Below are 56,537 nucleotides of genomic sequence, written 5' to 3' on the forward strand. Positions count from 1 at the left end.
CGCGCCCAAAGGTCGGATGAGCACGATGGTTTCGCCCAGGGTGGCGGTGCCCGCCATGTTGCATGAAATGAAAGCCATCCTGCCTTATGCGGTGTTGGTGGTCGTCATCCTGACGTTCTATCAGTGGGCGCTGGACACCAAGTTCGACGAACATTCCGCTGCCAGCATCCTGCCCATCCTGATGCTCCTGGTGCTGGTGTTGGACAAGGCGTTGGCCTCGCGATCTCAGCAGCGCTCCAAAGCGACGGGCCTTCTTGTGGCGACCGCTGGCGAGGTGCCAGCCGCCCATGCCGAGAAGCGGCCAGCAGGCACCATTGCCGCGATCAAGGTTGCCAGCTCTGAAACCGTTGAGCACGTGGGTTCGTACATCTGTCTGATGGTGGCCACGCAGTTGGTCGGCGGCATGGTCGAGCGTTCTGAAGTGATGAATGCCTTCCCTCAGCATTTTGCCAATGTGTGGGTGGCCATGGCCTTCCTGGTGGTGGTCAAGGTGCTACTGGGCATGGTCATGGAGCCGCTGGGGGCCATCATCCTGGTGTCCAGCACGCTGGCGCCATTGGCCTATCAGAACGGCATTCATCCCGTGAACTTCTGGATGATGGTGCTGGTGGCGTTCGAGTTGGGTTACCTGACACCGCCGGTCGCCCTCAACCAGTTGCTGACCCGTCAGGTGGTGGGTGAGGCAGAGATGGAGCGATCGGACCGCGAGGTCGCCGGTTTGTCTTTCTACCGGCGTCACGAGCGCTGGATCCTGCCTTTCGCCGTGATGTCCGTCAGCCTCGTCATCGTGGCGTTCGGCCCGCTGGTCGTGCTGCATGTTGAGCTGTTCCAGCCACTGCTTCACTGGTGGCCATGACTTTGGCCGTCGTCTTCAATCCGTGCTTGTTCATTTCATCCAATCAGAGAGATCGCCATGTCCCATCCCATTCACCGTGTCCACCGTTTGAAGCCGCGAGCCACCTTGGCCACCTTGGCGCTCACCGTGGTGTGTCTGACGGGCGCGCAGGCCAAGAGCATTGGCAATCCTGTGGTGTGTGTCTGGGATCCCATCGGGCAAGCTGGGCAAATCTTTGACGCCGCCAAGGGCTATGCCTTGGCGGCCCAGAAAATGGGCGTGGAGCTCAAGCTGAAGGCTTACACCGATGAGCGGGTGGCCTCCGAGGATTTTCGTGTCGGTCAGTGTGATGCCTTGATGGCCACCTCGATCCGGACGCGGCCCTACGCTCCGGTCACTGCGGCCATCGACCATGGTGGCACCGCGACCATCGTCAAGGAAGGCAAGATCGACATCAATGCCAGCTACGAGGTGGTGCGCAAAGCCATCCAGGTGTTTGCCTCACCCGGTGCGGCCAAGCTGACCATCCATGACCGATTTGAAGTTGGCGGGATCCTGCCGACAGGCGCGATCTACACTTTTGCGCGCGACCGAGCTGTGTTCAAGAATGGTTTCGCAGGCGTACGGATGCCGGCCTTCGACGATGACAAGGTGCAGGCCTACATGATCCAGCGCATCGGCGCCCAGCCGGTTTCGGCGGACATCAGTAACTTCGTCAGCAAGTTCAACAACGGCAGCGTGGACGTCATCTTCGCGCCAGCAGTGGCCTACAAACCGCTGGAAATCTACCGTGGCGTGGGCAGCAAAGGGGGCGTGTCGCGTTTTCCGCTGGCATTCTCCACTCTGCAACTGGTCTTGGAGCGCAGCAGCTTCCCCGAGGGCTTTGGTGAAAAATCTCGCCAATTCTGGGCTGGTCAGTTTGATCAGATCATTGGTTCGGTGCGCAAGGCCGAAGCGGACCTTCCCGCCGAACTCATCGTGGATTACCCCCTGGAAGCCGCCATCGCCTTCGTCGTGAGTCAACGCGACACCCGGGTCGAACTGGCCGGGAAAGGCTTTTACGACAAGCAGGGGCTCAAAGTCATGAAGCGCATTCGTTGCAGCATTTACAGCGGCGCCTCGGAGTGCGCCAATTCGGCGGAGATCGACTGGCCAGAGACAGTTGCAAAAAACAAGGGCTCATGACGCGAGCTTCGATGACGGGGAATGCGAGGTGCGCAATGGCCCCGTGTCCTCCGTCTGACTGGTGAGCAGTGGCAGCGCGCGCCAAAGCTGCACCGACGGTGTGGCTGCATTGCAGTTACGCTGCGCGCACAGTGCCAGCAGGTAATCCTGGTCCAACGACCACTGCCAGAACATCCAGCGCTCGGCATCATCTTCCAGGCAGGGATCCACATGCAAGTCGATGCGGCCTGCCTGAGTGACATCGAAGCTGAAGCGATCCAAGGGGATGGACAGTCCCATGCCTCGGGCTTTGATGTAGGCCTCTTTCAGCGTCCAGTATTCAAAGAATCGGAAAGGCTGCTGGGACAAGGGCAGTGACTGCAAATTCCCCTTCTCGGCGTTCGCGAAGTAGTGGTCGGCCAGTGGCGCAACGGTGAGGCGTCTGGACACGTTCTCCCATTTTCTGCCCCGCATCGACTTGATGCCGTCCTTGGTGCTCGATGGCGTGCAGTACATCAACAATGCGTTTGGATATCCTGCGGAAACCAGGATCGCGAACAAGCAACTCAAATGCATTTTTGACTCGACCATGAACTTTCAGCGCAGTGCCTTGGCGGGGTAACTGGCCCCAGCCCCCGTGAGAACTCGCGGGTATTTCAATAAGTCCATTAAAATCAATGATTTGGGCATTGTTGTTGTGCAGTGCCGGTCAAGAACATCGAATGAGCGCCGATAACGTGTCGAATGAAGCGGCTGTCGCCGGAGGTGACGAAATGGACTACCCGGGCAATCTTTTCGTGGTGTCGGCCCCCAGCGGGACGGGCAAATCCAGCCTGGTCAAGGCTTTGCTGGAGCTGGATTCGCGCCTGCTGGTGTCGATTTCGCACACGACCCGGCCGCCGCGCGGCCAGGAGCAACACGGCCGTGAATACCTTTTCATCGAGGAAACCGAGTTCCGCCGCATGATTTCGCATGGCGATTTCTTCGAGTGGGCGGAAGTGCATGGCAACCTGTACGGTACCTCGCGCCACGCGATCGAGGAGCGCATCAAGGGCGGCGAAGACGTCGTGCTGGAGATCGACTGGCAGGGCGCCCTGCAGATCAAGAAGATCTTTCCCAATGCCGTGCTGATTTTCATCTTGCCGCCCAGCTACGAAGAGCTGCTGCAGCGCCTGCACCGCCGGGGCGAAGACACCTCGGACGTGATCGAAATCCGCATGAGCAACGCCAAGGTCGAGGTTGAACAGGCCCAATTTTTTGATTACGTGGTGGTCAACAGCCTGTTTGAAACGGCTTTGTTCGATTTAAAAGCCATTGTTCACGCGCAGAGGTTAAAATACGCGGCTCAGCGTCGCAACAAGTCTGTCGTGTTCCGCGCGCTCAACCTGGTTTGATCCTGCTCAGACCCACTTTCAGAGGTTCCACCATGGCCCGCATCACCGTCGAAGACTGCCTGACCAAGATCCCCAACCGCTTCCAGTTGGTGCTGGCCGCGACTTACCGTGCACGCATGCTGAGCCAGGGCCACACGCCCAAGATCGAATCGCGCAACAAGCCCGGCGTGACCGCTCTGCGCGAAATCGCCGCTGGTCAAGTCGGCATCGAGATGCTGCGCAAGGTTCCGACCTGATCCTGATCTGACCGCTGGCGCCTGCCAGCCCGTGCCTTGCTTCAAGTTAAGTACGCAAATTGCATGTCAACGGCTCACTCAGGTGGGCCGTTTCTATTTCAGTGATTGACATCCTTGGTGTCTGGCCCTTCCGTTCCGCGCTAAAGTAGTTCGCATGACCCAGGCCACTTCCGACGCTGCCGCGGCCTCTTTCGCGGCGCTGACCCACAAGCTCGACTATCTGGACGAGGCGGATGCCCGCCGCGTGCGCGACGCCTACCGCTTCGCCGACGAAGCCCACCTGGGGCAGTTCCGCGCCAGTGGCGAGCCCTACATCACCCACCCGATCGCCGTGGCCGGCCTGTGTGCCGACTGGAAGCTGGACGCCCAGGCCATCATGGCCGCGTTGATGCACGACGCCATGGAAGACTGCGGCGTCACCAAGATCGAGTTGATCGAGCGCTTTGGCGCGCCCACCGCCGAGTTGGTCGATGGCCTGACCAAGCTGGACAAACTGCAGTTCTCGACCAAGGAAGAATCGCAAGCCGAGTCCTTCCGCAAGATGCTGCTGGCCATGGCGCGCGATGTGCGCGTCATCCTGATCAAGCTGGCCGACCGCCTGCACAACATGCGCACGATGGCCGCCATGGTGGCGCACAAGCGCACGCGCATTGCCAAGGAAACGCTGGACATCTACGTGCCGATTGCGCACCGGCTGGGCCTGAACCAGACCTACCGCGAGCTGCAGGAGCTGTCCTTCCAGTACATCAATCCCTGGCGCTATGGCGTGCTGTCGAAGGCGGTGAAAAAAACGCGCGGCAACCGGCGTGACCTGGTGGACCGCATCCAGCGCGAAGTGGAGCTGGCCTTTGGCGCTGCCGACATGGTGGTCGAGGTTTACGGCCGCGAGAAAACCATCTTCTCGATCTATCACAAGATGATCGAGAAGAACCTGACCTTCGCCCAGGTCAGCGACATCTTCGGCTTCCGCATCGTCACGCGCGAGTTGCTGGACTGCTACCGCGCCCTGGGCGTGTTGCACCAGCTGTACAAGCCGTTGCCGGGCCGCTTCAAAGACTACATCGCCATCCCCAAGGCCAATGGCTACCAGTCACTGCACACGACCTTGGTGAACCCGGTGGGCACGGCGGTGGAGTTCCAGCTGCGTTCGCAGGCCATGCACGCGGTGGCTGAAAAGGGCATCGCCGCGCACTGGATGTACAAGACGCAAGAGGGGGCAGGCGCGGAAGCTTCGCCTCAACAGGCGGCCGTGTGGCTGCAGTCGCTGATCGACATCCAGCACGAGACACGCGATTCGGCCGAGTTCCTGGAGCATCTGAAGATCGACTTGTTCCCCGAGTCTGTCTACGTGTTCACGCCCAAATCGCGCATTTTGGCGTTGCCGCGCGGGGCCACCTCGGTGGACTTCGCCTATGCGATTCACAGCGACGTGGGCGATCACTGCGTGGCGGTCAAGATCAATGGCGAGGCTGCGGCCTTGCGCACCGAGTTGCGCAGCGGCGATGTGGTCGAGATCATCACGGCGCCGAGTGCGCGGCCCAACCCGGGCTGGCTGAACTTCGTGAGCACGGGCCGGGCCCGCTCCAAGATCCGCCATTACCTGAAGAACATGGAGACGGAAGAGTCGCTGGAGCTGGGCGAGAAGCTGCTGACGCAAGCGCTGCGCGCCGAGGGCCTGGCCATGCCGCCGGGCGACGAGACCAGCGAAGGTGCCAGCGGTGCCACCTGGCAGGCTCTGATCCGCTGGGGTGGCAACCGCAGCAAAGATGATTTGTGCGTGGACATCGGCCTGGGCCGCAAGATCAGCAACATGGTGGCCAAGCGCCTGGCGCAGCTCATGGCCGAGTCGGGCGAGCGGCCCGATGCCCTGACCCTGACCCTGGGGCGCTTTGCCGATTCCGAATCGCCGTCGCACGGCGGTGTGGTGATCGATGGCAGCGAAGGCGCCACGATGCAATTGGCGCCGTGCTGCAAGCCCATCCCGGGCGATCCGATCGCCGGCTACCTGGGTCGGGGTGAAGGCCTGGTGGTGCACACGCAGATGTGTGGCGTGGGCCGTCGCTTGTTCGAGCGCGACAGCGAGCGCTGGATCGACGTGAGCTGGGCCGACGAACCCACGCGGCCTTTCGAGACCGCCATCCAGGTGCTGGTGGCCAATGGCAAGGGCGTGCTGGCGCAGGTGGCCGCGTCCATCAGCAGCGCCGAGACCGACATCACCCACATCGAGATGGGCGACGAGCGGCTGGGCGAAACCGCCGAGCTGAAGCTGACCCTGGCCGTGCGAGACGTGGAGCACCTCAACGACGTGCTGCGCGTGCTCAAACGCTGCCCGGTGGTGCTCAAGGCGGGCCGCGTCATTCCTGGGGCTTAGGGGCCGGGTAGCTCACCGACAGCACTTCCACGTGCTCCAAGCCGCCTGGCGTCATCAACTGGATCTCGTCACCCACGCGTGATTTGAGCAGGGCGCGGGCAATGGGCGAGACCCAGCTGACTTCGCCCTGCAGGTTATCGACCTCGTCGATGCCTTTGATGGTGACGGTGCGTTCCACGTCATCCTGGTTCACGTAGGTGACGGTGGCGCCAAAAAAGACCTGGTCGTGGCCGTGGTGCACCGAGGGGTCGGCCACCTCGGCGATGTCCAGACGTTTGGTCAGGAAGCGGATGCGGCGATCGATTTCGCGCAGGCGCTTCTTGCCGTAGATGTAGTCACCGTTTTCGGAGCGATCGCCGTTGGAGGCGGCCCAGTGCACGATCTCGACGATCTTGGGGCGCTCCACATCGATCAGCGCCAGCAGTTCATCGCGCAGGCGCTGGTAGCCCTGCGGCGTCAAATAGTTCTTGGTGCCGGCAGGAATGGGCGACGGGGCGAGTTCGTCCTCGTCGTCGTGGTCGGTTTCCTTGGTGAAGGCCTTGTTCATGGTGGTCGATTGTGCCCAATGCTTCACGCCGGGCCGTGGTTTGAGGGCTGAAGGGCCTACCGCGACAGGGTGGATCCCGCAAAAATGAAACCATGTCGCAAGTCATCCACCTGGGCCCCGGCGCCCGCATGCTCACCACCCGTGAGGTGGCCAGCCGTTTGGGCGTGTCGTTGCGCACCGTGCAGTTGTGGGTCGAGGCCGACATCTTGCCAGCGGCGCGCACGCCAGGCGGGCACCGGCGGATCCCTTACAACGCGGTCGAAGCATTGGCGTTGAGCACCGGTCTGGGGGGAGATCCTCTGGCGGAGCAGGCGCGTCGGCGGGGCAATCCGGCCGCCGTCTTGCCGCGTGGCAGTGCGCTGGACAAGGTCCGCCAGGAGGCGCGCCACCATGATGTCCTGCTGGTGGCCGACGACCCGCAGTGGCAGGCTCAATGCGCGTCTGCCCTGGAGGTGTTTGGCTCGGCGGTGCGCCTGCGCTTTGCCGAAACCGGCTACCTGGCGCTGTTGCAGATGGGACAGCAACCGCCGGATCTGTTGATCACCAACCTGGAGTTGCCGGGCATGGATGGCTTTGCCATGCTGCGCACCTTGGAGCGCTGTGAGGCCGTGACCGGCATCGCGGTGCTGGCTTTGACGTCCTTGACGGCGGACGTGATCGCCGCGCGAGGTGGCCTGCCGGACTGGGTTGAGTTGTTCTCGTGGCCCGTGTCGCCCGAAGCCTTGGCGGTGAGGGTGGGGCGCTGGATGCTCACCCAAAGACCGCTGCCCGGCGTTCATCCCGACGTTTGACGCCCCCCCGAAGCAAGGGGCGGGGGCATGCATCCACAGGAAAGCACCTGAGTCGATCGCCCTTGAATGGCCTCAAGATGCGGATGTTTTCCGTTGGATGGAATGTGGGCAGTGCAATGAGGTGGGTGTCATGAGTGCGGGTGGTTCATCGAAGGTGTCGGGCAGCAAGTTGGTGCGCCGGCTCCTGGTGGTGGTGTACCTGGGGTTGTTCGCGGCCGTGGCCCTGGTGTGGCGCAGCCCGTCCATGAGCCATTGGCTGGACCCGGTGGTGCTGAGCCAGCTGGGCCGCGACCTGTTGGCTTCGCCACTTGGGCCTCTGGCCGTGCTGGCCGGTTATGTGCTGGCGGTGGTGTTGGCCATGCCCATCCTGCTGATGATTTCGGTGGGGACGCTGGTGTTCGGCCCTTGGCTGGGCATGGTGTATTCGCTGGCGGGCATGCTGAGTGGCGCGGTCGTCACGTATGGCGTGGGGCGCTTGAGCGGGGCCTATCTGCTGGACCGTTTTGGCGATCCCCAGGTGCAGCATCTGGCGCGGCGCCTGAAGGACCGCAGCTTGCTGGCCATCATTTTTCTGCGCGCTTTTCCGGTGGCGCCTTTCCTGGTCATCAACGTGACGGCGGGCGCACTGAGGGTGCGCTTTCGCGATTACGTGCTGGGCACGGTGCTGGGCGTGCTGCCCGGCACGATCATGCTGTCCTTGTTCATGGACCGGCTGGTGGCGGCCTGGCGCGATCCTGGCGTGGGCACCTATGTGGGGGCGGCGTTGTTCCTGGTGGCGTTGGTGACGGCGGCCCGGGCTTTGCGCAAGCGCATGATCGCGGCCTTGGCGGCACCCCAGGTGGGTTGATGCCCGGCATCGCCGGACTCGCTACAGGGACTGCGGCTGGCCGGTGGATTCGATGGGCGTGTTGTCGAACACGACTTCGACGCGGATCAGTGATTTGACTTGTTGGCCCTGCACTTCGCCAGGCCGGAAATGCGCTTGCAGGAAGGAGTCCCTGGCCGCGTCTTCCAGGGGCTTGGGCAAGGATGGGCCGTCGATGCGCACTCGGCGCACCACACCGGTTTCATCGATGAACAAGGCCAGGATGGTGGTGTAGCGTCCGGGCTCCTTGATCTGCTCGGGGAAGGGCACGATCACCGGTGTGCTGGAGCGGGGCGGTGTGCTCAACAGGGGCCGGGGCAGGTACTGGTCACCCGCGTCGGCGACGGCGGTGGGTGACGAATCGCCTTCCGCCTGGACCAAGGGCTGGTCCTCGGTGACGGGAACGATTGGCTCGATCGCGTCTGCAGGCAGGGGCAGAGGGGGCGATTCGGCGTTGGCTGGCGCTGCCGGGATGGGGGGTGCCTCATCACTGGGGATGCGAAGCTGCGCGTGTGGTGATGTGGCTCGCGGGCTCAGCCGGGCATGCACGACGCCGCTACCCGCGCTTTTGGCGCTTGGCTGAACAGTTTGAACAGGTGATGAGGACACCATCAAGGTCAGCGCCGCAGCGTGCATCACCACCACGTGGGCGGCGATGACACACACTGATTGGCGCCTTTTGTTCATCATCAGTTCAGCAGTTCGCGCCACGAGGTGCGATTGGCGCCCGTCGCAGCGCTGGTGCTGGTGGTGGGCGGACTGCTGGTGGTGATCTTGGCATTGCTGCCGGGGATGATCAGCAGGGATTTGCCGTTGGTCAGCTCGATCCAGGTCAGGCCCACGCCCAGGAACTTGTCGAGGCTGGTGCCCACCACGTTGCCGGTGGCGCTGGAGGGGGCCGATCCGGTGCTGATGTCGAAGGTGTAGTTCCAGCCCGAGCCGCCCGAGGGGCTGCACACACTGCTGCCAGGGATGGCAGAGATGGCGGCCAGGGTGGTGTACTGCAACTGCATGTCCACCGACACCCGTTCGCCCGATGTGGGCAAGTCCACGCGCCATCCCTTCTGGGTGGCCCAGTTGACGGCGTTCTTGCTGGCGGTGCGCGTTTTGGTCGTGGCGTTGGTCAGGGTTTGGGTGACCATGTCTGTGCGCTGGCGAACGTCGCCCAGGCCGGTGGTCGCCAGGCTGTCCTTGACCGCGTAGATGGATTGGGTGGTCGTGTCGACGATGTCACCCAGGCCCAGGTAGCGGCCCGTGGCCACCAGGATGACGGGGTAGCTCACCGAGTCGTAAGTGACGACAGCGGTTTCAGGCCGGGTGGTGATGGGTTGTGGCGTGCTGCTGTTGATCTGGAAGGTGGCCAGCAGCATGGCCTTGCCATGGGGCTCGACCAGATTGTCGATGTCAAAGCGCCAGAGGTTGCCGAGCATGTCGCCCCCATAGAAGCGGGTGGAGGTGTTGTCGGTGTTGTCTTCAATCCAGGCGTTCAGTTTGCCCAGGCCGCTCGGAGTGGCGCTGGTGCCCGCAGGCGTGGTGCCCGAGGTCATGGTGGGGATGCCGTTGGGGATGTCGCTCACAGGCCGGCCGGTGTTGGCATCCAGCACGTACAGGCGGCCATTGCCATCACCCGTGGTGTTGTTGTAGCCGGAGGTCAGCACGACCACCCAGGTGCCGTTGGCTCGCTTGGTGATGATGGGCGTGCCATAGGTCAGGCCCATGTTGGCATCGGTGAACTCCCACAGGATCTTGGGATCGAGCGGGTTGGTGATGTCCAGCGCATAGTAGGACTTGCCGCCTGCGTTCAGGCCACCCACCAGGATGGTCTTCCAAGTGGAGCCGACGCGGATGTCGCCCACGGTGGGCGTGCCATCCACGAAGAAGTGATGGCGATCTGCGTAGTTGGTGTCGGCCAAGCGGTACAGTTCGGGCATCACGGCAGTGGGGATGAAGCTCCACAACTCCGTGCCGGCCGACACGGCGCCGGTGCCCGTGGTGGTGGTGGCGGCAAACGCGTGCAACATGCCGTCGTTGGCGGCCGAGAACACCACGGGGCGGCGGTTGGCGTGCGTGCTCACGAATTCGGAGTAGCCGGTGTCCACGTAGTGGAAGGGGGGCTTGCTCACGTAGACGGGAGACGCATTGATCACGTCGCCCAGCATGGACTCACGGGCACGGTAGACAACGGCCGTCTTGGACTCGGTGCCGTCGGTGTAGTTGTAGCTGCTCAGGGTGGCATCACCGCGCAGGAAGTTGACCAGATTGGCGCCCAGGTTGGCCTGGACCTTGGGATCGGCGTCCAGGTTGTTGCATTGGGTAGGCGTCAGCGGTTTGCCGCAGTAGTTGGTGAAATGGCCACCCAAACCATCAGCGCTGAGGTTGGTGTAGTTGAAGTCACGGCGCGTGGGCGTGGTGGCACCCGGCTGCGCATAGTAAATGTTCCGGTCGGCGGGGTTGAGCTTGGCGATCTCTTTCTTGGCGTTCCAGATTTCAACCGAGGTGTTGATCTCGCCGGTGTCGCCGTTCAGGGAATAGGCCACCAGTTCGCCGGTCCAGGCCACCGTGGTGTACTTGGCGACAAACACTTGGTTGTCCGTGCCCTTGACGGGTTTGAGGGAGCTGGTGGCGGCCGATGAAGAGGCGCCATCGGTCCGCTCGACGTTGGACAGAGCCGCTCCGATGGCTTCGCTCACGGCGCTGGGATCGGAGGCCGACCAATACTGGCCGCGGCCGTTGACAGCGGCGTGCCACAGGTCGTCCACGTGGGTGACGCCTTCGGAGGCTACTTCGGAGATGGGCCACTCCAGGGTGCCGTCGGCCCGGGACAGTTCGTAGTAACTGCCGGTTCTCAGACTGGCATTGAGGTAGTCCTTGCGGTAGGGCAGGATGCCATTCATGCCCAAGCCGAGCGTGAAGGTGGTCATGTGCTGGGTCTCGGCCTTGTCCAGGCCGTTGGGGGTCACCTCGTTGTTGCAGACGTCTGTGCCCAAGGCGCCGAGGCAATTGCCCAGCGCGCTGGTGCGCAGGTCGGTGACGTAAAAGTACTGGGCCACGTCGGCCAGGCTGTTGCTGGAGCCCTCGGCGGTGGCTGAGGTCACCGTGGGCGTGCCGGCCACGGTGTTGTCAACGACAGCGCTGATGGTGGCGGCGCCATTGCTCACTGAGGATGTGGGCAGGGATGGAATATTGTAGGGCCAGTTTTTGCAGGTGCCGGTGACCGAGTTCAACGCGGGGCCCACGGTGGTGTCGCTTTTGGTGACGGTATCCGTGCCAGTGGTGGTCGGGGTGCTCCACACGGTCGTGCTGGCGGTGACTGCCCCGTCCACCCCGTTGATCCGCTTCTGGGTGGTGCTGTAGGTGCCGGTCAGTGTCTGGTGGCTGGTGAGAGTCTGCACCAGGGTGCGGGTGGTCTGCGTTGCCGTGGTGGTGTACTCGCGCCTGGACCCGCCGCAACCCACATAGGTGCTGACCGGCGTGGTCCCGCTGATGGTGGTGGTGGTCTTGTCGTACGCTGAGTCCTGAGTGCGGCTGACGGTGTAAGGCCTCACGGTGGTCACGACACTGTCCATCCCGTCCCAATAGGGCTTGGCCTCGGTGCCATCTTGCTGGCCAACGCTGGTGCCATCCAGTTTGAAGGGCCCATAGGTTGAGGTTTCATCATTGTTGTTCCAGTAGCCGTCCGTGGACAGGATGCTGTAGTTGCGCTGGCAGGCGTACTCCATCGGGTCGGTCGTTTGGCCCGGCGCCTTGTTGGCGAAGTAGCGGCCCACCTTGGACAAGGCTCCGCGCAAAGGGGTTGCGTTCCCAGGGTCGGCTTTGTAGAGGTTCGAGTAAAAAGAGGTCTTCTGGCTGTTTTCAAAGGCGCCGGTCGGCAGGAACTTGGTGCTGGGTGCTGCGCTGGTGGAGCTGATGGTGGTGAAGCCCACGCGGTACTTGCCGTCAATGGGGCTGAAGGCACGGCCCGCAGCCGAGCGCATCATCAGGACACGCGTGCGGTAGTAGGCATACCAGTCGGCATACCGCTGCGCCTGGGCCGAGTCGGTGTTGACGGTAACCTGCGTGAAAGGGGCTGAAGCGGGAGGCCGCAAGAAGCACTCGTTGGCAAAGCCATCATCACCGATGGTGTCCAGGCCATCTATCGTGTACTTCCAGCCCATGGCTGGTTTGCTGCCTGTGTAGTCGTAATAGGTGCGGCCGTTCAGGTTGGTGACGTTGGTTTGAACCCCCACTTTCCAGGTGGCTGTGGGGCTGCCGCCGCCCGCCATGCCGGTCACGGTCACCACCAGGGTGGGATTGTTCCAGCTCTTGACGATGCCTACCATCCACTGTGTGTCGTTGGCGGTGTTGACGATGCCCACCCGGCTGTCTTTGGTGAAGCTGTCCCAGGCACCATTGCTTACGCTGAAAGTTCGGTCGCCCGTGCCGATGGACACCGGGGTGTTCAGGTTCTTGGAGTTGGTCACCGTGACCTGGAAACCGTCAATGGGGGCGTACTGGAAGGAGGCGGCTGGGTAGGGCGTGCCATCCGGATTGAGCGGTCGGTTGGCGCTGTAGTCGTAATCTGGGTTGTAGGCGATGCCATTGCACTGCTTGGACTTGAAGCCGTAGGCGGTGGTGTCGCGCATGTCGTCGGGCATGAAGGCCGAGGCCATGCTGCCCGAGTCATCCAGGATGAACATCACATTGGGCTTGGCGCTGATGTCCGACGTGGTCGCCAGCGGCGTGTTCGAGATGTCGGTGGGCGCCGCGCGCACGCCCGGGTTGAGCGCGGCCAGCCCGATCAGCATGGCCACCAGGGCCCGGTTCATCGAGGGGAACCCGGAGTGGGTGCGAGGGTGGTTTTGCATGCTTGCTTCCTTCCGCGCCGTGAGGCAAGGGCACATCAGATGTGCACAATCGTTTCGACGAAGCTGGTCGTGTTGCGTGGACCGATCACCCGGACCACGATTCGGTAGTAAACGCCCGACACATTGGTGAAGCGTTCGTAGTCGGAGTAATCCAGCTTGCCGCGTTTGGCGGCGTTGTTGCTGCTCGATACCAAAGGCCGGGCGCAGGAGGTGCTGGTGGCGTTGGGATCACCGACGGCATCGCACAACCGAAAGATCACCCAGCGGACCTTGTTCTCGTTGATGGTGCGCTCGGCGGCAGGCAGGACGGTGCAGTCGGCCTCTGCGGTGCCGGGGGCATATTGGCAGCGGTCGTGGTCCCAGTCAATCAGCTTGCGCACGCCGGTCGTCTGCTGGCCGGTGACGTCCAGGTTCTCATAGGCCGTGGCGTAGTAGCCATCGCCATGGGCGTTGAGGCTGCCGGCGGGGGCCTCGTTGAGGGCCGTGATGGCCTCTTTGGTGGCGCGGTCGGCCACGGCGGTGGCATCCTGCTTGAAGCTCAGGTTGCCCATCACCACGGAGCTGGTGTCCACCGATCGGACCAGGGCCACGGTGGCCAGCGACAAGGCGGCCAAGGACAGCAGGGCGAACAGCAAGGAGACGCCGCGGTTCTTGAGGGATGAGTGGGTGGTCAGGTGCATGGCGAGTCTCATCACGAGTTCCAGAGCACATTGCGCAAGGGGACCACGGTGTCGTAGACCTTGTAGCGGTACTTGTTCCAGTCGGTGCCCAGGTGGGTCAATGAGAGGGACAGGCACTGGCGGTTGGTGTAGCAGCTTGTGGCCCCGGCCACCGTCACGCCCGTCGTGCCCAGATCCCACTGAAGGGTGCTGCTCGTCGCGTTGCCGCCGCCTTCGTTGTCTTTCTCGAATTGGCTGCTGCGGGCCACCAGGATCACGCGAATCGACAAGACCTGTTGCCATCCGCCCGTGGTGGATGGGGTGTTGTTGTCGTATGTGTCGACCACATCGTCGCCGTTGGTGTCCTTGCCATACATGGCTCGGAGCATGACGACCTGGGGCTGCGCGTCCTCGGCCGTGCTCCACATGCCTCCAGCCCGTGAAAGGGTGCTGGTCTGCAAGGCCTGTGTGGCGGTGTCGATGGAAAACCGGCGCAAGGACAGGGCGCCCACGTTGAGCAGGTAGCTGCCGGCGGCGGGGTAGCCAACGGTGGGCAGCAGGTTGGCCGACGCGGGTTGATTCCAGTCGGCATCGCTGGCCTCTGCGTGCGGGATGTTGATGGTGGTCAGCTGGTTGCTGCCATTTTGCTTGACCTGGACCACGCTGCACCAGTCAGTGGCACTGGGGGTGGGCGGCGCCGCGATCAGCAGATCGTTTTCGACCACACCCACAGCCGATTGCACCACGAAGTAGCTGCCGTCGGCGGGATGGTTTTCGGTGACCTTGATGGGCACCGAGAACGAGCTCTTGGTGCTTCTGAGCACCGTGATGACGTTGGAGCCATTGGACCCGTTTTCAATGACGACGGGGGCCAGGGTGAAGTTGGCGATGGGGTTGGCATCGACCTTGTACTTGACCATGCAACCCAGGCCAGCCGGGTTGGCACTCACACCGTAGCCTGCCATTTGAACTTCGCGCTGGATGGCATACAGGCCCAGTGCGCCGCTGATCTGCGCATCGGCGCCACTGGTGATCGTGCGCTTGCGGCCCTCCGACACCAACAGCACTTGCGCGATGGCCACGATGGTGAGCATGCCCAGGACCACGCCCACCATCAGCTCGATGAGGGTGAAGCCTTGCTGGCGGCGATGAGGGAAGGTGGCAGCGCGCATGGTCATGTCAACTGATGGAGGTTTCAGATTTGTACTTGTGAGAACCGCCATCGGGCAGCGACCAGGTGATCACGATGTAGATGTCGCCGGAGTTCTTCACTTCTACCGTGGCGGCGCCATTGGGCAAGGCCTGGGTGACCTTGTCCATCCAGGCCTTGCAACGCGCGTAGCCGTTGCAACTGCCGGTGGTGTAGTTGCTCAGGTTGGCTTTGTCAGACCACATCAGCCCGGTCAACTCGGTGGCCAGGTAGGATGCGTCGGTGCGCACTTTGGCGGCACCTTGTGTTTGGTTCATGTTGGCTTGCAGGCCCACCAAGGCCAGCACGCCCACGCTGAACAACAAGACGCTCACGAGCACCTCGATCAGCATGAAGCCTCGAACAGTGCGAGCACGGGCGCGGATCTTTGGGGGTGTGGATGGGTGCATGGTTCAGCTCGCTGGGCAGTAGCGGGGGTCGGTGGTGCTAGTCACGGCCTCATCGCAGACGAGGGTGCGGCCACCGCTTGAAATCATGATCCTGTAGCGGCGGTGGTCAGTGCCATTGGTGCCGTCGTTGACCAGGATTCGGCCAATGGGACCAGCATTGGCCACTTGGCCAAAGGCATTGAAGGTGATGCTGGTGGCAGGGGTGGCGCCATCGCGCTGCTTGGCCGAGACGGTCACGCCACTGCCGCCATCGCCGATGGGCCTGGCCGCCACGGTTTGCGGCGCGGTGGTGTCGGAGGGGGCGACCGAGCACTTGCTGGTCGGATCGGTCAAGCTGACCACCCATGAACCGCCGGTGGCGCTGGTGGTGCAGTCGTCGCTCAGCACCTTGGGGTCGGCGGTTGTCACCATCCAGAAGGTGACGTTCTGATTGCGGCGCACGGCCTCCGCGCGGGCCTTCTGCAAGCCTTCCTGGATCGACTCGGCCGTGTTGCGGATGCGCGAGTTGACCATCCAGGCGCCCAGGCTGGGCATGGCCGAGGCCAGCAGGATGCCCATGACCGCCAGCGTGACCGCTATTTCGATCATGGAGAAGCCGCGTTGGCGTTGATGAGCGTGTTTGAGACTGCACGAGACCACTTTTGAACCCCTTGAACACACGAATGGGACCATTCACGTGATCGATTCTAGGAAGGGGCTTTCCGGGGCGTGCGGCAATAATTGGCAGTAAAAAGGCCCAGTTCGACGGACGGTCGGTGGGTCCGACAGACGGTTTCTCAGCGGGGGCTGGACACCATTTTGAGCACGTCCCAGTAGGACGGTGAGGGCGGAACAATGCCCCTTTCACGCAATACCTTGTGCAATTTTGGCAGTCGGAAGTAGGGAACCGATGCCATGAAATGATGCTCGATGTGGAAGTTGACGCGGATGGGCGCCACCGTCATCCGGGCCAGGAAACCGGCCCGCGTGCTGCGCGTGTTGCGCAGCATGTTGCCGCTGCGTTCGGTGCAGGCGTGCTCGGCCATGGAGCGCAATCGCATGAACACGCCGAAGGTGGTCAGGTAGGCCACCCACCAGGCCGAGTAGACCCACAGGTGCCCGCTCAAGGCCAGCGCCGTGGCCAGCAGCGCATGCAGCACGATGAAGCCGCTCATGCGCCGCAGGCCTTCAGCCGCGTAGTCATGCCAGCGTCGACCATCGCGTGGCAGTTTGACGATGTCGGCGGCCACGGTCCACTGGAGCACACCCATGTCCATCAGCACCTGGCCCACGATGCGGCGCAGGCCGCTGAGCCCGCTGAGGTCGCGCAGGAACTTGCGGCGCACCGACGAGCGCGAGGCCGGGAATGGTTTGACCAGGCTCAGGTCGGGGTCGCCCGCCTGGTTGGTGTGCGCGTGGTGCTTGAGATGGTGTTCACGGTAACGGGCCACATCGACCCAGATCCAGCGGCCCGCCAGCCAGTCGGCGGCGTGGTTGTTCAGCCAGCGGGTCTTGAACAAGGTGCCATGCGCGCCTTCGTGCAACAAGATGGCCAGCGCCAGTTGGCGGCCGCCCAGCACCACCACCACCAACAGGTAGGTCAAGGGATGCGGAAACCAGATCAGTGCGGCAAAGCACAAAGCGATCACGCCCCAGGTGAAGCCCAGGGCCGACCAGCCGGCCAGGTCGGAGCGGGCGGTGAATTGCGCGATCTCTTCGCGGCTGAGCACGTCGGATGGGCGCAGGCGTGATGGCAGGGCGGTGTTCATGAGGATGGGGTTTGGCTTGGTCAATGGGGCAATGACGAGGAGGCGGACTTGCCTGCGATGGGTGTTGGTGCGTCGACCTGGGCATGGAACTGGCGCCAGATGCCGTGGCCCAATTGATCGAAGTCCTGCACCGCGTTCATGAAACGCTGGCGGCTTTCAATGTCCACCAGCGGTGCTGGCAGCAAGGGGTCGAACACCACGTGGCGGATCGCCTTGCGGCCCAGCAGGTAGGACTCGCGCGCGGCGTCTTCAACGGGCAGTTGCTGGGCGCGCGCAGTCCATTGCGACAGTTGCGCCTGGATGTGGCCATAGGCCTCATTCAACTCCTGGCCATGCCAAAGGTGGGGGATGCGGGCTTCGCGCTCCTGGTCAAACGCTGTGGCAATGAACACGCAGGCTTCGCGCTCCAGGCCCAGGGTGTGCAGCCGCTTGCGCACCGTCTCGATGCCGCCTTGCAGGTTGTCGGGGCGCACGAACAGGCCTCGATCCAGTTCACGCAGGCCCACCATTTGAAGTGCGCGGTCGCGGTGGCGCAGGGCAACCCGGTCGCTGCGGCCCAGGGCCCCGCAATGCACGGCAATGTACCCGCCTTGCCAAGGCCTGACGCGCTGGCTGGCACTGCGCCAGGTGGCCACGTCGGCCGCCAGTTCGTTGGCGCTGGCGCTGAGTTCGTACACGCCACGGCTCACGGATTCGATCATGCCGTCGGCCGACAGGCGGGCCAAGGCCACCCGAAGATTGTTGGCGGGAATGCCGAACAGCGCGGCTGCGGCCAGCAGGTGCCGCACGGGCAGGTGATCGCTGCCAGCGGCCAACAGCAGGTCAAGGATCAGGTTTTTGGCGGTGATGCTCATGAATATTACAAACAAACATCAAAAGTGATTTTGCTTGTAATGTATTCGGGGCGAAGGGTGGCGTCAAGCGCCGAGCACTACGCCAAAAGCGTCAGGCACTGCCGACCCGTCCACTCCTCGCCGGGCGCCAGCGTTTTGGGCTGAAGGATGCGGGCGGCTTCCACGCACAGCATGTGCTGCCAATCATCCGCAGGCATGTCGCTCAAGGCGGCGCATTTGTCAGGCCCCGGGTTCCACACCACGGCGTCGGGCAGGTTGTCCGACTGGATCTGCAAGCGGCGTTTGCCTTCGGTGAGCAGCAGGCTGCTGGCCTTTTCATAGATGCGGTCGAACTCGCCCGAGAAGCTTTTTTCCGGGTGGTCTTCCACCGCTTCGCCGTTCAGCAGGTTGTCGATGTAAAGGTGGCCTTCCAGACCATGCAAGCGCACGCGGCTCAATTCAGCCACGCCCAGGTAGGTGTGCAGGGCCGCTGAAAAAGGCCACACCGTGCTGCCACTGTTGCGCACGTAAAGCTCCAACTCCAGTTGCGCGCCGCTGACCGACACGGTCAACTCCAGTTCGAAACCATGCGGCCACAGGGCGCGGGTCTCGTCGCTGTCCGCCAGCTGGAATGTGGCTTGGGCGTGGTCTTTGCCTTGGCGCTGGCTTTCAAGCTGCCACGCGCGGTTGCGGACAAAGCCATGGCGGGGCAGGCTGCGGTCCGGGCCCTTTTGCTCGAACTGCGGAAAGATCACCGGGATGCCGCCCCGGATGGCCTTGCCCGCGCTGTAGTCGGCCTGGGGCGAGAGGTAAAGCTGCTCGGTGCCGCCTGCGGGCACCCAGGACACCACGTGGGCGCCATGCAGCAGCACCGTGGCTTGCGCGCCATCGGGCGATTGGATCTGGATGGCCGGCTGGCCGTGGTGGTCGTGGAAAGTGGTGAGGGTCTCGGTCATGCGGTGAGTATCCATCCTTCGATGGGGTCCACCACCTTGGGCAGGCCCCACGAGTGGGTGGGGTTCTCTTCGCCCTCGCGCTGGGCCCAGGCGGCCTGCACCAGGCACAAGGCGGCGTCCAGGCGGTCGCCTTTGGCATCGGACACCAGGAAGTCGCGCTGGCCGGGGGTGAGCTTCAAGCGCAGGTTCAGGCGGGTGCGGCCTTGCTCCAGCGCATCGACCAGGTCCATGCGCGCGATGAGGCGGGCGTGCTGTTGCTCCGCAGGTGCGGCCTGGTCGCTTTTGTAGCTGCGCCTGCCCAGCACTTCGCCGGAAAGGAAGCCCGGGTAGGCCTCGAAGGCCAGGGCATCGGGTCGGCCCTGGCGCAGGCCGGGCAGGGTGAAGTCGGCCTGCACCAAACGGATCAGGCCTTCGAAATACATCTTGCCCACCGGCACGTAGCGCGTCTGCAAGGGGCTGGTGCTGCTGATGCCGGGCACGGCGGTGTCGGTGGGGCGGTGCAGCAGCTTGGGGCCATTGCCGCGCTGCAGGTCCCAGGTCTGGCCCCAGCCATCGACCAGGCTCTGGAAGCCAGCGCGGTCCTGGCAATGGGCATGCAGCGCGTGGATCAGGGTTTCGGCGGCAGTGGCCTTTGGCCCTGCCGCTTGCTGCACGGCCTGGCGCAAGGCCGCCAGGTGATGGGCTGGAAAGTCACTGGGCGGATGCTCACACAGGGCCTGCACGAAAGGGCGTGGCAGCCCGAATGGAAAGTCGCACGCGGCCAACACGCCAGGCGCGCTGGCCAGCACCTGCTCCAGCCCCGCCAGCGTGGCCACCTCACCCAGCTTGTCCAGCTTGACGACCATGCCCGAGCGCCGACCCCAGGCCAGGGTCAAAGGCTTGCGGGATGAAGGCGCGCACGAGAAATCCAGGCCCAGCAAGGTGCCGGGCACAGTGCCGTTCAAGCCGGACATTCAGTTGGGTTTGCAGCCGATGGACGCGGTGACGATCAGCTCTTCGAGCAGCGCCAGCGAGACCTTGCCGGGCACGGCGTAAGGGTCCAGCACCGGGCGTTCAGAGTATTTCAGCAAGATCGAGGGGTTGACCTTGCTCAGGTTGACCTGGCCCATGGTCCAACTGGCAAAGCGGCGCTCGTCGATCTCTTCGTAGTCGAGCAGGATGACGTTGCCGTGGCGGGGGTCATTGGCGATGCGCGTGTAAAGCTGGTTCACGGCGTCGCGGCCACCTTCCAGCAACTGCATGAAGATGTCGCCGCTGTGGCACAGCAGGCCGGTCACGCCCAGCGCCAGGTTGTTCTTGCGCGAGGATGACAGGATGGTCTCGATGGTGTCGGCGGCCAGGGGCTTGTGAGCCCGGCTGGCATAGAGCAGTCGAACGAGCATGGTGGTGACCTCAGCTTTTCCGTTGGTTGACCAGGGCGAGGAATTCGCGCCGCAGGTTGGGATCCTTCAGGAAGGAGCCGCGCATCACACTGTTGATCATCTTGGAGTCCATGTCCTTGACGCCGCGCCACTGCATGCAGAAGTGGTCGGCCTCCATCACCACGGCCAGGCCATCAGGCTGCATGCGCGATTGCAGCAAGTCGGCCACTTGCGTGACGGCTTCTTCCTGGATCTGCGGGCGGCTCATGATCCAGTCGATCAGGCGGGCGTATTTGGACAGGCCGATCAGGTTGGAGTGCTCGTTGGGCATGACGCCGATCCAGACCTTGCCCATGATGGGGCACAGGTGGTGCGAGCAGGCGCTGCGCACGGTGATGGGCCCCACGATCATCAGCTCGTTCAGGCGTTCCGCATTGGGAAACTCCGTCACGGCAGGGGCCTTGTGGTAGCGGCCCTTGAAGATCTCGTGCAGGTACATCTTGGCCACGCGGCGGGCGGTGTCCTGCGTGTTGTGGTCGCTGTCGGTGTCGATCACCAGGCTGGACAACACGCCGGCCATCTTGTCTTGCACCTCGTCGAGCAGTTTTTCCAGCTCGCCGGGTTCGATGAATTCGGCGATGTTGTCGTTGGCGTGAAAGCGCTGTTGGGCTTCTTTCAGGCGTTCCCGGATCTTGACGGACACGGGCGTGCCTTCATCAATGTCAGGGGCCGCGTCGATGGCGCGGAGGTTGGGCGTGGTCATGGGGCGCTTTCAAAGCCTGGCAAAGCAAGCAGTCTGCAGATGGCCGATGCTAACAAGCCCCAGGGCCTTGTGCGCGTTGAATGCAAGGCAGCCCCGGCTTTGCGGGGGGAATGCCTCAGTTTTTGGGCGCCACCGGCTTGGGCGGAGGCTTGCGACCCGTGTGTGCGAACATGGCTTCCAGCAGCGCCACGTCTTCGTCCTGCCCCTTGGCGGTGGCCCCGGCCTTGCCGGGCTTGGCTGGGGTGGTGGAAGTGGCCGACGCCAGGGCCACGGCGGGTTTGGCGGCAGGAGCGGCCTTGACCTGGTCGTTCACGGCCGCGCGGTCCAGCTCGGTGGATGGAGACAAGGCTGTGGCCGATGGCGCCGTGGGGGTGGGGCTCAAGGCCGCCAACGGTGCGTCGGCATGGGTGGTTTCAATCACGGCAGGGCCTGCGGCCGTGGGCGCCGAGACCTCGGCGCTGGACTCCAGCGTGTCATGCTTGGCGGAGGTCGGCGCACGGGCAATGGTGGTGGGCGGCGGCATCACCTGGGCAATCGCGGGCTTGCTGTCCTGGATGACCAGCACGAAGCCGGCCATCAAAGCCAGCACACCCACGCCCATCGCACCCCAAAGCGCTCCCTGCAGCCAACTGCGGCGGTGTGATTTGTGGGTGCGCCGTCCGCCTTTGGTGCGGCTGGGCCGCGAAGCGTGGCGGGTTGATTCCAGCGTCGATAGAATCCGCACGCGTTGGTGGTCTTCGGCGGCGGGCTCGTCGTCCATGCCCGCGAACAGGCTGGGGCGATCAAGGCTGGGCCGCTGGCCGCGTCCGGGTTTGGGGGCTTGATGGTCGCCCGATGGGTAGCTCAACGCCAACTCCCTGTGTTGATTTTTGTGGTGTCGCCAAAGCGCGGATTCTACGAAGCGTCCGACACACCGGCGCGGCCAATCGTCTTTTTGCAAACAATCGTTACAACAATATGCTCGCAGGGTGGATTTTTGGGTACTTCGTGCTGGGCTGTCTGGTCCTGGCTTGCTTGGTGTTTCCTTCGGGGCGGCGCGCGGTGGTGGCATGGGTTGGTTCGTCCTGGAAGGGCCGCCATCAGCGCCGCGTGAGCGTGATTCCCTGGATCGTGCTGGGCAGTGTCCTGCTGATGCTGCCCGCGGCCGGTGTCTGGTGGTGGGGTGGTGGCCAACAAGGCGGGCGCACCTTGGATGCCTTTGACGACACCACCCTGGACGACGGCAATCGCCACGTGGCCCACTTGCTGCAAGGCGAGCAACTGGTGCCACCGCCGCCCTTGCCGCCCGAAGCCTTCACCACCGCTGAGGTCGAGGTGGTGCGGCCCATGCTGTCCAGCGCCGACCGCCGTTGGGATCGCATGGACGAAGCCTTCGTGCAACGCGTGCTCACGGTCTTCAAAGTCATGAAAGAGCGGCATGGCTACGACATGGCCTTGCTGGAAGGCTACCGCAGTCCCGAGCGCCAGAACCTGCTGGCCGCGCAAGGTGCGCACGTGACCAACGCGGGCGCCTGGCAGAGCTACCACCAGCACGGCTTGGCGGCTGATTGCGCCTTTCTGCGCAACGGCAAATTGGTGATCTCCGAGAAGGACCCGTGGGCCATGCGCGGCTACCAGCTCTATGGCCAGGTGGCCGAAGAGTTGGGCCTGACCTGGGGTGGCCGCTGGCGCCTCATGGACTTCGGCCACGTCGAGTGGCGCAGAAACAGACAGTAACAAGTCCCCGCCCCAACGGGGGGGAAGGACCATGGACATCCGCCATTAGACTGCGCCCCTGCCTGCTGCAAGTGCGGGCCACGACGACAACACACGGGGAGTCAGACGACATGGGGCGTCCTTTCATTGTTCTGGGTGACAGCACCGACCATGGCGGCACGGTGGTGGGCGCCTCTGGCGTGACCGACACCCATGGCAAGCGCATCGCACGCGTGGGTGACCAGGTCACTTGCCCTCACCGGGGGCATGGCACCACGGTGATCGTGTCGGGCGATGCCACCATGATCATCGACGGCCAGCCCGCCGCGCGCCATGGCGACAAATGCGCCTGCGGCGCCACCCTGATCGCAGCCCAGGCGGTATCCACCGGCATCTGAGATGAGCAAGCTGTTGAAGGCCGGGTTGTTGTGCCTGGGGATTGGGGCGCTGGTCTGGCTCGTCACCTTGTGGCAATGGCAGACGGCTGAGCGCGATGTCTCGGACACCGAGATCGTGGGGCAGTTGTTCGTGTTGCCGGTGGTGCTGACCGCCGTGTTGTTGGGCGCGGTGTGGGGCGTGGCCCGCTTGCGGGCCGATGCGGCCAAGCCGGTGGTGATCAAGGCTCGACCGGCGGTGGTGGACAAGTCGGCTGTGGTGCCAATGGACGAGCGGCGACTCAGCTTGGCTGTGGTGCAAGCGGCAGTGCGTTTGTCGGCGGGCGACTCCCCCGAGCAGGTGCTGTCGCAAATCCGGTCGGGTGATGTGCGTCCCGGCCTCGACCCCGAGTTGCAGGACCTGGACGGCGGCCCGGTGTTCACGGCGCGCCTGCCGGAGCTGGACGTCGATGGCTTGCGCCAGGCGTTGCCGCCTGAAGTCGGTGACCGCGTGGTGCGCGCATTGGCCTTGCTGCAGGCCCCCGCAGATCAGTTGCTGGAGCGAGTGTTGATGCTCGCCGAGGACTGGCCCATTGACGAAGCCTCCGCTCAAACCTCCATGATGGCGGTAGATCAGCCCGCGCACCTCAGTGGCATGGCAGCGGCGGCCACCACCGGCGCGCGCCGAGGCCCGGTGCTGCCCCGCTTGACCGTGCGCTTGGCCTTGCCTTCCTCATGGACTGAAGCCGAGCGCGAGCACGCGTCCGCCTGGCTGCGCATGCGCTGTGCCGTGCTGACGTCCCCCGCCTTGCATGTGCATGCGCTGGACCAGGCCGATGGCCTGTGGGCCTTGCTGGACCAGCAAACCCTGCAATGGTCGCGCGAAGGTTTGCCGCAATGGTGCCTCGTGCTGGTGGCCGACAGCGCCCTCGACGAGCGCGAGATTGAGCGGCGTCAGGCCGTGGGCGAACTTTTCACAGGCGCCCATCAAACCGGCCGCATCCCCGGTGAAGCGGCGGCGGGCTTGCTGCTGGCCACGCCTCATTGGCCTGGGCTGGACACGCAAACGCCGCCACCTGCGCGCCTGTTCCGCCCCGTCCGTCTGCGCCGCGACAAATCGGCCGATGCCGCTGGTCGCGTGGGTGCCACCGTGTTGCAAGACGCCATGGGCCAAGCCTTGAGCGTGTGCACCGCCTTGCCCGCTGACCTGCTTCAAGTGGTGGCCGATGCCGACCACCGCGCCAGCCGCACCGCCGAAGTCTTCGAAGCCTTGCAAGACCTGGCGCCCCAACTGGACCCGATGTTGTCGGTGACCCGCGTGGGCGAAGCCTGCGGTGACCTGGGTCTGGCCAGCGCCCTCGTGCCTGTGGCCTTGGCCACGGGCCTGGCCCAACAAGACGATGCCCCCGGCGTGACCATGGCCGTGCTGGTGCAGGCCACGCACGAACGTGTGGCCCTCGCTTTGACTCCCTGGACTTGGACGCCGCCATCGGCCCAAGCCAAGACCTGATCGACCTGGACTGGAACCATGCAGAGAATCTGGCAGTTTTTTCTCAACCCCAAGGTCCTGACCGTGTTGGGCGTGGCCGCTTTGGCGGCCTTGTTGTTCCTGGGTGCCGACACGCTTCAGGTGGGGCTGATCTGGGCGGCGGTGGTGCTGGGCTTGATGGCCGTGGCCTGGCTGATGGTTTGGGCCGTGCGCCGCGCCAAAGCGGCCAAGGCCTCCTCGCAACTGGAGCAAGCCCTGCAAGCCGAGGCCGACAAGGCCGTCAAGTCGGCGGGCAAGGACAAGCGTGATGAAGTGCAGGCCGTGCGCGAACGCATGGTCGACGCGGTCAAGCTGATCAAGTCGTCCAAGCTGGGCGAAACCTCGGGCTCGGCCGCCTTGTACGAGCTGCCCTGGTACGCCGTCATTGGCAACCCGGCGGCAGGCAAGAGCTCGGCCGTGGTCAAGTCGGGCTTGAAGTTTCCCTTCGCCGACAACACCGAGAACGTCATCCAGGGCATTGGCGGAACGCGCCACTGCGACTGGTTCTTCACCACCGAAGGCATCCTGCTGGACACGGCGGGCCGCTATGCCGTGCATGAAGAAGACCGCAGCGAATGGCTGGGCTTTTTGTCGCTGCTGAAGAAGCACCGCCCCAAGGCGCCCATCAACGGTGTGATCATCGCGGCCAGCGTGGCCGAGCTGGGCGCCAACAAGCCCGAGTTCGCCATCGAGCTGGCCCGCAAGCTGCGCCAACGCGTGCAGGAACTGACGGAAAAGCTGGAGGTGTTCGCACCCGTTTACGTGGTCTTCACCAAGGCCGATCTGATCTCGGGCTTCGTGGACTTCTTTGAAGACCGCGACCGCAGCGAGCGCGACAAGGTGTGGGGCGCCACGCTGCCCTACGACACCACCGGCAAGGCCGATGCCGTGGCGGCGTTTGATCACCATTTCGACGACCTGTACGAAGGCCTGAAGGAGGCCTCGGTGGCGCGCATGTCGCTGCACCGTGGCGAGCAACTGCCGCCGGGCGTGCTGACCTTCCCCTTGGAGTTCGCGGCGCTCAAGTCCTCCTTGCGCACCTTCATCACCACGCTGTTTGAAGAGAACCCCTATCAATTTCGGCCCATCTTCCGGGGCTTCTACTTCACCAGCGCGGTGCAAGAGGGCCAATCCACGGGCCGCGCCAGCGAGCGCGTGGCCGAGCAGTTCGCCTTGCAGCTGCAGCCGGGCACGGCCTCCAAGGTGTACTCGCAAAGCGGTTTCTTCCTCAAGGAGCTGTTCTCCAAGGTCATCTTTGCTGATCGCCAGTTGGTGCAGCAGTACACCAGCCGCCAGAAGCTGCACCTGCGCTACGCCAGCTTCTTCGCGGGCGTGGTGTTGCTGGGTGCCTTGCTGGGCACGTGGACCTGGTCTTACCTGGGCAACCGACAACTGGTGAGCAATGTGCAGGCCGACCTGGCCAAGGCGCAGCGCGTGCAAGAGGGGCGTGTCGATCTGCAGTCCCGCCTCGAAGCACTTGAGATCCTGCAAGACCGGCTGGCCCAGATGCAGCAGTACCGCAGCAGTCGGCCCTGGTCGTTGGGACTGGGGCTGTACCAGGGGCAGGCCATCGAGGCCCGGCTCCAGCAAGAGTACTTCGCTGGCTTGCAGGCGGTGATGCTCAAGCCGGTGGAGCAGTCCATCGCGGCGTACCTGTCCGATGTCAATGCCCATGCGGCGGACCTGCGGCCCATCCAGCGGGAGGGTGACGGTGCGCCTGCCGTGGCGACTGTGGCAGTTGCGTCGTCTGGCGCGGCCTCCGGTGTGGTGCTGGATCCGAATGCGGCCGCCCCGGCGGCGGCAGGCGAGTCGGCCTACGCCAGCGCTTCCAGCACCAACGTCACCGAGGCCTACAACGCTTTGAAAGCCTACCTGATGCTGGGTGACCGCTCGCGCCTGGAGTCAGGCCACATGAGCGACCAGTTGACCCGCTTCTGGCGCAGCTGGCTGGAAGCCAACCGCGGCACCATGCCTCGTGATCGCCTGATTCAGAGCGCCGAGCACATCATGGGCTTTGCTCTGGCCCAAATGGCCGATCCCGCGTTCCCACAACTAGACCTGAACCTGGGCCTGCTGGACCAGACGCGCGAGAACCTGCGCCGTGTGATCAAGGGCATGCCGGCGCGCGAGCGCGTCTATGCCGAGATCAAGGCGCGCGCGGCCACGCGTTTCGCGCCGATGACAGTGGCCCGCTTGATCAGCGATCCCGACCGGCCGATCGTTGCTGGTAGCTACGCCATCTCGGGCACCTTCACCAAGGAAGCCTGGGACCAGTACGTCAAGGAGGCCTTCAAGAACGCGGCCAACAACGAACTGCAGGCCACCGACTGGGTGCTCAAGACCGCGTCCAGCGACGACCTGACTCTGGAGGGCAGCCCCGAACAAATCCAGAAGGCGCTGACCCAGTTGTACAAGCTTGAATACGTGCGCGAATGGCAGAAGTTCATGCAGGGCATCACCGTGCAGGAGTTCGGCAGCTTCGAGAAAGCCGTGATGCACATGAACCGCCTCGGTGACCCGGCGGCCTCGCCCGTGGGCCTGTTGATGCGCACGCTGTACGACCAGACCGCCTGGGACAATCCATCGCTGTTGAACGACAAGCTGGCCCAGGGGCAACGCGGTTTCGTGGCCTGGTTCAAGCAATCCATTTTGCGCATGGCGCCCTCGGCGGTGCCGGTCAACGTCAACGTGGCCATGCCGACATCCGACATCCCGCTGGGCCCCATTGGCAAGGAGTTCGTCGGCCTGAACCGCCTGATGATGCCGCGCGATGGTGGTGCCACGCTGGTGCGCAGCTATCTCGATGCCTTGTCCAAGATCCGCACGCGTTTCAACCAGATGAAGAACCAGGGCGATCCGGGGCCGGCGTCGCGCCAGCTGATGGTGCAGACCCTGGAGGGCAGCTCCGAGTTGGCCGATGCCTTGAAGCTGGTCGACGAGCAGATGCTCAATGGCATGAGTGATTCGGCCAAAGCCACCTTGAGACCTTTGCTGGTGCGGCCTTTGATGCAGGCTTTTGCCGTGATCGTGCGCCCTACCGAGTCCGAGCTGAACCGCGTGTGGATGGCCCAGGTCTTCGAGCCTTATCAGCAAACGCTCTCTGCCAAGTACCCGTTTGACCGGGCCTCCAAGGTGGAAGCCAGCCCCGTGGAGGTGGCGAAGGTCTTCGGATCGGAGGGCGCGGTGGCCAAGTTCGTGGAGCAGTCGCTGGCGGCCCTGGTGGTGCGGCGCGGCGACACGGTCAGCCCGCGCACCTGGGCCGACATGGGCGTGCGTTTGCTGCCGGACTTCTCAGGTGGCCTGGCGGCCTGGGTGGCGCCCTTGAGCGGGCAGGGCGGTGGTTCCGGCAGTGCGGGTGGCGCTGCAGCGGCGGCCGCAGAAGCCCAGACGGTGTTCGAGTTGCTGCCCCAAGCGGTGCCGGGCTTGACCGAGTACACCGTGGACATCGACGGACAGCAAATGCGTTACCGCAACGCCGCTGCGACCTGGTCGCATTTTGTGTGGCCGGGGCCGGGCACGCCGGGCGTCAAGATCTCGGGCGTGACCTACGACGGGCGCACCGTGGAGTTCTTCAACGAGCCGGGTCGGTATGGCCTGGAGAAGATGATCAACACGGCCCAGCGCAAGCGCACCGACAGCGGTGCGTTTGAGTTGCGCTGGCCACAAGGCTCGCTGGCCGTGGCCTTGCAACTGCGCATCATCTCGAACGCTTCAGCACCGGCTGCCGCGCCAACCACCACTGCGGCGGGTGGCGCATCCACCGGTGGCGGGCGTCCTGGCGCCTTGCCGGCCATGGTGGCAGGTGGCGCGGACGCCACCGTGGCCTCGATCACGCCGGAGGCCAAGCCATGAGCATCGTCACCACCCATGCCACCGAGGTGCTGTACTTTGGCAAGCTGCCGTCGCGGGGTGATTTTGTGCGCAGCGCGCACCATGCTTCGGTCATTCAGAGCCTCGACCAGTGGCAGGCGCAAGCGATGGAGCGCTTGTCCACCGACCCGCGTTGGAAGCTGGTCTACGACCAGGCTCCCACCGTGCAGTTCGCCATCCTCGGGCTGCACAGCCAGGTTGGCTTGGCAGGCCATTGGCTGGCCAGCCAGGATGCGTCGGGGCGGCGCTTTCCCTTCATCACGGCTGGCGTGTTCGATGTGAGCGACCAGCTTGATTTCATCCAGCACGGCCCCTTGGTGTTGGCGCGCTTGTGGGCCCGACTGGAGCAGGTCGGGCGCGTGGCCCATGCCGCCACCGACCTGGCGCATGCCCAGGCCAGCTTGACCACGCCCATTGAGGGCGACTTCAAGACCAGCGGCCCGCGCCTGGAGCTGATCGATTTTCTGGAAACGCACACCGTGGCCAGCCTGGAGCAGATGCTGGCGGCCTCGGGCGCGCGGGTTTCGGTGCGCCAGACCCTGTTGGCCCTGGGCATCTTGCTGCAACCAGTGATGGCGCAGGGGGCCAGCAAGTTGCACAAGGGCTTGCGCCTGCCCTTGGCGGCGGATGCGGGCTTGCGTTGGCCCGTGGCCTGTTTCTGGCTGTCGCTGATCCTGGGGTTTTTCAAACGCGTGGACGCGGAGTTGGCGCTGTTTGTGACCACGCACAGCACCCACCCCGAAATGATCCTTTGTTTTCAGGGCGCGTCGGCGGCTTCGCTGTGCTCGGTCATCGACCCGGAAGCCTTGCAGCGTGACACGGTGGAGGTGACGCAGGCCGACTGGGTGGAAGACTGCCTGGAGGACGACTACGGCCTGCGCAAATTGTCAAACTACTTGCGCGACCCGGCCTTGTCATTGGCCCAGGCCTTGCGCACGTTCGAAGAAATCTTTCTGGGAGTATGACGAGCATGAACCACGCCAAAGTTCTGGCTTTGTCCCTGACGCTGTGGTGCGCGGCAAGTGGCGCGCAAACCGCCATGGCCACCGCTGGCGCCCAAGTGCTGGGGCCCAACCAGGTGGTGGTCGCTGGCACCGTGCCCGACGAGGCCACCCGCGTGCAGGTGGTATCGCGGCTGCGCGAGCTGTACGGTGCTGACCGGGTGGTCGATCAGCTGACGCTGGGCGCGGTGGTGGCACCGCCTCAGTGGTCTCAGAACCTGCAGAAGGTGCTGTCGCCCTCCTTGAAGCAAGTCAGCCGTGGGCAGTTGAGCGTGCAGGGCAACATCATCGATTTGAAGGGCGAGGTGTCCAACGAGGCCGTGCGCCAGCAAATGGCCAGCGACATGGCGGCCTCGCTCAACCCGACCTACACCGTGCGCAATGGCTTGCGCGTGGCCGCGCAAGAGCAAAGCCTGGTGGACCAGACCTTGGGCAACCGCATCGTGGAGTTCGAAGCGGGCAGCGCGGTGCTGAGACCGGCGGGCACCGGCATCCTGGACGAGATGGCGCTGGCGCTGTCCAGGCTCAAGGGCAAGAAGGTCGAGGTCATTGGCCACACCGACGCGCAAGGCGGCCGGGTGGCGAACGTGGCGCTGTCATTGGCGCGAGCTGAGGCGGTCAAGACCTACCTGGTGAGCAAGGGGCTGGTGGCCGAGGCCATTGGGACCATGGGGCTGGGGCCGGATCGACCCGTGGCCAGCAATGCCACCGAAGAGGGCCGGGCCCGCAACCGGCGCATCGAATTTCGGGTCGAGCCCTGAGCCCGGTCAGAGGGAGCGAGCCGTTCAGAGGTTGGCTTCGCCCTCTTCCGGCTCCACGCCCAGCAATTCGTGCAGGTGAGACATCGAGCCCTGGTCCTTGACGACCTTGCGCAACCACTCGTGCAGGGGCATGTCGCCCCACTTCACGGCTTTCTCGGCCAGGTAGGCTACAGGGCTGTGCGGCTCGGTGCGGCGAAAGAAGGCGGCCACATCGCGCAGTTGTTGCAATGCCTGTGCGCGGCTGCGAAGCGGACCTTTGGCCGTGCCCTGCCGCGACAGGTCGTCGGCAGTGCCTCCATCGGCTTTTGACTCAGCGTCATGCGTCCCCGCGGGCTGTTCGTCTGGCGCTGCAGCCAAGGCGCCCACCTCCCGGGCCAAGCGCTCGACATCATGCACCGCGCCTGACAAGGCTTCCTTGGCCGACACGAAGGAGGGGCCCTGGTGCCCCAGCTTGGCGTCCACCACGGTTTGCCAGGCCCGCAGTTGCTGCTCGCAAGCCTGCACGGTTTGCAAGGTGGCGCGCAACTCGTCTTTGGGGGTTTCGCGCAAGGCCCGCATGAACTGTTCCAGTGTGACGCGGTCGCTAGCCTGAGCGCGGGCGTCCTGCGGCGAGCGCTCCTGCTGGGCTTGCCATTGGTGAGCGATTGCCATGTCTTGCAGCGAATACACCGCGCCTTGTCGACCTCGGGTCAATGGCCGGGTGTTGGCCAGACTCACCAGGCGCTGCAACAGCCAGGTCATGTTTCCCACGCGCTGGTCCATGTCACCATCATCGGCCTGGGGGTGCAGGTCGTCCCAGTGGTTTTCGCACAGGGCCGTGCACAACTGCAGGCCCTGGAGCAGGCCCGCGTAGCCCTGGGTCAGGGCCAGAGCTTCGGTCAGCCATTGGGCCAGCCGCAAGTCTTTGGTCTGCTGGCTCAGCAGGTGCGTGCATTGGCGCACCACGCCAGGCCAGTCGGCCACTTTCAGGGCCGTCACCCATTCGCCTTGGTCCAGGGTGGGGTCGTCTTCGCGCCGCATTTCGGCGATCTGGTCGAACTCGGTGGAGAAAGACAGGTCTGCGCCGCAAGGCAGACCGCCAGCGATGGGGGCCAGCAAGGCTTCGTTGTTCATGGGGTCCCTGGTGTATTCGTGCGTGTTTTTCAGCCCGTGATTTTCCCATGAAGGACGGGGTGGTTCCCCTGGAGAACGCACCCCCCGCAATGGGTGGATGTCCGACTGATTCACTAAATGTGAGTGATTCTCAATTGCAATAAATGTTAAAGTGACGGCATGGTTTTCACCGAGTTTTCTTTTGCGGGCGGCGGCCACGTGCCACGTGCAGATTTGTCCCCAGGCCAGCGTTGGACGCTGACGGCGGGGGCCGTGTTGCTGCACGGCCTCGTGGCCATCGCGGTGTGGCACTCATCCACGCTGCCAGCGATCCCGCCCGACCCTGCTCCACTCATGGTGAGCTTGATCACCGATGGCGCAGTGCAATTGGCACCCCCTGCGCCGCCCACGGTAGAGCCGCCCAAACCGGTGCCCGCGCCCAAGCCCGTGGCCAAGGCGCCTCAAAAAGCACCGCCGCCTGTGCTGGCCGCCAACCGAGCGCCCGAGCCACAAGACATGCAGGTGCCGGTGGCCGCGCCTGAGCCGCGCCCCGCGCCTGCCGTGACCACACCGACGCCGGTGCAGAACACGCCCACGGTGGCCGCGACGTCGGCCGCCAGCACGGCGCCATCCACCGAACCGGCGGTACCGCCGCCCCCCAAGACCTTGCCATCGTCTGCGGTGCGTTTCCTGATCAAGCCTCAACCGGTTTACTCGCCCGCGTCGCTGGAACTGGGCGAATCCGGAACCGTGACCATGCTGATCCTGGTGGACGAAAACGGCCGGGCCAAAGAGGTCAAGGTGACCAAATCGTCGGGCTATCCACGGCTGGATCGCGCGGCCGTGGCTGCGGAAAACGCTGCTCGTTTTCAACCTTATCTTGAAGCGGGTGTGCCACGCAGTGTCTGGGTACCCCACAGCATTACTTTCAATCTTGAAGAGCGTTGACCCACCATGAACGAAACCACCACCCCCGTCACCACGACCGCCATGGTTGAGGCGAGCAATCCCGTTGAAGCCATGGGCTTCGGGCACTTCATCAAGAACACCGATGTCGTCGGGCAAGGCCTGTTCGTGATCCTGGTGATCATGTCCCTGCTGTCCTGGGCCTTGATCATCACCAAGGGCGTGGGCCTGATCCTGCGTCAACGGCGCAGCAAGACCTTCCTGAACTTCTTCTGGAACGCCACCTCGCTGGAAGCGGTGCAGCACGAAATCACCACGCACGGCGTGAGCGAGCCCTTTGCCCACCTGACCTCGCACGCCATGCACGCCCAGGCTCACCACGCGCGCTATGGCGCGGCCAAGCTGGAAGAAGCCGGATCGGCCCAGGACTTCCTGACCCGCACCATCAAGAAGGTGCTGGACGAAGAAACCATGCGCCTGGAAAGCGGCCTGGCCGTGTTGGCCACCATTGGCGCCACCGCGCCCTTCGTGGGCCTGTTCGGCACCGTCTGGGGCGTGTACCACGCGCTGCTGGCCATTGGTGCCACGGGTGCTGGCACGCTGGACAAGGTGGCTGGCCCCGTGGGCGAGGCCCTGGTCATGACGGGCGTGGGCCTGGCCGTGGCGATCCCGGCCGTGATGGGCTACAACTGGTTGACCCGCAGCAACCGAGTGTGGGGCGCCCGCCTGGACGCCTTCGCGTTCGAGTTGTTCACCTTCCTGTCGACCGGCCAGACCCTCAAGACCAATGCCAACGTGCATCCCTTGAAGACCACCAGCACAGGCAACTGAGGAGCACACCATGGCTTTCGCCAGTTTTGACAGCAAGAGCAGCGGCGCCCCGATGGCCGAGATCAACATGGTGCCGCTCATCGACGTGATGCTGGTGCTGCTGGTCATCTTCATCGTGACGGCACCCTTGCTCAGCCATTCCGTGAAGCTGGAGCTGCCCAAGGCCAGCTCGCAGGTCGTGTCGGCCAAGGCCGAGAAGATCAACTTCTCGATCGATGCCGATGGCGTGCGTTACTGGAACGATCAGGCGCTGACCCGCGAAGAAGCCGCCGCGCGTTTCGTGGTCGAAGGCCAGAAGCCCACGCAGCCAGAGATCCACCTGCGCGCTGACCAGGCAGTGGCCTACAAGGCGGTCGCCGAGACCTTGGCCGATGCGTCCAAGGCCGGCTTGAGCAAGATCGGTTTCGTGACCGATCCGGAGCCGGATGCCACCAAGAAGTGAGGTGGCGGGGTAGGATCGGCGCCCATGAATGCGCAGACTTCTTCCTCCATCCCGCCGCAGGCTCTGGCCGGCATCAAGGTGATCGAATTGGGCCAGCTGATTGCTGGCCCTTTTGCTGGCAAAACGCTGGCCGATTTCGGGGCCGATGTCATCAAGATCGAGCCACCGGCCAGCGAAGGCGGCTCGGGCGGTGACCCCCTGCGCCAGTGGCGCATGCTGCACCAGGGCACCAGCGTGTGGTGGCAGGTGCAAAGCCGCAACAAGCAAAGCGTGGTGCTGGACCTGCGCACCGATGAGGGCCGGGAGGCCGTGCGCCACCTCATCGACGAGGCCGATGTGGTCATCGAGAATTTCAAGCCTGGCACCATGGAAAAGTGGGGGCTGGGTTTCGATGAACTCAGCCGCAGCAACCCCGGTTTGATCATGCTGCGCATCAGTGGTTATGGCCAGACGGGGCCCTACCGCGAACGCCCTGGTTTCGCCGTGGTGGCCGAGGCCATGGGTGGCATGCGCTACCTCAATGCCGAGCCGGGCCGAGTGCCCGTGCGTGCCGGGGTCAGCCTGGGCGACACCCTGGCCGCGCTGCATGGTGTGATTGGTGTGTTGCTGGCCTTGCAGGCTCGCCATGCCAGCGTCAGCGGTGCGGCACCCAAGGGCCGCGGCCAGGTGGTCGATGTGGCCCTGTACGAGGCCGTCTTCAATTGCATGGAAAGCCTGTTGCCAGAGTACAGCGCCTTCGGGGCGGTGCGTCAGCCTGCGGGCTCGGCCTTGCCCGGCATCGCGCCCAGCAACGCCTACCCCTGCGCCGATGGCATGGTGGTGATCGGTGGCAATGGCGACTCCATCTTCAAGCGCCTGATGATCGCCACTGGCCGCACCGACTTGTCGGTGGATGCGGAGCTGGCCACCAACCCGGGCCGGGTCAAGCGCGTGGCCGAGATTGATGAGGCCATTGGCGCCTGGACCGCGCAGCGCCCGGTGAGCGAGGTGGTGGACGTGCTCAACGCCGTCAGCGTGCCGGTGGGCCGCATCTATTCCGCGCGCGACATCGCGGAGGATCCGCACTACCAGGCGCGCGAGATGATCGTGCCCGTCACCACCCACGATGGATTGACCGTGCAGGTGCCGGGCGTGATCCCCAAGCTGTCGGCCACACCGGGCCTGATCACGCGGCGCGCCCCGACCTTGGGCGAAGACACGGAGCGGGTGCTTGGCCCCCGGCGGCCGTGAACCCTTTGCCCTCCGAGTCCGATCCCGCACCCAGCCCTTGCACCAAGGTGTGCCGCATGGATGGGCAGGTGTGCGCAGGCTGCGGCCGCACCCTGGATGAGATCGTCCGCTGGCGTGGCATGAGTCCGGATGAAAAGCTCGACGTGCTGGCGCGTCTGGCTGCCCAAAAGGCGGCATCATGGGCCGCATCTTCCCCATTTCCTGCTGCAGGAGTCTGAATGTCTGATCCTCATCGCGCGTCTGCGCTGTCCTGGTTTGGCAAGCTGTGGTCCTGGCTGGATGCCGGTCGCCGCTTGGTCCTCAACCTGGTGTTCTTGCTGTTGATCGTGGTGGTCGTGGTGGCCTTGTTCAAAAGCCGGGGCCCTGTCTTGTCGGACAAGACGGCGCTGGTGCTGGATTTGCAAGGCGTCATCGTGGAGCAGCACACCGATGATCTGCGGGCCACGGCCCTGCAGCAGGTGCGGGGCCAAGACACCCAGAAAACCCAGTTGCGTGATCTGCTGACTGTGCTGGACGAGGCCGCCAAGGATGCCAACATCTCGCACGTGGTGCTGGTGCTGGACGAGTTTCAGGGCACGGGCCTGGCCACCTTGCGTGAAGTGGCCGCGGCGCTGGACCGCTTCAAGGCCAGCGGCAAGAAGGTGATCGCCTGGGGCAGCAGCTACGACCAGCGCCAGTACTTCCTGGCCGCGCATGCCAGCGAGGTGTTTATTCACCCCATGGGCATGGTCTTTCTGGAAGGCTTCGGCCGCTACCGCAACTACTACCGCGATGCGCTGGACAAGGTTGGTGTCAGCATCAACCTGATCCGCGTGGGCACCTACAAAAGCGCCGCCGAACCCTTCATCGCCAACGCTGCGTCGCCAGCGGCCAAGGATGCCGAATCCTTCTTGTACAAGGGCTTGTGGGGCACCTACACCGAGGGCGTTGAGAAAGCCCGCAAGTTGCCAACAGGCGCGGTGATGGCCTACATCGACGGTGCGCCCGAGCAATTGGCGGCCGTCTCGGGTGATTCGGCCAAGCTGGCTTTGCAGGCCAAGCTGGTGGACGGCATCAAGACGCGCGACGAGTTGCGCGAGTTGCTGATCCAGCGCGGGGCCAAGGACGACGATCAGGCCAGGGGTTTTCGGCAGATTGCCTTCGGCGACTACCTGGCTCGCCAGCGGCCTTCGTTCACTGGCGATGCCGTGGGTGTGATCGTGGCCGAAGGCGAGATCGTGGAGGGCGTGGCCCCGGCGGGGTTGGTGGGCGGCCGGTCCACGGCCGCGCTGATCCGCAAGGCGCGCGAGGACAGCAACATCAAGGCCCTGGTGCTGCGCGTCAACTCGCCGGGCGGCAGCGCGTCTGGCTCGGAGCTGGTTCGGCGCGAGCTGGAACTGACCCGCCAGGCGGGCAAGCCCGTGGTCGTGTCGATGGGTGATCTGGCGGCCTCGGGTGGCTATTGGATGTCCATGGCCGCTGATCAGGTGATCGCCGACGCGGCCACGATCACGGGCTCCATCGGCGTCTTCGCCTTGCTGCCCACGGCCGATCAAGCCATGGACAAACTGGGCGTGCACACGGACGGCGTGCCCACCACCTGGCTGGGCGGTGCCGGTGACCCACGTCGCCCACTGGATCCGCGCTTTGCCAGCATGGTGCAATCCAGCATCGACCACATCTACGCCGATTTCACGGCCAAGGCGGCGCAGGCCCGCAAGACCACGCCCGAGAAGATCAATGAGGTCGCGCAAGGGCGGGTGTGGACGGGCGCACAGGCCAAGGAGCGCGGGCTGGTGGACAACCTGGGCTCGTATGGCGATGCCTTGAAGGCCGCCTCGGTGCGCGCCAGGTTGTCGGAAGGGTACCGGGTGACCTACGTGGAGCGTGAGCCGGGCAAGCTGGCGGGTTTGCTGCGCGCGTTGGGCGGTGATGCCGCGCTGGCTTGGGCCCATCAACTTGAGGCGGCTTGGATGCCGCTGGGCGCACCACCCGAGATCGCGCGTGACCTGCGCCGCGACCTGGGCCTGGTGACCGACCTGGCCAACGGCCGCCAACCCTTCAGCGTCAGCGCGCATTGCCTGTGCGAGCCGTTTTGAATCCTGAGCAAGCCATGAGAACACTCACCCCCCTTGAAGCCCGCGTCCTGGGCGTGCTGGTTGAAAAACACCACACCGTGCCGGACAGCTACCCCTTGTCGCTCAACGCCTTGACCCTGGGCTGCAATCAGAAAACCGCGCGCGATCCGGTCATGCAGGCCACCGAGGCCCAGGTGCTGCAGGCCATCGAAGGCCTGCGCGAACTCAGCCTGGTCAATGAGGTGAGCGGCAACCGCGTGGTTCGCTTTGAGCACAACGCGGCGCGTGGCCTGGGCGTGCCCAGCCAGGCGGTGGCTTTACTCACCTTGCTGGCCTTGCGCGGCCCCCAAACGTCCGCCGAGTTGCGCTTGCACACCGAGCGGCTGCACCGCTTTGCCGATGTCTCGTCGGTGGAAGGGTTCCTGGACGAGTTGGCCGAACGCGAACAGCCCATGGTCGTCAAGCTGGCGCGGGCGCCTGGCGCCCGCGAGTCGCGCTGGGCGCACCTGCTGTGTGGCGAGGTGACGATGCCGGTGGCAAGCTTGGCCACAGGGCAGGGCGAAGAGTCGGTGCTGGCCGAAGAGCTGGTGGCCTTGAAGGCCCGCCAGTCCGACATGGCTTTGGAGCTGGCCAATCTGCGCACCTTGGTGCTGCGCATGGCCGACGAGTTGGGCATGAAGCCACAGCCAGACCCCGACGCCTGAGCCGCAGGCCAGTTGCTCTGGGTTCACCGCCAGGCTTGTGCCACCCGTTCATGGGTGGGATGGCGGTCCAGCCAGTACACCACGAACACACAACCCACGGCCGCCAGCAAGGTGCCGATGGTGAAGGTGGGGGCATAACCCAGCAGATCGCCTGCCAAGCCACCCGCGATGCCGCCCAGGCTGCTCACCAGCACCACCACGCTGGCCAGCAGAGTGTAGTCGGTGCCAGCGTGCAAAGGATCGGATGCATCCATCATCAAGGCGAACAGGGCCACCGAAGCCATGGTGCCCACCAGGCCTTCCACGATGGTGGCCGTCCACAACAACTCGACGTTACCCAGGCCGAGTGCCGCCGCGATGTACAGGCCGAATCCGAATGTCTGGGCCAGACCACTGAACAGCAAGGCCTGGCGCCGCCCGACCCGGAAGGTCAGCCAGCCACCGATCACCGCGCCCAGCAGGCTGGTGGCCGAACCCACGGCCCCCTTCATGCCTGCGATGGTTTCCTTGCTCAGCCCCTGGTCGCTGAGGAAAGGCACGATCAGCGAGCTGACCATCTGGTCGCCAAAGCGGTAGCAAAAGATCAGCCCGGCGATGGCGGGCATGCCGGGCCTGAGCGCCCGATGGATCCAGGCAATGGCCAGCCGCCAGCCACCCGGGCGATCAGGGCGAGCTGCCTGCGGGGGAGGCTCGCGCAAGGTGAGCACGGGCACGATCGTGATGGCCAGCATGGCCGCCATGCACAGGAACATCACGCTCCAGTTGCTGCGGGCAAAGACCCACAGCAGCAAGCCGCCCCCCAGGATCATGCCCAAGCGGTAGGCGCCCACCTGGATGGCATTGGCCAGGCCGCGCTCCTTGGCGTTCAACAGCCGCACCGCCAGCCCATCGGTGACCACATCCTGCGTGGCCGCGATGAGGTTGAAGGCGAACACGGCACTGAACAGCGCGATGCTGCCCAGTTGCAGGTCAAGCTGCGACAGCAGCAGGGCGGCGGCGCAGGCCGCGCCTTGCAGCCCCAGCAGCCAGCCCCGGCGGGTGCCATGGTGGTCCAGCACGGGGGCCCACATGAACTTGAGGGCCCAGGGCAAGGCCAGAAACTGCAGGAAGCTGATCGCGGTCAGTGACCAGCCTGCTTCGCGCAGCAGCACCGGCAAGGCCAGCGTGAAGAAGCCGAAGGGCAGGCCTTGGGCGGCGTAAAGGCCGGTGAGCAAGGTGAGTTGCTGAGCTCGGGTGTTCTGAGCAAGTTGTTGCATGCCGATGCCCTGTTCAGCGTTGGCCAGTGGCATGGGGCCGCCACAGGTCCACAAAAGCCTGGAACCACCAGGAGCGCAGCCCGATCACCAGCGTGTAGGGCTTGCGCTGCGTGGCAGGCAGGCGTTGGTCGGCCAAGTGCTGCTGGGCAAAGTCTTCAGCCACGCGCTGCAGGCGCTCAGCAAAAGGTTTGGCCAGGCTTTGCCCGATGGAGCCGTGCACGAGCAGCAAGAGCTCGTCATCGCCTTCAAAGCCCCCTGCGAAATACTCTTCCACCACATGTTCTCGGAAGAAACTCATCACCGGGCCGTGGGGCCGCCAGCGGAAGGTTTTGGACACCTTGAGCCGGTAGCGGTTGAGGGGCCGCAACTCGATGATGCCCAGCTTGTCCAGCTTGGCCAGCAGGCGGAAGCACTCGGTCTCGGTGATCTCGTAGGTCGACACGATCTGCTCGAAGGTCCATTGGCTCAAGCAGCAGATGGCCATCAGCAGCAGCTTGCGGTCGGCCACCACGGCTTTTTCTTGCGCCAGGGTCAGCTCGCGCTTCAAGGGCTGGGCATCGGCCACGCGGCGGGCCAGGTCGGCGAAGTCCAGCTTGAGCACGCGGCAGATGTCGTCGATGCGGGACAGGGGCATGTCGCCCTTGGCGAAGACGCGCTTGATGCTGGATTCGGCCATGCCCAAACGCTCGCCCAGCTGGGCATAGGTGATGCCGGCTGATTTCAGCTCCTGCTTCAGCGTGTTCACGAGGTCTTGGGTGGTGCTCATGGTGGCGTCGGGTATCGAAATTTGATACCAAGTATGCACGATGGCGCTACTTGGTATTGATTGATTGACCTGTGGAAGCTGAATTTCCACAATCCATTCCCATGTTCAACACGCTCCCAAGGGGCCCCGAGATGACCACCACCATTCGCCGTGACACCAAATCCTGGAAGACCCAGGTCTGGCTCTCTTTCGGCATCGCCGTGACCGTGTGCGCCACCGGCCTGGGCTGGTTGCCCGGCGCCGACCTGGAGCGCGCCTTCATGGTCATGGGCTATGTGTTCTGCCTGTCGGCCGTGTTCGCGCTGTCCAAGTTCGTTCGTGACAAGGAACTGCGTGGCCATGACACGCCCATGTGGTCGGTGGTGGTGTGGTCGGGCTTTGCCTTTGCCATCGGCCTGACCGGTTGGGGCCTTTACCAGATGGACATCAACCCGACCTACAAGGCCTACCTGCTGGTGACCTGGCTGTTCCTGATCTCCAGCGCCTTCACCCTGGCCAAGATGCTGCGCGACGACCACGAGGCCGATGTGGCCGAACACAAGGAATGACCATGAAGATTTTGCAAAAAACAACCCGAATCCTGGCCTTGAGTGCGGCCCTGAGCCTGGCCTCCATGGCGCAGGCCCACAACGAGGCCTCTGAAGCCAGCGCGCTGTCGGCCCTGCCGGTGGCGGTCTCCGTGGCGGCGCCCTCCATGGTGCTGTCGGCGGGCGTGGTGCTGACCGTCGTCTCTGTGCAGGTGGTGGCTGGTGCCACCGTGTGGGTGGTGCAGCGCGCCAGCGACGGCGCCCGGATGGTGATCCGCTGGGGCTCGCAGGCCGCAGGGGTGGCCTCGGTGGCCTTGGGCACCGCCGTCACGGTGACGGCGATCAGCGCGGGCTACATCCTGTCGGCGGCGGGCCAGGCCATCGCCTTCGTGCCCAACGCCTTGGGCGCCTCGCTGCTCTACAACGAACGCTTCACCGATTGATCGGAGCCCAGCATGTTCCATTTCAAAACCGCCGTGGCCGCCTGGTGCCTGGCTCTGTCTTTCACGGCCCACGCGGGCAGGCCTTGCGAGGTCAAGCCCCTGACCGTGGGCGCCGTGCAAAAAGGCCTGGCCTTGGCCGAGCAGACCGTCAAACGCCTGAACGACACGGGTGCCAAGGTCGTGATGCTGGCCAGAGCCGGACAGGACCTGAGCCAGTACGGGTTGCGCTACTCGCACCTGGGCCTGGCCTACCGCGATGGCAGCACCTGGCGCGTGGTGCACAAGCTCAACCAGTGCGGCACCGACCGCTCGGCCTTGTACCGCCAAGGCATCGGCGACTTCTTCATGGATGCACCCTTTGAATACGAAGCCGGTGCGGTCGTGCTGTCACCCCAGGTTCAGGATCGCCTGTGGCCCATGCTCCAGGATGGCCAAGTCCTGCGGACTCTGCACACGCGGGCCTACAGCATGGTGGCCTATGCCTGGGCGCAGCAGTACCAGCAGAGCAACCAATGGGCGATCGAAACATTGGCCCTGGCGATGGAACCTCAGGCAAGCCGCCGTGACCAGGCTCAGGCCTGGCTGCGCTTCAAGGGCTATGAGCCCACCGAGCTGCACTTGTCCACCTTGAGCCGACTGGGCGCCCGCCTGACCTCGGCCAATGTCAGCTTTGACGACCACCCCACGCACCTGCGCTTCTCGGGCCGCATCCGCACGGTCACGGTCGATTCCGTGTTCGCCTGGCTGAACCGCTCGGGATTGGGCGAGTCCCCCCTGCTTATCCATTGATTGGCGGCCCCAAGTTTGCCTATACATTTTCGGCTGACGATACAAGTTGCGCATCCAGCATCAGTGAGAGGAACACGATCTTGAGCAAACCCCCTGGCCAAGCCACGCCTCCGAGCGGACAGTTCGCCCTCCTGGGCCAGCGCCGCTTCGCGCCATTTTTCTGGACGCAGTTCCTGGGCGCGGCCAACGACAACCTGTTCAAGTTCGCCTTCACGGTGCTGGTGACTTACCAGCTGAACGTGTCCTGGCTGGACGCCAAGATGGCGGGTCTGGTCATTGGCGCCCTGTTCATCCTGCCCTTCGTGCTGTTCTCGGCCACGGCGGGGCAGTGGGCCGACAAGTACGACAAGGGCCGCATCATGCGGGCCATCAAGCTGCTGGAAGTGGCCATCATGCTCCTGGTGGCGTTTGGCTTCTTTGGTCAGAACGTGCCGCTGCTGCTGGCTTGCGTGTTCCTGATGGGCTTGCACTCCACCTTTTTCGGCCCCGTCAAATACGCTTACCTGCCACAGCACCTCAGCCCGCGCGAGTTGACCGGCGGCAACGGCATGGTCGAGATGGGCACCTTCGTGGCCATTCTGCTGGGCAATGTGGGCGGCGGCCTGTTGATGAGCATCCCCGAGGTCGGCGTGCATTGGGCGGCGGGCGCTTGCCTGAGCGTGGCAGTGATCGGCTGGTTGATGTCTCTGCAGATCCCGGCCTCACCCTCGTCCGACCCTGGCCTGAAGCTCAACTGGAATCCCGCCACCGAAACCTGGCGCAACCTCAAGCTGGCCGCCGAGTACCCCAGCGTGTTCCGCTCTTTGCTGGGCATCTCGTGGATGTGGTTCTTTGGCGCCGTTTTCCTGGCGCAATTCCCATCCTTTGCGCGCGATGTGTTGGGCGGCGACGAGCAGGTGGCTTCGTTGCTGCTGGTGGTGTTCTCCGTGGGCATCGCCATTGGCTCCCTCTTGTGCGAAACCTTTTCTCACCGCAGCGTCGAGATCGGCCTGGTGCCCATCGGCGCGGTGGGCATGACGGTGTTCGCCTTCGACCTGTACCTGGCCAGCCGTGGCCTGAGCCACCCCGTGGGCAGCCTGATGACCGTGGGCCAGTTCGTGGCGCAGCACGACCATTGGCGCGTGATGATCGACCTGGCCATGCTGGCCTTCAGCGCGGGTTTGTACAGCGTGCCCATGTACGCCCTGATCCAGCTGCGTGCTCAGCCCAGCCACCGCGCGCGCATCATCGCGGCCAACAACATCCTCAACGCGCTGTTCATGATCGTGAGCAGCCTGATGGCCGGGGCCTTGCTCGGCGCGGGCCTGTCGATCCCCGAGGTGTTTGGGGCCACGGCCGTGCTCAACATCATCGTGGTGGGCTATGTGTTCTGGCTGATGCCCGAGTACATCGTGCGCCTGGTGATGCTGTTCGCGACCCGCATCGTCTACCGCCTGAAGGTGCGTGGTGAAGACCACCTGCCCACCGATGGCGCGGCCATCCTGGTGTGCAACCACGTCAGCTTTGTCGATGCGGTGATCCTGGGCGTGATCAGCCCTCGTCCCATGATCTTCCTGATGGACCACCGCATCTTCAAGATGCCCGGTGTGGGCTGGTTCTTCCGCGCGGTCAAGGCCATCCCCATCGCGCCCCAGAAAGAAGATCCGGTGGCCTACGAGCGCGCCTTTGAACGTGCCCGCCAGGCCTTGAGCGACGGGGAGCTGCTGTGCCTTTTTCCTGAAGGCGCCATCACCCGCGACGGCACCTTGCAGCCCTTCAAGGCCGGCATCATGAAGATCCTGGAAACCAACCCGGTGCCGGTGATTCCCTCGGCCGTGCACAACCTGTGGGGCTCCAGCTTTTCGCGCATCGATGGGGTGGCCATGGCCAAGCCCCTGCGGCGCGGCCTGTTCAACCACGTGGGCCTGGTGGTGGGCGAAGCCATTGCGCCCGACCAGGTCACGCCTGAAGGTTTGCAAGCCCGTGTGCAGGCCTTGCTGAACGAGCCGGCCCCTTGAAGCCTGAGCAGCCACACCAGTTCCGGCTGCTGGGGCAGCGCCGCTTTTCGCCGTTTTTCTTCACGGTTTTCCTGGGGTCGATGAATGACAACGTCCTCAAGTTCTCCGTCACGCTGCTGTTGACCTACCAGGTGGCGGTGCCCTGGCTGCCGCCCAACCTGGTCGGACCCTTCATGGGCGCCATCTTCATCGCACCTTCCTTGTTGCTGTCGGCCACCATGGGCCAATGGGCCGACCGGTGCGACCTGGGTTGGTTGATCCGCCTGGGCAAAAGCCTGGAGGTCATCATGATGGTCCTGGCGGCCTGGGCCTTGTGGCGGCGCGATGCGGCCCTGATGGTGGGCTGTGTGCTGCTGTCCGGGGCGCACGTGGCCTTGTTCTCCACCGTGAGGTACGCCTACATCCCCCAGCATCTGCGCTTGCACGAGCTGACCGGTGGCAATGGGCTGCTGGAGATGGGCATTTTCCTCGCCATCCTGATGGGCACCTTGGTGGGCGGTCTGCTGGTCGCGCCTGAGTTGGGCGGCACCTGGACCGTGGGCCTGGCGGTGGTGCTGATGAGCGTGCTGGGCCGCATCTCATCCCACTGGATCCCCAGCACGCCTGCGGTCGATCCCGGCTTGAAAATCCATTGGAACCCGGTGGCCGAGACCTGGCGCAACCTGAAGCGTTGCCATGAAGACCCGCTGGTGTTCGCCTCCATGCTGGGCATTTCGTGGATGTGGTTCTTCGGGGCCGGGTTCCTGGCCATGTTCCCGATCCTGAGCAAGGATGTGCTGAATGGCCAGGAGGGCGTGGCGTCTTTCCTGCTGGTGTTGACCTCGCTGGGCATTGGCGTGGGCGCCTTGATGTGCGAGCGCTTGTCTCGCGGCCGGGTGGAGCTGGGGCTGGTGCCGCTGGGTGCTTTGGGCATGGCCGTGTTTGCCATTGAGATGTCGATGGCCGTGCATGCGCTGGAGCAGGCCAAGGCCCTGAATGCACGGCCCGCCTGGACCGCGATGGCGTTTGTGGCCCATCCCGCGCATTGGCGCTTCCTGGTGGATTTGGTGTTGATGGCGCTGTCGGTCGGCCTGTTCAGCGTGTCTTTGTACGCGCAGATGCAGGCGCGTGCCGAGCCCAGTCACCGGGCCCGCCTCATCGCGGCCAACAACATCCTCAACGCGCTGTTCATCCTCTTGAGCGCGGTGCTGGTGGGCGGCTTGAGCGCTGCCGGTCTCAGCATGGGGCAGTTGTTCGCGGCCCAGGCCGTGGTCCACATTGTGGTGTGCGGACTGGCGTTTGCGTGGCAGCCCATTTTTGTCAGGCGTGCCGTGATCCTGGTCAGGCAATGGCTTGGGTCACAATCGTAGCCATTCGCATCAACTCTTCAAACATCATGGGAAGCTTCTTGTCGCGCTCGGTCCTGGCCCGTGTGGTGCCGTTTGTGTTGTTCATGCTGCTGCTGGCCTTGCGCGGCCAGGTGCCCGCCGATGGCAGTTGGGGCATCGATCCTCGTTGGGTCTATGGCCTGTGTGTGCTGGTGGTCAGTGGCAGCTTGCTGTTCTTCTGGCGTGATTACCAGGAACTGGCGCGCGGCAGCTTGCCAGCGGCCAAGGAGTTGGTGCTGGCGGTGATTGTTGGCGTGGTGGTGTTCGTGCTGTGGGTCAACCTGGCCCAGCCCTGGATGATGTTGGGCGAGGCCACGGCCAGTTTCCGCCCGGTGGACAGCGAGGGGCGCATTGAGTGGGGCCTGGTGGTGGTGCGCTGGGTGGGCGCGGCCCTGATGGTTCCCATCATGGAAGAGCTGTTCTGGCGTTCCTACCTGATGCGCTGGATTGACAACCCCGACTTCGAGAAGGTGGACCCGCGCGCGGTCACGCTGAAGGCGGTGGCTCTGTCCACCGTGGTGTTCATGCTGGCGCACACGCAGTGGCTCGCGGCCATCCTGGCGGGCCTGGCGTATGCCTGGCTGTACAAGCGGACTGGCTCCTTGTGGTCGCCCATCCTGGCCCATGCCGTCACCAACGGCGTGCTGGGGGTGTGGGTGGTGCTCTACGGCAACTGGCAATTCTGGTAATCAGGTCAACAAGGAGACGTGCCATGGAGCGCACGCGCAAGTGGTGGCAATCGCTGGGCCAGTGGGTGGTCGCGGCGGTGGCCGTGGGGCTTTTGCTGGTGTGGTTGGGTTTGTCCAATGACCCGGAAAGCCATGCCGCGCTGGCCTTGTTGCTGTATGTGCCTTACCCGGTCTACCTGGTGCCCGCGGTGCTGGCATTGATCTGGTCGCTCAGTTTGGGATGGCGTTGGCGCGTTCTGGCCATGGGCAGCGTGTTGTTCGTGCTGACCGTGTTGATGCGCCCAGCCCTGGGGAGTCCCGACGATGGCTACCGGCGCGTGCGCCTGATGACCTACAACATCAAGGCGTATTTGGCGGTGCACCGGCCCACGGGTGTGGCCGACCTGGCGATGGAGGTTTTGCAGCACGATCCTGATGTGGTGGTGCTGCAAGACGCTGGACAGCTCCTGGATGTGCGCTACACCCCCCCGACGTCGATCAAAACCATTCTTGGCCAGAGAGAGGTCTATGCCTTTGGGCAGTACATCGTGGCCAGTCGGTTTCCCATGAAAGGCTGCTTGCCGGGGTGGATTCCCTACAACGGGCAGAACCACAGCTATGTGCATTGCGTGATCTCGGTCAATGGCACCGATTTTGACTTGGTCACGGTGCATTTCGTGACGCCGCGCGATGGGCTGAATGCGGCACGAAGTGGCGGTGTCAAGGGCCTGGGCGCCTGGCGCGACAACATGAACAAGCGCTTGACGCAGTCCGGGGTGTTGGCCGAGCACCTGCGTTTGATGAAGCGCCCCCGCGTCGTGGCTGGCGACCTGAACGCACCTGAAAATTCAAGCGTGGTGCAAGATCTGCTGGACACGGGTTTGCGGGATGCGTTTGCTTCCGCTGGCCTGGGCTATGGCTACACCCATGGCCACTCGCTGTGGCCCGGGATCTCGTTCCTGCGCATTGACCACATCCTGGTCAGCGAAGAGATCGGTGTGAGCGATGCGTTCGTGGGTGGCAAGGTCGCGTCGCAGCACAGGCCGGTCATTGCCGATCTGCTGCTGGTGCGGCAACCTTGATTTTGTCGGGGCAGCGCGGGGCTGGGAATCGGCAGTGGTGGGCAGGGCTCCTACGGTGGCGGCCCACCGCGTTGCGGCGGACTGCTCTGCGGTGCTCGGCCACGGCGGGCGGCTGAGGAACTCGCTGTCCTTCGGCACCTCAAACAGTCCTCGCCGACCCCTCGCTGTGCGAGGGGCAACCCGCCGCGGCCTCCGCTCCTCGACGCCCCCGAAGTCGCCCAACCCACCACCGCCTCATCCCTGATCGCCCCGCTGGTGGCGGGGCACGAAATGCAGCTGTGGCATTCCACCAGCGGGGCGAGACAGGGCTGGGGCGGCATCCGACGGGCCGCCTGGCTTGGTGCTGAGACGCACAGCGCCGAGGTGGGCGCGCGACAGCGCGCATCAACATCTGACTGGCCCTGGTTGTCTGAGCGCAGCGGCCAAAGGCCGCGCAGCGAGTTCCACGGCCGCACCTCGGCGCGAGCATCGAAGGCAGTCCCGCGCAGCGGGACCACCAAGCTGAAGCCCGGCCGGATGCCGCCCCAGCCCGCGCCCCGGGCTGCACTGACAAAGCGCCTCACCGAGCGCCGACGCGTGACAGGCCCGTGAGCAAGTCGGCGTCAGACCCCTCGGGCGCGGTCGGCGGCGAACTGCTTCTGGTACTCCGCAAAGGTGCCGGCGTCCAGGGCCTCGCGCACTTCGCGCATCAGGTTCAGGTAGTAGTGCAGGTTGTGGATGGTGGTCAACATCGGGCCGAGCATTTCATTGCAGCGGTCCAGGTGGTGCAGGTAGGCGCGGCTGAAGTTCTGGCAGGTGTGGCAGGTGCAGGTGTAGTCCAGCGGCTGTTCGTCACTCTTGTAGCGGGCGTTGCGCAGGCGCAGGTCGCCAAAGCGGGTGAACAGGTGGCCGTTGCGCGCATTGCGCGTGGGCATCACGCAATCGAACATGTCCACGCCAGCGGCCACGCCGGCCACCAGGTCTTCAGGCGTGCCCACGCCCATCAGGTAGCGGGGCTTGTGGGGTGGCAGCTTGTGCACGATGTGGTTCATCACGCGCAGCATCTCGTCCTTGGGCTCGCCGACGCTGACACCCCCCACCGCATAACCAGGCAGGTTCATGTCCACCAGGCCGGCCAGCGATTCTTCGCGCAGGTTCTCGAACATGCCGCCTTGCACGATGCCGAACAGCGCGTTGGGGTTCTGCAGCTTGTCGAACTCGGCGATGCAGCGTTTGGCCCAGCGCAGGCTGAGCTCCATCGACACGCGCGCTTCTTTCTCGGTGGTGATGTACCCCTTGGCCTGGCCTTCTTTGCCGCCCTTCCAATAAGGGGTGCATTCGTCGAACTGCATGACGATGTCCGAGTTCAGCACCGTCTGGATCTGCATGCTGACTTCAGGCGTCAGGAACAGCTTGTCGCCGTTGACCGGCGAGGCGAAGCGCACGCCTTCTTCGCTGATCTTGCGCATCTCGCCCAGTGACCAGACCTGGAAGCCGCCCGAGTCCGTCAGGATGGGCTTTTGCCAGCTCTCGAACTTGTGCAGTCCGCCGAACTGCTTCATCACGTCCAGGCCGGGGCGCATCCACAGGTGGAAGGTGTTTCCCAGGATGATCTGGGCGCCCATTTCTTCCAGCGAGCGCGGCATGACGCCCTTGACGGTGCCATAGGTTCCCACGGGCATGAAGATGGGGGTCTCGACCACGCCGTGGTTGAGGGTGAGGCGGCCACGGCGGGCGTGGCCTTCGGTCTTGATCAGGTCGAAATTCAGCATGCCGGTATTGTCGCCGCACCGCGCCCGGCGGCGATGCTCAAGCCGCTTTCGCCTGGTGCAATGCCAGCAATTGTTCCAGCAGGCGCTCGCTGCGGAAGGGTTTGGCCATCACAACCTGGCCCGAGGCGCTCAGGCGGGCGATCTCGGCCGGGTCGGTGTCGCCCGAGATGATGAGCGTGTACAGCGACACGCCTGATTCGCGCAGGTAGGCCTGGATGGTTTGGCTCAGTTGCAGGCCATTGATGCCGGGCAGTCGGTAGTCGGTGATGAGGATGTCGGGGCGCTGCGCGCGGTTGGTGGTGGCCAGCAATTGCGGCAACTCGTCCAGCAGGGCTTCGCCATCGGGCCAGGTGCGCACTTGCGCGCCCCAGCTTTGCAGCATCTCGCCCAGGGCGCGGCGCAGGATGGGGTCGTCTTCCACAATCCAGGCGTTGCGGCCGGCCATGGGGTGCTGGGGCGATGATGGCGCCACCGGCTTGCTGGTGTTGACGTGGTTGAGCGGCAGCTCGATGGCGAAGCACGAACCCCGGCCCACGCGCGATTTGACGGTGATCTGTTCGCCCAGCAAAGAGGCGGTGCGGCGCACGATGGCCAGGCCCAGGCCGATGCCCCGGGTGCGGTCGCGCGCGGAGTTGCCCACCTGGTAGAACTCGTCGAAGATGCGTTCCTGCTGATCGGGCGCGATGCCGATGCCGGTGTCCCAGATCTCGATGCGCAGGCGCCGCTTGCCATGTCGGCGCACGGCCACCAGCACCCCGCCTTGCTGGGTGTATCGGATGGCGTTGGCCACCAGGTTGCGCAGCACGCCGTGGATCAGCACCGGGTCGGTCAGCACGGTGAGGTGCGGGCCGGCGTTGGCCGGAAAGCGAAAGCGCAGTTGCAGGCCCTTGGCATCGGCCGCGCTTTTCTCATGCACGCGCACGGCCTGGAACACGTCGTTCAAACAGACAGGCTGGAACTGCACCTGCACCGCGCCTGCATCCAGGCGTGAAATGTCCAGCAAACCCACCAGCAGCGATTCCATGGAGGCCACGGCCTCGTCCAGCATGTCGGTCAGCTCTTTCACCTCGGGCGCCACTTTCTGCTGACGCAGCAGGCTGACCAGCAGGCCGATGGCGGCGGTAGGCTGGCGCAGGTCGTGGCTGGCCGAGGCCAGGAAGCGGGTCTTGGACTGGTTGGCGACTTCCAGTGCGCGCGTGCGTTCGGCCACGCGTTCTTCCAGCGTGATGTTCATGCGCTCGGACAGGTTCATGGTGTCCACGAACTTGCGCATCAGCGTCAAGGCATAACCCAGGAAGATGATCGGGGTGCAGTAAGGCGTCCAGTACAGGTCGGTGACGTCCAGGTAGGGCGTCAGGAACAGGTAATCGTGGGCCACGCTGATGTAGGTGCCCACGGGGCCCGCCGTCATGAAGACGGCTTCCACCCAGTCGCGCTTCCAGGCGGTCTGCACCACCTTGATGACCACCACGATGCCACCGATCATCATGATCGGGTAGGCGATCAGGCGCAGGGTGTCCAGGTGCGGTGTGCCCAGCGCCGCGAAGGAGCCCAGGATGAAGGTGACCACCAGCACCCGCAAGGGGTTGATGATGCGGCTGAGGTCGACATTGGCGTAGCTCATCCCGAAGGCCACGAGGTAGAAACTGGTCACCGCGTGCGACGAGAAGAACAGCCAGTCCACGATCGGGATCGGCCAGCCGATGGTCTCCAGAAAGTAGAAGGCATTGCGCGACGACATGATGACCATCAGGCCGCCAAAGTAGGCGAAGACCTTGTCCGAAGGCCGCGCGCGCCAGGCCAGCAGCAGGAACAAGGCCATGCCGGCCACCGTCCAGTTGAGCGTCTTGGGCAGGTCGACGGTGAGCGAGGTCCAGGTGTCGAAGTCGGCCCGCATGAGGGCAATGGGGCCCGCGGTCATGGGCGAGATGCCGGGCTTGCGGAAGGGCCCCATGCGCACATCGATCTCGATGTCGTTGTCGCCGGCCAGCAGCACGTTCACCGGCAGCTCGATCAGGTAGGGCAGGGTGGCCATGCTGGTCACGTCGGCGCCTTCCATGTGGCGCGTGGTCAGCTGGATGCCATTGACGGTGATGCGGTGGTTGCCGGGCAGGCGGTCAATGCGCAGGGCCCACGCGATGGTGGGCGAGTGCGCCATGAAGATCTTGGCACGGTAGCAGGCCACGGCCGGGGGCTTGATGTTGTGGGCCTTCCAGTCGTCCGGCAGCTTGACCGCGATTTCCTGCTGGTGCTCGGAGCACAGGCCCTTGGCCAGGGTGGCATTGGTCACCACGATGCTGGGGGCCGCCCAGGCTCCGCCCAAGGTCCACAGGACCAACAGCACCCCCAAGTGCCGTGCATATTTGAGCCAGTTCAATCCCATGATTTTTATAGTGAATGACTTGTTTGACGCGCACTCTATCGTTGAATCAGCATCGCATCCCCGTAGCTGAAAAATCGATATTGATGTTCGATGGCATGCCGGTACAGCGCGCGGATGTGTTCATACCCCGCGAAGGCGCTCACCAGCATCATCAAGGTGCTTTTGGGCAGGTGGAAGTTGGTGACCAGCACGTCCACCACCTTGAACTCGAACCCAGGCGTGATGAAGATGGCCGTGTCGCGGCTGCCTGCTTTCAGGATCTGGCCGGGCGGGCAGAACAGGGCGGCTGATTCGAGTGCGCGCAAGGTGGTGGTGCCCACCGCGACCACGCGGCCACCCTGGGCCTTGGTGCGGGTGATGGCGTCCACGGTGGATTGGCTCACCTCGAACCACTCGCTGTGCATCTTGTGCTCGGCCAGGTTTTCGGTGCGCACCGGCTGGAAGGTGCCCGCGCCGACGTGCAGGGTGACTTCGGCGGTTTGCACGCCGCGCTGGGCCAGGGCGGCCAGCAGGGCCTCGTCGAAATGCAGAGCGGCGGTCGGTGCCGCCACAGCGCCCGGGCGTGCCGCGAACACGGTCTGGTAACGCTGGACGTCGTCGCTGGAGTCGGCGTGGGTGATGTAGGGCGGCAAGGGCACGTGTCCGTGCTGCTCCAGCAGGGTCAAAGGGTCGCCGTCAAAACGAAGGTGGAACAAGCCGTCATCGGGGCCGCCCCGGCCCAGCACGGTGGCGTCAAAGGCATCGGCAAAACGAACCACGCTGCCCGGTTTGGGCGATTTGCTGGCGCGCATGTGGGCCAGCACTTCGTCGCCGGGCAACACGCGCTCGACCAGGGCCTCCACCGTGCCGCCGCTGCTTTTCAGCCCATGCAGGCGGGCTTTGATCACACGGGTGTTGTTGAACACCAGCAAGTCGCCCGGATTCAGTTGCGATGGCAGATCGCGAAAAATGCGGTCAATGGGGTGTGGGCTGCGGCCGTCCAGCAGGCGCGAGGCACTGCGCTCGGCGGCGGGGTGTTGGGCGATCAGCTCGGGCGGAAGCTCAAAGTCGAAATCACCAAGGGAGAAACTGCGGGTCATGACTGCTGCCATTGAGGGGCTGACGAGCCCCGTGCCAAGGAAGGCATGATTGTCGGCCAGTTCGGACATGTCAATGGGCGTTAATCACCACCTGATGCGGGGGGTGTGCCTGCGGCATTGCACAATCCAGAATCCATTCACCCCCCGTGACAAGCAGCCCCTTCCGTGTCGGCGACCAAGCCCAAACCCAGCCCTCCGCAGTCGGCACCCGCCAAGGCCATGGACAAACTGGGCCTGGTGCGCGACATCGATCTGGCCCTGCACCTGCCCTTGCGCTATGAGGATGAAACACGCCTCACCTTGCTGCGCGATGCCCGCGATGGTGACACCGTGCAAGTCGAAGGCGTGGTGCGTGACAACCGGATTGAAATGCGTTCGCGTCGGCAACTGCTGGTCAAGCTGGACGATGGCAGTGGCGAGGTGCAACTGCGCTTCTTGAACTTTTATGCCACCCAGCAGAAAGCCTGGGCCCCCGGGGTGCGCCTGCGCGTGCGCGGCGAGGTGCGCCATGGCTTCTTTGGGCGGGAGATGATGCATCCCTCGGTCAAGGTGGTGGCGTCTGACACGCCGCTGGCCGACGCGCTCACGCCTGTCTACCCCACCAGCGCCGGCCTGCCGCAAACCTATCTGCGCAAAGCCGTTGCCTCGGGCTTGATGCGCGCGCACCTGGACGAGATCCTGCCCCCGGGCGTGATGCCCGCCGCCTGGCCCAGCCTGCGCGAGGCCTTGAACTTCCTGCACCACCCCAGCCCCGAGGTGCCGCTGGCCACCCTGGAAGACCACAGCCACCCCGCCTGGATGCGGTTGAAGTACGAGGAACTGCTCGCCCAGCAACTGTCGCAATTGCAGGCCCGGCAAGAACGTGCCCACCTCCAGGCACCCGCGCTGCCATCGCAAGCGGGCGGCCTGCATGAGCGCTTGCTGAAGGTGTTGCCTTTTCAGCTGACGTCCGCCCAACACCGGGTCTGCGATGAAATCGCTCAGGATCTGGCGCGCCCACAGCCCATGCACCGCCTGTTGCAGGGCGATGTCGGTTCTGGCAAAACGGTGGTGGCCGCCCTGGCTGCCGCCGTGGCCATGGACGCTGGTTGGCAATGCGCCCTGATGGCCCCGACAGAAATCCTGGCCGAGCAGCACTTTCGCAAGCTGGTGGGCTGGCTGGAACCCCTGGGCATCAAGGTGGCTTGGCTCACCGGCAGCCTGAAAGCGAAGGCCAAGCGCGAGCAAATGGCCATGGTGGCCTCGGGCGAAGCGCAATTGGTGGTGGGCACACACGCCGTCATCCAGGACCAGGTCGAGTTCGCGCGACTGGGCCTGGCCCTGATCGACGAGCAGCACCGCTTCGGCGTGGCGCAGCGCCTGCAATTGCGCGGCAAGCTCAAGGGCGCCGACCTGGAGCCGCACCTCCTGATGATGAGCGCCACGCCCATCCCGCGCACCCTGGCCATGACCTACTTGGCCGACTTGGAGGTCAGCACCATTGATGAGTTGCCGCCGGGCCGCACGCCCATCGTCACGAAGGTGTTCGCCGATTCACGCCGCGACGAGGTCATCGAACGCATCCGCGATGAAGCGGCCAAAGGCAGCCAGGTCTACTGGGTCTGCCCCCTCATCGATGAAACCGAAGAATCCGACCAGGCCGCCGACCAGGCGGCTGGCCGCAACAGCAATCGCCGCCCGCCGCTGGACCTGAGCAACGTCACGCAAACGCACGAGGAGTTGTCCGCCGCGCTGGCTGGCCATGCCGTGGGTTTGCTGCACGGGCGCCTGCCCACGGCTGAAAAAGCCGAGGTGATGGCCCGTTTTTCACGTGGCGAACTGTCGGTGCTGGTGGCCACCACGGTGATCGAGGTGGGCGTGGACGTGCCCAACGCCAGCCTGATGGTCATCGAACACGCCGAGCGTTTCGGGCTGAGCCAGTTGCACCAGTTGCGCGGCCGCGTCGGGCGGGGCGCGGTGGCCAGCGTCTGTGTGCTGCTTTATTCGTCGCCTTTGTCCGACTCTGGCAAGGCCCGCCTGAAAGCCATGGTGGAGACCAACGATGGCTTCGAGATCGCCCGCCGCGACCTGGACATCCGCGGCCCTGGCGAGTTCATGGGGGCGCGCCAGTCCGGGGCGGCTCTGCTGCGTTTCGCCGACCTGGGCGAGGACCAGGCCCTGATCGAGCGCGCCCGCGAAAGCGCCCAGACCTTGCTGCGCAACCACCCACAGATTGCCCAACGGCATGTGCAGCGCTGGCTGGGCCACAAAGCCGAGTACCTCAAGGCCTGATCTGCAAATGCCCCACAATCATCCCCATCATGACCTTGACTGAACTCCGCTACATCGTTGCCGTGGCCCGCGAACGCCACTTTGGCCGGGCCGCTGAAGCCTGCTTTGTGTCGCAGCCAACCCTGTCGGTGGCCGTCAAGAAGCTGGAAGACGAGCTGGACGTGAAGCTGTTCGAGCGCGGCAGCGCCGAAATCAGCGTCACGCCACTGGGCGAGGAGATTGTTCGCCAGGCGCAATCGGTGCTGGAACAAGCCCAGTCCATCAAGGAAATCGCCAAGCGTGGCAAAGACCCCCTGGGGGGCCCCTTGCGCTTGGGCGTGATCTACACCATTGGGCCCTACCTGCTGCCCGACCTGGTGCGCAACACCATCACCAGCGTGCCGCAGATGCCCTTGATGCTGCAAGAGAACTTCACCGTCAAGTTGCTGGAGATGCTGCGCGCCGGTGAACTCGATTGCGCGATCCTGGCCGAACCCTTCCCCGATGCCGGTTTGGCCGTGGCTCCCTTGTACGACGAGCCCTTCCTGGTGGCCGTGCCCAAGACCCACCCTCTGGCACAGCGAAAGCAGATCAGCGGCGAAGAGCTCAAGCGCGAGACCATGCTCCTGCTGGGCACCGGCCATTGCTTCCGCGATCACGTGCTCGATGTCTGCCCGGAGTTCGCGCGCTTTTCCAGCGATGCTGAAGGCATCCGCAAGAGTTTTGAAGGCTCGTCCCTGGAAACCATCAAGCACATGGTGGCGGCCGGCATGGGCGTGACCGTCGTGCCCAGGCTGTCGGTGCCCGATGAGCCCCACCCGCACCTGGCTTTCATCCCGTTTGACGCACCCGTGCCCACGCGCCGCGTGGTGTTGGTGTGGCGGCGCAGCTTCACGCGCTATGAGGCCATCGCGGCCTTGCGCAACGCCGTGTATGCCTGCCCGCTGGAAGGCGTGGCGCGCCTGACCGGCTGAAGTGGCCGCTCAGGCTGTTGAAGTAGAAGAGGATGTGCCAAACGCCTCATCGGGCTCGAAGCAATCGACCACCGAGAAGTACAGCGAGGCGTAAAAGGCCGACACCATCCACATGGCGCCCATGGTGAGCAGCACATTGACCAGCATGGGTTGGTTCAGCACGGCGGCCAGCACACCGTTGACCAGGACCAGCGCCACGGCCAACCCCATCCACCCCAGACCAAAGAACAGGAAGGCACCCAGGTTTCGCCAAGACGCGATGGCGCTGAAAAACAAGGCCTTGCCCAACGACAGCTTGGCCCAATAGGTCAGGGCCGGGGTGTGCCAGAAAATCAGCGACACCGGGATGGTGAGCATGAACTGCCACAGCATCGCGGCCTGCACGTCGGGGTTGCCAATCAGGTCGGAGATTTCCTTGGCGGATTTCATGGCCTTGGCCAGGGTGTCCGCGCCAGGCCCGAAGGCATCGGCCAGCACCATCACCAGCAGGGTGGCCAGCAAATAGGCGCCGCCCAGTTTGGCCCACATCCACTTCATCTGCGAAGGCTGTCCGCGCCAGGGCTCCAGGAACACGCCGGGCGTGACCCGTTGTTCGGTCAGCACCCGCCGGCTGGCCAGCATGAAGCCCATCCAGACCAGTGGCATCAGGGACACGATCAGCAGGGGGCCCAGGGCAGGCAGCCCGATCTGCGCCAGGATTTCGCAGGTGATGATGGCGGCGCACACGATCAGTCCCCACAAGCCCACGAAGCCCAGTGGCTGGCGAACGCAGGCGCGCAGGCCGTGGCCCATCCAGGTCAGGCCCATGCGGGCGGGCATGATGCGCAGCTTCATGCGGCGGGGGCTCCGGTGATGGACGAAGGGCGCTGGTATTGCCATGGGGATTGTCGGCGCTGAGTCAGCACCCGCTCGAAGTGGGTGGGGTCGTGCGCTTGCAGCATGGCGGCATCTCGGGGCAGGTGGAAATCCCACAGGCGGGATGTCCAGAATCGCAGGGCGGCTGCGCGCAGCAAGGCTGGCAGCAGGGCCAGCTCATCGTTGCTGAGCCGGCGTTGTTCGTCGTAGGCAGCCACGAAAGCCTGCGCGCGGGTCGAGTCGAGTTGGCCGGTGGCCAGGTCGATGCACCAGTCGTTCAGGCACACCGCGATGTCGAAGCCGAAGGTATCGCAGCCCGCGAAGTAAAAGTCGAAAAAACCAGACAGCGTGGGGCCATCGAACATCACGTTGTCACGGAACAGGTCGGCGTGGATGGGGCCCTGGGGCAGGCCTTGATAAGCCTGTGAGGCGGCGAGCGCTTGCTGGTAGGCCAGCTCAGATTCGATCAATTCGCGCTGCACGTCTTCCAGGAAGGGCACCACCACGGGGATGGTTTCGTTCCACCAGGCCAGCCCGCGCAGATTGGGTTGATGCCGCGGGTAGTCCAGGCCCGCCAGGTGCATGCGGGCCAGCATGGCGCCCACTTGCGCGCAATCGGCCGCCTGGGGAGCCAGTTGATTGCGGCCTTTCAGGCGCGTGACCACGGCGGCGGGCTTGCCTTTGAGGGTGTGCAGGATCGCACCGTGTTCATCCGCCTGAGGTGCCGGGACCGGGATGCCGCGCTCGGCCAAGTGGCGCATCAACTCCAGATAGAAGGGCAGTTGTTCGAAGCTGAGGCGCTCGAACAAGGTGAGCACGTAGTCACCCCGGTCGGTGCCGACGAAGTAGTTGGTGTTCTCGATGCCCGAGGTGGCACCCTGCAGCGATTGCAA

At 64.4% G+C, this 56,537-nt stretch carries 52 protein-coding genes (2 of these 52 cut by a window edge); 29 read left to right on the forward strand and 23 right to left on the reverse strand.

Going from position 1 to position 56,537, the window contains the following annotated elements; all coding sequences use genetic code 11:
• Positions 1-856, forward strand: the 3' end of a protein-coding gene (locus Q7V20_RS00390) for a TRAP transporter large permease subunit (RefSeq protein WP_304786003.1). It extends 1,346 nt beyond the left edge of the window; only the last 856 of its 2,202 coding nucleotides appear in the window; the start codon falls outside the window, past its left edge; it ends in the stop codon at positions 854-856.
• A gap of 57 nt (positions 857-913) precedes the next feature.
• Entirely contained in the window at positions 914-2,020 is a 1,107-nt protein-coding gene (locus Q7V20_RS00395) for a putative solute-binding protein (protein WP_304786005.1), read from the forward strand.
• Here the strand turns inward: Q7V20_RS00395 and Q7V20_RS00400 are convergent.
• Entirely contained in the window at positions 2,015-2,449 is a 435-nt protein-coding gene (locus tag Q7V20_RS00400) for a 4'-phosphopantetheinyl transferase superfamily protein (RefSeq protein ID WP_304786007.1), read from the reverse strand. The genes Q7V20_RS00395 and Q7V20_RS00400 overlap by 6 nt on opposite strands.
• A 323-nt stretch (positions 2,450-2,772) precedes the next feature.
• Between Q7V20_RS00400 and gmk the strand changes: the two genes are divergently transcribed.
• The 3 genes from gmk (at position 2,773) to Q7V20_RS00415 (ending at position 6,000) form a co-directional block, all read left to right on the forward strand.
• Positions 2,773-3,393, forward strand: a complete 621-nt coding sequence (gmk, locus tag Q7V20_RS00405; RefSeq protein WP_304786130.1) for a guanylate kinase — start codon at positions 2,773-2,775, stop codon at positions 3,391-3,393.
• Positions 3,394-3,425: 32 nt separating this feature from the next.
• Positions 3,426-3,629, forward strand: coding sequence for a DNA-directed RNA polymerase subunit omega (gene rpoZ, locus Q7V20_RS00410; RefSeq protein ID WP_230181745.1), 204 nt, complete (start codon positions 3,426-3,428; stop codon positions 3,627-3,629).
• A gap of 154 nt (positions 3,630-3,783) precedes the next feature.
• The gene (locus tag Q7V20_RS00415) at positions 3,784-6,000 is read left to right on the forward strand and encodes a bifunctional (p)ppGpp synthetase/guanosine-3',5'-bis(diphosphate) 3'-pyrophosphohydrolase (RefSeq protein WP_304786013.1); all 2,217 of its coding nucleotides are present in this window, start codon (positions 3,784-3,786) and stop codon (positions 5,998-6,000) included.
• Here Q7V20_RS00415 and greB read toward each other — a convergent pair.
• A complete protein-coding gene (gene greB / locus Q7V20_RS00420) occupies positions 5,984-6,547 on the reverse strand; it encodes a transcription elongation factor GreB (protein WP_304786015.1) in 564 nt (187 codons plus the stop codon). The genes Q7V20_RS00415 and greB overlap by 17 nt on opposite strands.
• Positions 6,548-6,639: 92 nt before the next feature.
• On the opposite strand from greB, the gene Q7V20_RS00425 reads away from it, so the two are divergent.
• Together Q7V20_RS00425 and Q7V20_RS00430 are read left to right on the forward strand one after the other, a co-directional pair.
• Entirely contained in the window at positions 6,640-7,338 is a 699-nt protein-coding gene (locus tag Q7V20_RS00425) for an excisionase family DNA-binding protein (RefSeq protein ID WP_304786017.1), read from the forward strand.
• A gap of 130 nt (positions 7,339-7,468) precedes the next feature.
• Positions 7,469-8,185: a TVP38/TMEM64 family protein gene (locus Q7V20_RS00430; protein ID WP_304786018.1), complete on the forward strand. Its 717-nt coding sequence runs from the start codon at positions 7,469-7,471 to the stop codon at positions 8,183-8,185.
• Between the two features lie 21 nt (positions 8,186-8,206).
• On the opposite strand, the gene Q7V20_RS00435 is transcribed toward Q7V20_RS00430, so the two are convergent.
• From Q7V20_RS00435 to Q7V20_RS00495, 13 genes are all read right to left on the reverse strand, one after another.
• Positions 8,207-8,893, reverse strand: coding sequence for an energy transducer TonB (locus Q7V20_RS00435; RefSeq protein WP_304786020.1), 687 nt, complete (start codon positions 8,891-8,893; stop codon positions 8,207-8,209).
• Positions 8,893-13,047 carry a pilus assembly protein gene (locus Q7V20_RS00440; protein WP_304786022.1) on the reverse strand — a complete coding sequence of 1,385 codons (4,155 nt, stop codon included), beginning with the start codon at positions 13,045-13,047 and terminating at the stop codon, positions 8,893-8,895. The genes Q7V20_RS00435 and Q7V20_RS00440 overlap by 1 nt, the downstream gene beginning before the upstream one ends.
• Before the next feature lie 35 nt (positions 13,048-13,082).
• A complete protein-coding gene (locus tag Q7V20_RS00445; RefSeq protein WP_304786024.1) occupies positions 13,083-13,739 on the reverse strand; it encodes a pilus assembly protein PilX in 657 nt (218 codons plus the stop codon).
• Positions 13,739-14,884, reverse strand: coding sequence for a PilW family protein (locus tag Q7V20_RS00450; RefSeq protein WP_304786026.1), 1,146 nt, complete (start codon positions 14,882-14,884; stop codon positions 13,739-13,741). The genes Q7V20_RS00445 and Q7V20_RS00450 overlap by 1 nt, the downstream gene beginning before the upstream one ends.
• Before the next feature lies 1 nt (position 14,885).
• Positions 14,886-15,305, reverse strand: coding sequence for a pilus assembly protein PilV (locus Q7V20_RS00455; protein WP_304786028.1), 420 nt, complete (start codon positions 15,303-15,305; stop codon positions 14,886-14,888).
• A gap of 3 nt (positions 15,306-15,308) precedes the next feature.
• Positions 15,309-15,977 carry a GspH/FimT family pseudopilin gene (locus tag Q7V20_RS00460; protein ID WP_370652372.1) on the reverse strand — a complete coding sequence of 223 codons (669 nt, stop codon included), beginning with the start codon at positions 15,975-15,977 and terminating at the stop codon, positions 15,309-15,311.
• Between the two features lie 104 nt (positions 15,978-16,081).
• Positions 16,082-17,053: a fatty acid desaturase family protein gene (locus tag Q7V20_RS00465; protein ID WP_304786032.1), complete on the reverse strand. Its 972-nt coding sequence runs from the start codon at positions 17,051-17,053 to the stop codon at positions 16,082-16,084.
• A 20-nt stretch (positions 17,054-17,073) separates the two neighbouring features.
• Positions 17,074-17,907, reverse strand: a complete 834-nt coding sequence (locus Q7V20_RS00470; protein ID WP_304786034.1) for a PaaX family transcriptional regulator C-terminal domain-containing protein — start codon at positions 17,905-17,907, stop codon at positions 17,074-17,076.
• A gap of 77 nt (positions 17,908-17,984) precedes the next feature.
• Positions 17,985-18,842 (reverse strand): D-hexose-6-phosphate mutarotase, encoded by an 858-nt coding sequence (locus Q7V20_RS00475; RefSeq protein WP_304786036.1) that lies wholly within the window; start codon positions 18,840-18,842, stop codon positions 17,985-17,987.
• On the reverse strand, positions 18,839-19,795 hold the full coding sequence (locus tag Q7V20_RS00480) for a DUF429 domain-containing protein (protein ID WP_304786038.1): 957 nt from the start codon (positions 19,793-19,795) through the stop codon (positions 18,839-18,841). The genes Q7V20_RS00475 and Q7V20_RS00480 overlap by 4 nt, the downstream gene beginning before the upstream one ends.
• Positions 19,796-20,224 carry a BLUF domain-containing protein gene (locus tag Q7V20_RS00485; protein WP_304786040.1) on the reverse strand — a complete coding sequence of 143 codons (429 nt, stop codon included), beginning with the start codon at positions 20,222-20,224 and terminating at the stop codon, positions 19,796-19,798.
• Between the two features lie 10 nt (positions 20,225-20,234).
• On the reverse strand, positions 20,235-20,966 hold the full coding sequence (gene folE, locus Q7V20_RS00490; protein ID WP_304786042.1) for a GTP cyclohydrolase I: 732 nt from the start codon (positions 20,964-20,966) through the stop codon (positions 20,235-20,237).
• Between the two features lie 115 nt (positions 20,967-21,081).
• Positions 21,082-21,813, reverse strand: a complete 732-nt coding sequence (locus tag Q7V20_RS00495; protein WP_304786044.1) for a hypothetical protein — start codon at positions 21,811-21,813, stop codon at positions 21,082-21,084.
• A 110-nt stretch (positions 21,814-21,923) separates the two neighbouring features.
• On the opposite strand from Q7V20_RS00495, the gene Q7V20_RS00500 reads away from it, so the two are divergent.
• The 6 genes from Q7V20_RS00500 (at position 21,924) to Q7V20_RS00525 (ending at position 30,195) form a co-directional block, all read left to right on the forward strand.
• Positions 21,924-22,682 (forward strand): M15 family metallopeptidase, encoded by a 759-nt coding sequence (locus Q7V20_RS00500; RefSeq protein ID WP_304786046.1) that lies wholly within the window; start codon positions 21,924-21,926, stop codon positions 22,680-22,682.
• A gap of 110 nt (positions 22,683-22,792) precedes the next feature.
• Positions 22,793-23,059, forward strand: coding sequence for a PAAR domain-containing protein (locus Q7V20_RS00505; protein WP_230179060.1), 267 nt, complete (start codon positions 22,793-22,795; stop codon positions 23,057-23,059).
• A gap of 1 nt (position 23,060) precedes the next feature.
• Complete coding sequence (locus tag Q7V20_RS00510) at positions 23,061-24,545, forward strand: hypothetical protein (RefSeq protein ID WP_304786051.1); 1,485 nt, start codon at positions 23,061-23,063, stop codon at positions 24,543-24,545.
• A gap of 18 nt (positions 24,546-24,563) precedes the next feature.
• Positions 24,564-28,415, forward strand: a complete 3,852-nt coding sequence (gene tssM / locus Q7V20_RS00515; RefSeq protein ID WP_304786053.1) for a type VI secretion system membrane subunit TssM — start codon at positions 24,564-24,566, stop codon at positions 28,413-28,415.
• Complete coding sequence (tagF, locus tag Q7V20_RS00520) at positions 28,412-29,398, forward strand: type VI secretion system-associated protein TagF (protein WP_304786055.1); 987 nt, start codon at positions 28,412-28,414, stop codon at positions 29,396-29,398. The genes tssM and tagF overlap by 4 nt, the downstream gene beginning before the upstream one ends.
• A 5-nt stretch (positions 29,399-29,403) precedes the next feature.
• The gene (locus Q7V20_RS00525; protein ID WP_370652373.1) at positions 29,404-30,195 is read left to right on the forward strand and encodes an OmpA family protein; all 792 of its coding nucleotides are present in this window, start codon (positions 29,404-29,406) and stop codon (positions 30,193-30,195) included.
• Positions 30,196-30,219: 24 nt separating this feature from the next.
• On the opposite strand, the gene tssA is transcribed toward Q7V20_RS00525, so the two are convergent.
• Positions 30,220-31,308, reverse strand: a complete 1,089-nt coding sequence (tssA, locus tag Q7V20_RS00530) for a type VI secretion system protein TssA (RefSeq protein WP_304786057.1) — start codon at positions 31,306-31,308, stop codon at positions 30,220-30,222.
• 159 nt (positions 31,309-31,467) lie between these two features.
• On the opposite strand from tssA, the gene Q7V20_RS00535 reads away from it, so the two are divergent.
• From Q7V20_RS00535 to Q7V20_RS00565, 7 genes are all read left to right on the forward strand, one after another.
• The gene (locus Q7V20_RS00535) at positions 31,468-32,235 is read left to right on the forward strand and encodes an energy transducer TonB (RefSeq protein WP_304786059.1); all 768 of its coding nucleotides are present in this window, start codon (positions 31,468-31,470) and stop codon (positions 32,233-32,235) included.
• Positions 32,236-32,307: 72 nt separating this feature from the next.
• Positions 32,308-33,024, forward strand: coding sequence for a MotA/TolQ/ExbB proton channel family protein (locus tag Q7V20_RS00540; RefSeq protein WP_304786134.1), 717 nt, complete (start codon positions 32,308-32,310; stop codon positions 33,022-33,024).
• Between the two features lie 10 nt (positions 33,025-33,034).
• The gene (locus tag Q7V20_RS00545) at positions 33,035-33,466 is read left to right on the forward strand and encodes a biopolymer transporter ExbD (RefSeq protein WP_304786061.1); all 432 of its coding nucleotides are present in this window, start codon (positions 33,035-33,037) and stop codon (positions 33,464-33,466) included.
• Positions 33,467-33,490: 24 nt separating this feature from the next.
• Positions 33,491-34,696 carry a CaiB/BaiF CoA-transferase family protein gene (locus Q7V20_RS00550; protein ID WP_304786063.1) on the forward strand — a complete coding sequence of 402 codons (1,206 nt, stop codon included), beginning with the start codon at positions 33,491-33,493 and terminating at the stop codon, positions 34,694-34,696.
• The gene (locus tag Q7V20_RS00555; protein ID WP_304786065.1) at positions 34,693-34,914 is read left to right on the forward strand and encodes a DUF1289 domain-containing protein; all 222 of its coding nucleotides are present in this window, start codon (positions 34,693-34,695) and stop codon (positions 34,912-34,914) included. The genes Q7V20_RS00550 and Q7V20_RS00555 overlap by 4 nt, the downstream gene beginning before the upstream one ends.
• Positions 34,915-36,774 (forward strand): signal peptide peptidase SppA, encoded by a 1,860-nt coding sequence (sppA, locus tag Q7V20_RS00560; protein WP_304786067.1) that lies wholly within the window; start codon positions 34,915-34,917, stop codon positions 36,772-36,774.
• 14 nt (positions 36,775-36,788) lie between these two features.
• Positions 36,789-37,457, forward strand: coding sequence for a YceH family protein (locus tag Q7V20_RS00565; protein ID WP_304786069.1), 669 nt, complete (start codon positions 36,789-36,791; stop codon positions 37,455-37,457).
• 23 nt (positions 37,458-37,480) lie between these two features.
• Here the strand turns inward: Q7V20_RS00565 and Q7V20_RS00570 are convergent, their stop codons facing one another.
• Together Q7V20_RS00570 and Q7V20_RS00575 are read right to left on the reverse strand one after the other, a co-directional pair.
• Positions 37,481-38,746, reverse strand: coding sequence for an MFS transporter (locus Q7V20_RS00570; protein WP_304786071.1), 1,266 nt, complete (start codon positions 38,744-38,746; stop codon positions 37,481-37,483).
• Positions 38,727-39,479 (reverse strand): helix-turn-helix transcriptional regulator, encoded by a 753-nt coding sequence (locus Q7V20_RS00575; RefSeq protein WP_304786072.1) that lies wholly within the window; start codon positions 39,477-39,479, stop codon positions 38,727-38,729. Before Q7V20_RS00575 ends, Q7V20_RS00570 begins: the two co-directional genes overlap by 20 nt.
• A 131-nt stretch (positions 39,480-39,610) precedes the next feature.
• Between Q7V20_RS00575 and Q7V20_RS00580 the strand changes: the two genes are divergently transcribed.
• Genes Q7V20_RS00580 through Q7V20_RS00610 form a run of 7 tightly spaced genes read left to right on the forward strand, consistent with a single transcriptional unit; the run spans position 39,611 to position 46,352 of the window.
• Positions 39,611-40,027 carry a YiaA/YiaB family inner membrane protein gene (locus tag Q7V20_RS00580; protein ID WP_304786074.1) on the forward strand — a complete coding sequence of 139 codons (417 nt, stop codon included), beginning with the start codon at positions 39,611-39,613 and terminating at the stop codon, positions 40,025-40,027.
• A 2-nt stretch (positions 40,028-40,029) separates the two neighbouring features.
• Entirely contained in the window at positions 40,030-40,449 is a 420-nt protein-coding gene (locus Q7V20_RS00585) for a hypothetical protein (protein ID WP_304786076.1), read from the forward strand.
• A gap of 12 nt (positions 40,450-40,461) precedes the next feature.
• Complete coding sequence (locus tag Q7V20_RS00590; RefSeq protein WP_304786078.1) at positions 40,462-41,238, forward strand: DUF2145 domain-containing protein; 777 nt, start codon at positions 40,462-40,464, stop codon at positions 41,236-41,238.
• 59 nt (positions 41,239-41,297) lie between these two features.
• Complete coding sequence (locus tag Q7V20_RS00595; protein WP_370652376.1) at positions 41,298-43,235, forward strand: MFS transporter; 1,938 nt, start codon at positions 41,298-41,300, stop codon at positions 43,233-43,235.
• The gene (locus Q7V20_RS00600; RefSeq protein WP_304786082.1) at positions 43,232-44,584 is read left to right on the forward strand and encodes an MFS transporter; all 1,353 of its coding nucleotides are present in this window, start codon (positions 43,232-43,234) and stop codon (positions 44,582-44,584) included. The genes Q7V20_RS00595 and Q7V20_RS00600 overlap by 4 nt, the downstream gene beginning before the upstream one ends.
• A gap of 26 nt (positions 44,585-44,610) precedes the next feature.
• On the forward strand, positions 44,611-45,291 hold the full coding sequence (locus tag Q7V20_RS00605; protein ID WP_304786083.1) for a CAAX prenyl protease-related protein: 681 nt from the start codon (positions 44,611-44,613) through the stop codon (positions 45,289-45,291).
• A 23-nt stretch (positions 45,292-45,314) separates the two neighbouring features.
• Positions 45,315-46,352, forward strand: coding sequence for an endonuclease/exonuclease/phosphatase family protein (locus tag Q7V20_RS00610; RefSeq protein ID WP_304786085.1), 1,038 nt, complete (start codon positions 45,315-45,317; stop codon positions 46,350-46,352).
• Between the two features lie 602 nt (positions 46,353-46,954).
• Here Q7V20_RS00610 and tgt read toward each other — a convergent pair.
• From tgt to queA, 3 genes are read right to left on the reverse strand one after another with little or no spacing between them, the layout of a single operon-like run.
• Entirely contained in the window at positions 46,955-48,103 is a 1,149-nt protein-coding gene (gene tgt / locus Q7V20_RS00615) for a tRNA guanosine(34) transglycosylase Tgt (protein ID WP_304786087.1), read from the reverse strand.
• A 37-nt stretch (positions 48,104-48,140) separates the two neighbouring features.
• Positions 48,141-50,480: a hybrid sensor histidine kinase/response regulator gene (locus Q7V20_RS00620; RefSeq protein WP_304786089.1), complete on the reverse strand. Its 2,340-nt coding sequence runs from the start codon at positions 50,478-50,480 to the stop codon at positions 48,141-48,143.
• A gap of 41 nt (positions 50,481-50,521) precedes the next feature.
• A complete protein-coding gene (queA, locus tag Q7V20_RS00625) occupies positions 50,522-51,565 on the reverse strand; it encodes a tRNA preQ1(34) S-adenosylmethionine ribosyltransferase-isomerase QueA (protein ID WP_304786091.1) in 1,044 nt (347 codons plus the stop codon).
• A 219-nt stretch (positions 51,566-51,784) separates the two neighbouring features.
• On the opposite strand from queA, the gene recG reads away from it, so the two are divergent.
• A complete protein-coding gene (gene recG, locus Q7V20_RS00630) occupies positions 51,785-53,836 on the forward strand; it encodes an ATP-dependent DNA helicase RecG (protein WP_370652377.1) in 2,052 nt (683 codons plus the stop codon).
• 29 nt (positions 53,837-53,865) lie between these two features.
• Positions 53,866-54,789 (forward strand): LysR substrate-binding domain-containing protein, encoded by a 924-nt coding sequence (locus Q7V20_RS00635; protein WP_304786095.1) that lies wholly within the window; start codon positions 53,866-53,868, stop codon positions 54,787-54,789.
• A 9-nt stretch (positions 54,790-54,798) separates the two neighbouring features.
• On the opposite strand, the gene Q7V20_RS00640 is transcribed toward Q7V20_RS00635, so the two are convergent.
• On the reverse strand, positions 54,799-55,623 hold the full coding sequence (locus Q7V20_RS00640; protein ID WP_304786097.1) for a BPSS1780 family membrane protein: 825 nt from the start codon (positions 55,621-55,623) through the stop codon (positions 54,799-54,801).
• Positions 55,620-56,537 carry the 3' portion of a homoserine kinase gene (locus tag Q7V20_RS00645; RefSeq protein WP_304786099.1) on the reverse strand. Its footprint extends 69 nt past the window's final position, so 918 of the gene's 987 nt are visible here — the last part of the coding sequence; the start codon falls outside the window, past its right edge — the gene reads right to left on this strand; its stop codon occupies positions 55,620-55,622. The genes Q7V20_RS00640 and Q7V20_RS00645 overlap by 4 nt, the downstream gene beginning before the upstream one ends.

This window comes from Aquabacterium sp. (assembly GCF_030652515.1).
Taxonomy (GTDB): Bacteria; Pseudomonadota; Gammaproteobacteria; order Burkholderiales; family Burkholderiaceae_C; genus Aquabacterium.

Excerpts from the sequence above, each read along its gene's own strand:
- Q7V20_RS00395 (WP_304786005.1), top strand. The coding sequence starts at position 914 with ATGTCCCATCCCATTCACCGTGTCCACCGTTTGAAGCCGCGAGCCACC.
- gmk (WP_304786130.1), top strand. The coding sequence starts at position 2,773 with ATGGACTACCCGGGCAATCTTTTCGTGGTGTCGGCCCCCAGCGGGACG.
- rpoZ (WP_230181745.1), top strand. The coding sequence starts at position 3,426 with ATGGCCCGCATCACCGTCGAAGACTGCCTGACCAAGATCCCCAACCGC.
- Q7V20_RS00415 (WP_304786013.1), top strand. The coding sequence starts at position 3,784 with ATGACCCAGGCCACTTCCGACGCTGCCGCGGCCTCTTTCGCGGCGCTG.
- greB (WP_304786015.1), bottom strand. The coding sequence starts at position 6,547 with ATGAACAAGGCCTTCACCAAGGAAACCGACCACGACGACGAGGACGAA.
- Q7V20_RS00425 (WP_304786017.1), top strand. The coding sequence starts at position 6,640 with ATGTCGCAAGTCATCCACCTGGGCCCCGGCGCCCGCATGCTCACCACC.
- Q7V20_RS00430 (WP_304786018.1), top strand. The coding sequence starts at position 7,469 with ATGAGTGCGGGTGGTTCATCGAAGGTGTCGGGCAGCAAGTTGGTGCGC.
- Q7V20_RS00435 (WP_304786020.1), bottom strand. The coding sequence starts at position 8,893 with ATGATGAACAAAAGGCGCCAATCAGTGTGTGTCATCGCCGCCCACGTG.
- Q7V20_RS00440 (WP_304786022.1), bottom strand. The coding sequence starts at position 13,047 with ATGCAAAACCACCCTCGCACCCACTCCGGGTTCCCCTCGATGAACCGG.
- Q7V20_RS00445 (WP_304786024.1), bottom strand. The coding sequence starts at position 13,739 with ATGAGACTCGCCATGCACCTGACCACCCACTCATCCCTCAAGAACCGC.
- Q7V20_RS00450 (WP_304786026.1), bottom strand. The coding sequence starts at position 14,884 with ATGACCATGCGCGCTGCCACCTTCCCTCATCGCCGCCAGCAAGGCTTC.
- Q7V20_RS00455 (WP_304786028.1), bottom strand. The coding sequence starts at position 15,305 with ATGCACCCATCCACACCCCCAAAGATCCGCGCCCGTGCTCGCACTGTT.
- Q7V20_RS00460 (WP_370652372.1), bottom strand. The coding sequence starts at position 15,977 with ATGGTCCCATTCGTGTGTTCAAGGGGTTCAAAAGTGGTCTCGTGCAGT.
- Q7V20_RS00465 (WP_304786032.1), bottom strand. The coding sequence starts at position 17,053 with ATGAACACCGCCCTGCCATCACGCCTGCGCCCATCCGACGTGCTCAGC.
- Q7V20_RS00470 (WP_304786034.1), bottom strand. The coding sequence starts at position 17,907 with ATGAGCATCACCGCCAAAAACCTGATCCTTGACCTGCTGTTGGCCGCT.
- Q7V20_RS00475 (WP_304786036.1), bottom strand. The coding sequence starts at position 18,842 with ATGACCGAGACCCTCACCACTTTCCACGACCACCACGGCCAGCCGGCC.
- Q7V20_RS00480 (WP_304786038.1), bottom strand. The coding sequence starts at position 19,795 with ATGTCCGGCTTGAACGGCACTGTGCCCGGCACCTTGCTGGGCCTGGAT.
- Q7V20_RS00485 (WP_304786040.1), bottom strand. The coding sequence starts at position 20,224 with ATGCTCGTTCGACTGCTCTATGCCAGCCGGGCTCACAAGCCCCTGGCC.
- folE (WP_304786042.1), bottom strand. The coding sequence starts at position 20,966 with ATGACCACGCCCAACCTCCGCGCCATCGACGCGGCCCCTGACATTGAT.
- Q7V20_RS00500 (WP_304786046.1), top strand. The coding sequence starts at position 21,924 with ATGCTCGCAGGGTGGATTTTTGGGTACTTCGTGCTGGGCTGTCTGGTC.
- Q7V20_RS00505 (WP_230179060.1), top strand. The coding sequence starts at position 22,793 with ATGGGGCGTCCTTTCATTGTTCTGGGTGACAGCACCGACCATGGCGGC.
- Q7V20_RS00510 (WP_304786051.1), top strand. The coding sequence starts at position 23,061 with ATGAGCAAGCTGTTGAAGGCCGGGTTGTTGTGCCTGGGGATTGGGGCG.
- tssM (WP_304786053.1), top strand. The coding sequence starts at position 24,564 with ATGCAGAGAATCTGGCAGTTTTTTCTCAACCCCAAGGTCCTGACCGTG.
- tagF (WP_304786055.1), top strand. The coding sequence starts at position 28,412 with ATGAGCATCGTCACCACCCATGCCACCGAGGTGCTGTACTTTGGCAAG.
- Q7V20_RS00525 (WP_370652373.1), top strand. The coding sequence starts at position 29,404 with ATGAACCACGCCAAAGTTCTGGCTTTGTCCCTGACGCTGTGGTGCGCG.
- tssA (WP_304786057.1), bottom strand. The coding sequence starts at position 31,308 with ATGAACAACGAAGCCTTGCTGGCCCCCATCGCTGGCGGTCTGCCTTGC.
- Q7V20_RS00535 (WP_304786059.1), top strand. The coding sequence starts at position 31,468 with ATGGTTTTCACCGAGTTTTCTTTTGCGGGCGGCGGCCACGTGCCACGT.
- Q7V20_RS00540 (WP_304786134.1), top strand. The coding sequence starts at position 32,308 with ATGGGCTTCGGGCACTTCATCAAGAACACCGATGTCGTCGGGCAAGGC.
- Q7V20_RS00545 (WP_304786061.1), top strand. The coding sequence starts at position 33,035 with ATGGCTTTCGCCAGTTTTGACAGCAAGAGCAGCGGCGCCCCGATGGCC.
- Q7V20_RS00550 (WP_304786063.1), top strand. The coding sequence starts at position 33,491 with ATGAATGCGCAGACTTCTTCCTCCATCCCGCCGCAGGCTCTGGCCGGC.
- sppA (WP_304786067.1), top strand. The coding sequence starts at position 34,915 with ATGTCTGATCCTCATCGCGCGTCTGCGCTGTCCTGGTTTGGCAAGCTG.
- Q7V20_RS00565 (WP_304786069.1), top strand. The coding sequence starts at position 36,789 with ATGAGAACACTCACCCCCCTTGAAGCCCGCGTCCTGGGCGTGCTGGTT.
- Q7V20_RS00570 (WP_304786071.1), bottom strand. The coding sequence starts at position 38,746 with ATGCCACTGGCCAACGCTGAACAGGGCATCGGCATGCAACAACTTGCT.
- Q7V20_RS00575 (WP_304786072.1), bottom strand. The coding sequence starts at position 39,479 with ATGAGCACCACCCAAGACCTCGTGAACACGCTGAAGCAGGAGCTGAAA.
- Q7V20_RS00580 (WP_304786074.1), top strand. The coding sequence starts at position 39,611 with ATGACCACCACCATTCGCCGTGACACCAAATCCTGGAAGACCCAGGTC.
- Q7V20_RS00585 (WP_304786076.1), top strand. The coding sequence starts at position 40,030 with ATGAAGATTTTGCAAAAAACAACCCGAATCCTGGCCTTGAGTGCGGCC.
- Q7V20_RS00590 (WP_304786078.1), top strand. The coding sequence starts at position 40,462 with ATGTTCCATTTCAAAACCGCCGTGGCCGCCTGGTGCCTGGCTCTGTCT.
- Q7V20_RS00605 (WP_304786083.1), top strand. The coding sequence starts at position 44,611 with ATGGGAAGCTTCTTGTCGCGCTCGGTCCTGGCCCGTGTGGTGCCGTTT.
- Q7V20_RS00610 (WP_304786085.1), top strand. The coding sequence starts at position 45,315 with ATGGAGCGCACGCGCAAGTGGTGGCAATCGCTGGGCCAGTGGGTGGTC.
- tgt (WP_304786087.1), bottom strand. The coding sequence starts at position 48,103 with ATGCTGAATTTCGACCTGATCAAGACCGAAGGCCACGCCCGCCGTGGC.
- queA (WP_304786091.1), bottom strand. The coding sequence starts at position 51,565 with ATGACCCGCAGTTTCTCCCTTGGTGATTTCGACTTTGAGCTTCCGCCC.
- recG (WP_370652377.1), top strand. The coding sequence starts at position 51,785 with ATGGACAAACTGGGCCTGGTGCGCGACATCGATCTGGCCCTGCACCTG.
- Q7V20_RS00635 (WP_304786095.1), top strand. The coding sequence starts at position 53,866 with ATGACCTTGACTGAACTCCGCTACATCGTTGCCGTGGCCCGCGAACGC.
- Q7V20_RS00640 (WP_304786097.1), bottom strand. The coding sequence starts at position 55,623 with ATGAAGCTGCGCATCATGCCCGCCCGCATGGGCCTGACCTGGATGGGC.